The organism is Pantoea sp. RIT-PI-b (assembly GCF_001187905.1).
Lineage (GTDB): Bacteria > Pseudomonadota > Gammaproteobacteria > Enterobacterales > Enterobacteriaceae > Pantoea > Pantoea nemavictus.
In genome coordinates this window covers 519,042-576,712 of the sequence record NZ_LGIS01000033.1, presented here as the reverse complement: position 1 = coordinate 576,712, position 57,671 = coordinate 519,042, and the positions used below count along the sequence as shown (strand labels likewise).

Annotated in this window: 48 protein-coding genes (1 of these 48 only partly in view); 27 read left to right on the top strand and 21 right to left on the bottom strand. The window is 54.9% G+C overall.

The genetic code is table 11. The features are described 5' to 3' along the window. Together AC790_RS23415 and AC790_RS23410 are read right to left on the bottom strand one after the other, a co-directional pair. On the bottom strand, positions 1 to 497 hold the 5' portion of the coding sequence (locus tag AC790_RS23415) for a sugar porter family MFS transporter (RefSeq protein WP_049853416.1). 940 nt of this gene lie to the left of the window's left edge; 497 of the gene's 1,437 nt are visible here — the first part of the coding sequence; its start codon is at positions 495 to 497; the stop codon falls past the left edge of the window. Positions 498 to 814: 317 nt separating this feature from the next. After that, positions 815 to 6,703, bottom strand: a complete 5,889-nt coding sequence (locus AC790_RS23410) for an autotransporter outer membrane beta-barrel domain-containing protein (RefSeq protein ID WP_072093478.1) — start codon at positions 6,701 to 6,703, stop codon at positions 815 to 817. A gap of 550 nt (positions 6,704 to 7,253) precedes the next feature. Here AC790_RS23410 and AC790_RS23405 point away from each other — a divergent pair. Continuing rightward, the gene (locus AC790_RS23405) at positions 7,254 to 8,597 is read left to right on the top strand and encodes an MFS transporter (protein ID WP_049853415.1); all 1,344 of its coding nucleotides are present in this window, start codon (positions 7,254 to 7,256) and stop codon (positions 8,595 to 8,597) included. 157 nt (positions 8,598 to 8,754) lie between these two features. Beyond that, positions 8,755 to 9,912 carry an alpha-hydroxy acid oxidase gene (locus tag AC790_RS23400; protein ID WP_049853414.1) on the top strand — a complete coding sequence of 386 codons (1,158 nt, stop codon included), beginning with the start codon at positions 8,755 to 8,757 and terminating at the stop codon, positions 9,910 to 9,912. A 24-nt stretch (positions 9,913 to 9,936) separates the two neighbouring features. Here AC790_RS23400 and arnF read toward each other — a convergent pair whose 3' ends face one another. The 7 genes from arnF to arnB are packed head-to-tail and all read right to left on the bottom strand — an operon-like array spanning position 9,937 to position 17,290. Next, positions 9,937 to 10,302, bottom strand: coding sequence for a 4-amino-4-deoxy-L-arabinose-phosphoundecaprenol flippase subunit ArnF (gene arnF, locus AC790_RS23395; protein ID WP_049853413.1), 366 nt, complete (start codon positions 10,300 to 10,302; stop codon positions 9,937 to 9,939). Then, the gene (gene arnE, locus AC790_RS23390; RefSeq protein ID WP_049853412.1) at positions 10,299 to 10,631 is read right to left on the bottom strand and encodes a 4-amino-4-deoxy-L-arabinose-phosphoundecaprenol flippase subunit ArnE; all 333 of its coding nucleotides are present in this window, start codon (positions 10,629 to 10,631) and stop codon (positions 10,299 to 10,301) included. Before arnE ends, arnF begins: the two co-directional genes overlap by 4 nt. Further along, a complete protein-coding gene (gene arnT / locus AC790_RS23385; protein ID WP_049853411.1) occupies positions 10,628 to 12,289 on the bottom strand; it encodes a lipid IV(A) 4-amino-4-deoxy-L-arabinosyltransferase in 1,662 nt (553 codons plus the stop codon). Before arnT ends, arnE begins: the two co-directional genes overlap by 4 nt. Before the next feature lie 19 nt (positions 12,290 to 12,308). Continuing rightward, complete coding sequence (arnD, locus tag AC790_RS23380; protein WP_049853410.1) at positions 12,309 to 13,193, bottom strand: 4-deoxy-4-formamido-L-arabinose-phosphoundecaprenol deformylase; 885 nt, start codon at positions 13,191 to 13,193, stop codon at positions 12,309 to 12,311. Beyond that, the gene (arnA, locus tag AC790_RS23375; RefSeq protein ID WP_049853409.1) at positions 13,190 to 15,169 is read right to left on the bottom strand and encodes a bifunctional UDP-4-amino-4-deoxy-L-arabinose formyltransferase/UDP-glucuronic acid oxidase ArnA; all 1,980 of its coding nucleotides are present in this window, start codon (positions 15,167 to 15,169) and stop codon (positions 13,190 to 13,192) included. Before arnA ends, arnD begins: the two co-directional genes overlap by 4 nt. Next, positions 15,166 to 16,152: an undecaprenyl-phosphate 4-deoxy-4-formamido-L-arabinose transferase gene (arnC, locus tag AC790_RS23370; protein WP_049853408.1), complete on the bottom strand. Its 987-nt coding sequence runs from the start codon at positions 16,150 to 16,152 to the stop codon at positions 15,166 to 15,168. The genes arnA and arnC overlap by 4 nt, the downstream gene beginning before the upstream one ends. Before the next feature lies 1 nt (position 16,153). After that, a complete protein-coding gene (gene arnB, locus AC790_RS23365) occupies positions 16,154 to 17,290 on the bottom strand; it encodes a UDP-4-amino-4-deoxy-L-arabinose aminotransferase (protein WP_049853407.1) in 1,137 nt (378 codons plus the stop codon). 242 nt (positions 17,291 to 17,532) lie between these two features. On the opposite strand from arnB, the gene AC790_RS23360 reads away from it, so the two are divergent. From AC790_RS23360 to AC790_RS23345, 4 genes are all read left to right on the top strand, one after another. After that, positions 17,533 to 17,742 (top strand): hypothetical protein, encoded by a 210-nt coding sequence (locus tag AC790_RS23360; protein ID WP_007892990.1) that lies wholly within the window; start codon positions 17,533 to 17,535, stop codon positions 17,740 to 17,742. 140 nt (positions 17,743 to 17,882) lie between these two features. Further along, complete coding sequence (locus AC790_RS23355) at positions 17,883 to 18,650, top strand: A24 family peptidase (protein ID WP_049853406.1); 768 nt, start codon at positions 17,883 to 17,885, stop codon at positions 18,648 to 18,650. A 206-nt stretch (positions 18,651 to 18,856) separates the two neighbouring features. Beyond that, a complete protein-coding gene (locus AC790_RS23350; protein ID WP_049853405.1) occupies positions 18,857 to 20,242 on the top strand; it encodes a diaminobutyrate--2-oxoglutarate transaminase in 1,386 nt (461 codons plus the stop codon). Between the two features lie 12 nt (positions 20,243 to 20,254). Then, entirely contained in the window at positions 20,255 to 21,721 is a 1,467-nt protein-coding gene (locus AC790_RS23345; protein WP_049853404.1) for an aspartate aminotransferase family protein, read from the top strand. 92 nt (positions 21,722 to 21,813) lie between these two features. Here AC790_RS23345 and AC790_RS23340 read toward each other — a convergent pair whose 3' ends face one another. Next, the gene (locus tag AC790_RS23340) at positions 21,814 to 22,731 is read right to left on the bottom strand and encodes a LysR family transcriptional regulator (protein WP_049853403.1); all 918 of its coding nucleotides are present in this window, start codon (positions 22,729 to 22,731) and stop codon (positions 21,814 to 21,816) included. A gap of 97 nt (positions 22,732 to 22,828) precedes the next feature. On the opposite strand from AC790_RS23340, the gene AC790_RS23335 reads away from it, so the two are divergent. Further along, positions 22,829 to 23,686 carry an aldo/keto reductase family oxidoreductase gene (locus AC790_RS23335; RefSeq protein WP_049853402.1) on the top strand — a complete coding sequence of 286 codons (858 nt, stop codon included), beginning with the start codon at positions 22,829 to 22,831 and terminating at the stop codon, positions 23,684 to 23,686. Positions 23,687 to 23,774: 88 nt separating this feature from the next. Here AC790_RS23335 and AC790_RS23330 read toward each other — a convergent pair whose 3' ends face one another. Then, complete coding sequence (locus AC790_RS23330; protein WP_200902282.1) at positions 23,775 to 25,259, bottom strand: PLP-dependent aminotransferase family protein; 1,485 nt, start codon at positions 25,257 to 25,259, stop codon at positions 23,775 to 23,777. 109 nt (positions 25,260 to 25,368) lie between these two features. On the opposite strand from AC790_RS23330, the gene gabT reads away from it, so the two are divergent. Beyond that, complete coding sequence (gene gabT / locus AC790_RS23325; protein ID WP_049853401.1) at positions 25,369 to 26,631, top strand: 4-aminobutyrate--2-oxoglutarate transaminase; 1,263 nt, start codon at positions 25,369 to 25,371, stop codon at positions 26,629 to 26,631. Between the two features lie 102 nt (positions 26,632 to 26,733). After that, on the top strand, positions 26,734 to 28,128 hold the full coding sequence (gabP, locus tag AC790_RS23320; protein WP_049853400.1) for a GABA permease: 1,395 nt from the start codon (positions 26,734 to 26,736) through the stop codon (positions 28,126 to 28,128). 32 nt (positions 28,129 to 28,160) lie between these two features. Here gabP and AC790_RS23315 read toward each other — a convergent pair whose 3' ends face one another. Next, positions 28,161 to 28,487, bottom strand: a complete 327-nt coding sequence (locus AC790_RS23315) for a hypothetical protein (protein WP_007892999.1) — start codon at positions 28,485 to 28,487, stop codon at positions 28,161 to 28,163. 186 nt (positions 28,488 to 28,673) lie between these two features. Here AC790_RS23315 and AC790_RS23310 point away from each other — a divergent pair, with 186 nt between their 5' ends. Further along, entirely contained in the window at positions 28,674 to 30,020 is a 1,347-nt protein-coding gene (locus AC790_RS23310; RefSeq protein ID WP_049853399.1) for a glycoside hydrolase family 10 protein, read from the top strand. Positions 30,021 to 30,086: 66 nt separating this feature from the next. On the opposite strand, the gene AC790_RS23305 is transcribed toward AC790_RS23310, so the two are convergent. Together AC790_RS23305 and AC790_RS23300 are read right to left on the bottom strand one after the other, a co-directional pair. Continuing rightward, a complete protein-coding gene (locus AC790_RS23305; RefSeq protein WP_049853398.1) occupies positions 30,087 to 31,067 on the bottom strand; it encodes an Abi family protein in 981 nt (326 codons plus the stop codon). 204 nt (positions 31,068 to 31,271) lie between these two features. After that, entirely contained in the window at positions 31,272 to 32,210 is a 939-nt protein-coding gene (locus AC790_RS23300) for a LysR family transcriptional regulator (protein WP_049853397.1), read from the bottom strand. Between the two features lie 146 nt (positions 32,211 to 32,356). On the opposite strand from AC790_RS23300, the gene AC790_RS23295 reads away from it, so the two are divergent. The 9 genes from AC790_RS23295 (at position 32,357) to AC790_RS23255 (ending at position 41,279) form a co-directional block, all read left to right on the top strand. Beyond that, complete coding sequence (locus AC790_RS23295; protein WP_049853396.1) at positions 32,357 to 33,307, top strand: PDR/VanB family oxidoreductase; 951 nt, start codon at positions 32,357 to 32,359, stop codon at positions 33,305 to 33,307. Then, positions 33,304 to 34,503, top strand: a complete 1,200-nt coding sequence (locus tag AC790_RS23290; RefSeq protein ID WP_049853395.1) for an amidohydrolase family protein — start codon at positions 33,304 to 33,306, stop codon at positions 34,501 to 34,503. The genes AC790_RS23295 and AC790_RS23290 overlap by 4 nt, the downstream gene beginning before the upstream one ends. Beyond that, complete coding sequence (locus AC790_RS23285) at positions 34,493 to 34,948, top strand: RidA family protein (RefSeq protein ID WP_049853394.1); 456 nt, start codon at positions 34,493 to 34,495, stop codon at positions 34,946 to 34,948. The genes AC790_RS23290 and AC790_RS23285 overlap by 11 nt, the downstream gene beginning before the upstream one ends. A gap of 14 nt (positions 34,949 to 34,962) precedes the next feature. Beyond that, the gene (locus AC790_RS23280) at positions 34,963 to 35,841 is read left to right on the top strand and encodes a creatininase family protein (RefSeq protein ID WP_049853393.1); all 879 of its coding nucleotides are present in this window, start codon (positions 34,963 to 34,965) and stop codon (positions 35,839 to 35,841) included. A 9-nt stretch (positions 35,842 to 35,850) separates the two neighbouring features. Then, a complete protein-coding gene (locus AC790_RS23275; protein WP_049853392.1) occupies positions 35,851 to 36,822 on the top strand; it encodes an ABC transporter substrate-binding protein in 972 nt (323 codons plus the stop codon). Next, positions 36,819 to 37,652: an ABC transporter ATP-binding protein gene (locus AC790_RS23270; RefSeq protein WP_049853391.1), complete on the top strand. Its 834-nt coding sequence runs from the start codon at positions 36,819 to 36,821 to the stop codon at positions 37,650 to 37,652. The genes AC790_RS23275 and AC790_RS23270 overlap by 4 nt, the downstream gene beginning before the upstream one ends. Next, a complete protein-coding gene (locus tag AC790_RS23265; RefSeq protein WP_049853390.1) occupies positions 37,649 to 38,449 on the top strand; it encodes an ABC transporter permease in 801 nt (266 codons plus the stop codon). Before AC790_RS23270 ends, AC790_RS23265 begins: the two co-directional genes overlap by 4 nt. A gap of 141 nt (positions 38,450 to 38,590) precedes the next feature. Beyond that, the gene (locus AC790_RS23260) at positions 38,591 to 39,979 is read left to right on the top strand and encodes an FAD-binding oxidoreductase (protein WP_049853389.1); all 1,389 of its coding nucleotides are present in this window, start codon (positions 38,591 to 38,593) and stop codon (positions 39,977 to 39,979) included. A 28-nt stretch (positions 39,980 to 40,007) separates the two neighbouring features. After that, entirely contained in the window at positions 40,008 to 41,279 is a 1,272-nt protein-coding gene (locus AC790_RS23255; RefSeq protein ID WP_007893017.1) for a hypothetical protein, read from the top strand. Positions 41,280 to 41,320: 41 nt separating this feature from the next. Here the strand turns inward: AC790_RS23255 and AC790_RS23250 are convergent, their stop codons facing one another. Beyond that, positions 41,321 to 43,174, bottom strand: coding sequence for a hypothetical protein (locus tag AC790_RS23250; RefSeq protein ID WP_049853388.1), 1,854 nt, complete (start codon positions 43,172 to 43,174; stop codon positions 41,321 to 41,323). A gap of 320 nt (positions 43,175 to 43,494) precedes the next feature. Continuing rightward, entirely contained in the window at positions 43,495 to 45,474 is a 1,980-nt protein-coding gene (locus AC790_RS23245; RefSeq protein WP_049853387.1) for an autotransporter domain-containing esterase, read from the bottom strand. Positions 45,475 to 45,883: 409 nt separating this feature from the next. Here AC790_RS23245 and AC790_RS23240 point away from each other — a divergent pair, with 409 nt between their 5' ends. After that, positions 45,884 to 47,170 (top strand): PAS domain-containing methyl-accepting chemotaxis protein, encoded by a 1,287-nt coding sequence (locus tag AC790_RS23240; protein ID WP_049853386.1) that lies wholly within the window; start codon positions 45,884 to 45,886, stop codon positions 47,168 to 47,170. A gap of 73 nt (positions 47,171 to 47,243) precedes the next feature. Here the strand turns inward: AC790_RS23240 and AC790_RS23235 are convergent, their stop codons facing one another. The 3 genes from AC790_RS23235 to AC790_RS23225 all read right to left on the bottom strand — a co-directional run bounded on the left by AC790_RS23235 (position 47,244) and on the right by AC790_RS23225 (position 50,091). Next, positions 47,244 to 48,572 carry an FAD-binding oxidoreductase gene (locus AC790_RS23235; RefSeq protein ID WP_049853385.1) on the bottom strand — a complete coding sequence of 443 codons (1,329 nt, stop codon included), beginning with the start codon at positions 48,570 to 48,572 and terminating at the stop codon, positions 47,244 to 47,246. Positions 48,573 to 48,607: 35 nt separating this feature from the next. Beyond that, positions 48,608 to 49,213: a cupin domain-containing protein gene (locus AC790_RS23230; RefSeq protein ID WP_049853384.1), complete on the bottom strand. Its 606-nt coding sequence runs from the start codon at positions 49,211 to 49,213 to the stop codon at positions 48,608 to 48,610. Between the two features lie 128 nt (positions 49,214 to 49,341). Then, positions 49,342 to 50,091, bottom strand: a complete 750-nt coding sequence (locus AC790_RS23225) for an ABC transporter substrate-binding protein (protein WP_007893024.1) — start codon at positions 50,089 to 50,091, stop codon at positions 49,342 to 49,344. Positions 50,092 to 50,355: 264 nt separating this feature from the next. Here AC790_RS23225 and AC790_RS23220 point away from each other — a divergent pair, with 264 nt between their 5' ends. The 7 genes from AC790_RS23220 to AC790_RS23190 all read left to right on the top strand — a co-directional run bounded on the left by AC790_RS23220 (position 50,356) and on the right by AC790_RS23190 (position 55,971). Beyond that, positions 50,356 to 51,006 (top strand): amino acid ABC transporter permease, encoded by a 651-nt coding sequence (locus AC790_RS23220; protein WP_007893029.1) that lies wholly within the window; start codon positions 50,356 to 50,358, stop codon positions 51,004 to 51,006. 1 nt (position 51,007) lies between these two features. Further along, positions 51,008 to 51,775 (top strand): amino acid ABC transporter ATP-binding protein, encoded by a 768-nt coding sequence (locus tag AC790_RS23215; protein ID WP_049853383.1) that lies wholly within the window; start codon positions 51,008 to 51,010, stop codon positions 51,773 to 51,775. A gap of 242 nt (positions 51,776 to 52,017) precedes the next feature. Continuing rightward, a complete protein-coding gene (locus AC790_RS23210) occupies positions 52,018 to 52,374 on the top strand; it encodes a cupin domain-containing protein (protein WP_049853382.1) in 357 nt (118 codons plus the stop codon). A gap of 224 nt (positions 52,375 to 52,598) precedes the next feature. Further along, positions 52,599 to 53,477 carry a metal ABC transporter substrate-binding protein gene (locus tag AC790_RS23205; protein WP_235440774.1) on the top strand — a complete coding sequence of 293 codons (879 nt, stop codon included), beginning with the start codon at positions 52,599 to 52,601 and terminating at the stop codon, positions 53,475 to 53,477. Beyond that, entirely contained in the window at positions 53,474 to 54,295 is an 822-nt protein-coding gene (locus AC790_RS23200; protein ID WP_049853380.1) for a manganese/iron ABC transporter ATP-binding protein, read from the top strand. Before AC790_RS23205 ends, AC790_RS23200 begins: the two co-directional genes overlap by 4 nt. Further along, positions 54,279 to 55,142, top strand: coding sequence for an iron/manganese ABC transporter permease subunit SitC (sitC, locus tag AC790_RS23195; RefSeq protein ID WP_049853379.1), 864 nt, complete (start codon positions 54,279 to 54,281; stop codon positions 55,140 to 55,142). The genes AC790_RS23200 and sitC overlap by 17 nt, the downstream gene beginning before the upstream one ends. Beyond that, entirely contained in the window at positions 55,135 to 55,971 is an 837-nt protein-coding gene (locus AC790_RS23190; RefSeq protein WP_049853378.1) for a metal ABC transporter permease, read from the top strand. The genes sitC and AC790_RS23190 overlap by 8 nt, the downstream gene beginning before the upstream one ends. Positions 55,972 to 56,020: 49 nt before the next feature. Here the strand turns inward: AC790_RS23190 and AC790_RS23185 are convergent, their stop codons facing one another. Further along, entirely contained in the window at positions 56,021 to 56,695 is a 675-nt protein-coding gene (locus AC790_RS23185) for an RraA family protein (protein WP_049853377.1), read from the bottom strand. An 8-nt stretch (positions 56,696 to 56,703) separates the two neighbouring features. Then, entirely contained in the window at positions 56,704 to 57,621 is a 918-nt protein-coding gene (locus AC790_RS23180) for an ABC transporter substrate-binding protein (protein ID WP_072093477.1), read from the bottom strand. Between the last annotated feature and the right edge of the window lie 50 nt (positions 57,622 to 57,671).

Genomic DNA, 57,671 nt, shown 5'->3' with positions numbered 1-57,671 from the left:
AACAGCTGGCCCGAGACAATCATCAGCTCCTGTAAGGTCACCAGCTGGCCACGTTTGTTCGCCGGTGCGATCTCTGCGATATACACCGGCACCGTAGCCGCTGCGCCGCCGACGGCGATACCGAGAAACAGGCGTGAAGCGATCATAGAGATGACATCGGGTGCGAAGGCCGAACCGATGGCGCCAAGCGCGAAGATAAAGGCCAGAGAGATGATGATCTTGCGACGGCCCCATGCATCAGCAAAATGGCCAGCAAGCAGCGCACCAAAAGCGGCGCCAAACAGCAGTGAACTGGTAACTAATCCGGTGGTAAAAGGCGTGAGTTGCAGATCGTCACGCATAAACAGTAAAGCGCCCGATACCACGCCGGTATCATAGCCAAACAGTAATCCACCCAGGGTCGCGACCAGCGCAATAATTTTAACAAAAGGTTCGGTTCGCGTGATGCTATTTGGGCCTGATGCCGTGTTGGTCGATATATAAAGTTCTCTTTCCATAATACCTCCTGGTAAAAAATGCTTAAGGAAATACGGCAGAACAAAACAGAAGCTTCACGCTATCGGCATTTTTATTTCATGTTAAATTTTATTTGAAATGTGTTTTCCGAAATGTGAGTTCAAGCATTTTGCGATTTTTATTTTGATGGAATTGCATCAGGCGGGAAGATATTTATTTAAGCGGTTTTGGATTGGAAATAAATAAAAAGGTCGCCGTGAATGGCGACCCTTCATAACAACAGCGCGGTTATCATAGTATGCACGGATGAGTTTCGTAGGGTGCGCATTGATGCGCACCTGAAAGCAATACGCCTTAATTAAAACATCCAGCGTACTCCGGCATTATAACGCCAGCCTTTAGCACCATTACCGTCGATCTCCTGGCGGTAATCCGCTTCCGCATACAGCGATACATCACTTTTCAGCGTTGCCGTGCCTCCCAGGCCAATATCCCACATCTGACCGAACTTGCCGCTGTCAAAGCTCACGCTGTCTGGCGCACCGCTGGCACCGGCGCGCGTGGTCGCCGATCCGCCCCAACCGCGCGTATAGCTGGTACGCAAATAGGGCGTATATTGCTGACCGGCCTGATCCTGCCAGGTGCGATCGAGACGCGCACCCACGCGGCCAATGGTTTGATCGTAATTGCCCCAGCTCACGCGGGTGTTATCGCGATCGACCACATCATCCATGTTCAGCTGCAAATACATCAGCTGCGCCTGCGGTTCGAGGCGGATGCCGTTGGCAAACTGCCATGGATAACCGCTTTCCAGCGAGGCGCCCCAGCCGTTGCCTTTAAGCTTGCCGACCTCTTTTTGCCGGGCAATGTCAGTGTCGCCGCGATGCCAGTCAAACGACAGCGCGCCATCAAGATACAAACCGCTGTCGCGCAGCCAGGTGGCATACAGCGACAAGGTGTCGTTATCAAAGCTGGTCGAGCTGTAGCCATCGACTGCATCGGGTCGGATACGCGCATTACCGCGCGTGTAAGCCACACCCGCCCGCAAGCTGTCGTTGGCGCCCTGCAGATGCAGCAGATTGCCGCCGAGCTGAACCGCGCTGTAATCAAGGTCAAAGTCATAGCCGTATTGGCTAACATCGCGATTAGTTTTGTACTTCAGGTTTGAACCGAGATAACGGAGAAACATTTCGCCGCTGGCGTCGCTGTTATCCGAACGCAGCTCGCCAAGACGCTTATGCAGATCGTCCATGACCGCCATGTTGTAATACGCCAATCCGACCGGCGCAGAGATATAGGCGGGCATCTGCGGCGTCACCTTCGGCCGCACCACGCTACCTGCCGCATCCGTAACGACATTGTTTGCCAGGCGATAATTCCATGCCGCCGCGTTTTGTGTGCCGTACAGTCCATATTGCCACGGACCGCTTGCCACATAACCGTTGCTCAGCGCAAAACTACTGGCGCTGGCCGTGCCGCTCACCTGCGCCAGTGAGATGCCTTGATCGGGCGTGAGGATTGCCGCACTGCCTGCCACAGGTGTGACATCAAGCAAGGTGGTGCCACGGGTGTTGCCGTTCACGCGCAGGGTGTCGCTGGATCCGCCCGCTGCGACTTGCGTATTCAGCTTCACGCGTCCGCCGCTGGAGGCCAGATCGCCATCAATCGTCAGGGTGTTGCCTGACGCGCCGCTGCCGTTGGTGAGATCCAGCGTGCCGGCATTATTCACCACCAGTGAGTCGTCAGTGGCGCCGCTCAGCAGCGGATTAACGCCGTCGCCGGCAAATAGCGTCGATCCTGCGCCAATATTGATGGTGCTGTGCGCCAGTTTGAGGTTGTCGGTGAGCGTCCATTGCGTATTGGCGAAGTTGATGGTGCTCCAGCCGCCGCCAAGATTCGTACCTTTGCTGAGATCGTCTGCCGCCAGCGAACCGCCACGTGCCGTTATCTGATTAAAGCTCAGCGTGCTGCCGGCACCGTTGCCAGTGGTGATATGACGCGTGTTGGCAAGGCTGACATTCTCTACCAGCGCCTGATTGCTGCCGCTGCCCATCGTCAGGCTGCCATCAAGAGTGCCACCGGAGAGTTGCAGTGTGTCATTACCGTTGCCGGTATTGACGTCACCGACTACCTTGCCGGACAGCAAAGCGAATTGATCGTTAGTCGCCCCGCCCGCCACGATGACGGTTTCGGGGAATGGCGCGCTGATATTGCCCTCGTTGATAAACACCGATTGGCCACCGCGTAAGTCGATGATGGGCGATACCGTGCTCAGCGAAATGATGCCGCCGCGGTTGATCACTTCGCTGGCGGTACTGGTGACGATTGCTGAACCTCCATTTTGGTCATAGACCGCAATGGTGCCTTCAGTGATCACTTTGCCACTGGTGTTAGCGCGCACGCCCGTGCTGTCACCGGAAACAAACATGTAGTAATCAGGTCCGATCACCAAATCATTGCTGGTGGTTGAGCCATCTTCATTGGCAAACAGATAGCCCGTGCCGCTGCCCGTGACATTGATATAAGCACTGCCGCCTTCATCAAATGAGGTGGCCGAGCGAATCCCGGTGCCGCCGTTAATATCCAGCCGCACCCGGTTAAGTGAAATATTGCTGGTCTCTGCGCGGTTGTTGATCACATTACCTTTGTTAGCGCTGAGTACCACGTGGTCGGCGATAAAACCGCTTGCGCCGCGATCCAGTAAAACCGTATCGGCATGGTTATTGGCAAAAGTGGTACTGGTGTAATTGAAATAATCGTCGGCACCATCTCCGACGATATTTAGCACCCCGCCATTCCCCACGCGTAACGCGCTGCCATTGTCTACCTGCAATTGACCGCTCATCTGCGTGTATTGGCCGTAGCCGGTGCTGACATCAACGCCAACCCCATTGGCTACGTGCACATTGCCCGCGTTGATAAAGTTGCCACCTGAATAGAGGTGCGCACCGGTGCTGTTATTGCCTAACAGATCGATTGTGCTGAAATTCTGCACGCGGGCGCCGTTGCCGCTGCTTAATGCCGTGACGTTGTCACCAGAACCGGTGATCGGTGCCGTGAGATACAGGTTCGCACCACCGCTGTCGGTTGCCACCCCAGTGGTGTGATTTCCGCTCAAGGTGATGGCGTTATTCACTGAGCCGTATGCACCCTCTGAGCCACGCACCGCCGTGGCTCCTTCGCCAGTGACGTTATATTGATCGCTACCAAATAGCGTGGTGCCCACGCCGCTGGCGTCGATCCCGGTGGTATTCGCACCGCTCAAAGTAATTGCCGCGGGTTGCAGGGGATAGAAAATGCTGCCAGCCGCCAACCGATACAAAGTCGATCCCGCGGTGCTGACATCGGTTTGCCCGCCGCTGCTGACGATATTAGCGAAAGCCGCCGTTGAGACATAACCCGTCTGATTCGTATCATGGAAAACGACTTTGCTATTTTCCCCCAGCCTTAACAGCCCGCCGCCGGATAATTCCGCCGCCACTGCGTTACTGCCGTACAAATTAATGGTGCCGTTTTGGTTAATCTCCACATTGTCGCCCACGCCCAATATGCCGTGCGATGGCGCATAACCGGGCGCATTACCTGCGGTGACGTTCAGTGTTCCGCTGTTGTTAATAGTTGCAGCCAGCGGATCGCTGAACGAATAACCTTGTGCATACAGCGCGGTGCTGCCATTTGTCACGCTGATATCGCCACTATTGGTGACATTGGCGCCCCAAAGCGACTGAATCCCAATCGTATCGGTTCCGCCAAACGCGATATTCCCGGTGTTGACCAACTGCGCCTGGTTTTGCGCAATCAAGCCCATTTGGCGATCAAAATCGCTGCGCATGGCCGCATGGTTGGTCAGGCTGGTATTGCTGAAAGGATGCGTAAGACTATTGGTGATGTAGCCGGTGAGATCGTGTTTGTTGCCATCAACCCGCGCCGCGAGGCTATTATAATTGCCGAAATTGAACTGTGTCGCCGCATCGATCGTTCCCTGCGCGCCCCCTTCAACCACTACGCCTGTTGAATAACCGCCAATATTTAATCTTGCGCCATGGGTATTGATATCCGTGCCCTCGCCGCTGCCAATCACGCCAGTAGAGAAGGATGCATCAGGTGTTAGCGTCATGCCGCTGCCATCAAAATCTGCACCATCCTGATAGCGAAAAATAGTCGAGTACCCGCTGGAAACGCCGTATTGACCGTTGCTGGGCAAATTGATTTTGGCATCCGGGCCAATAGCCAGAAAATTGATTTGATACTGCCCGCTACCGGAGATGGGCACCGCGCTCGGTGCTACGTTTACCGTGGCATTGCCTTCGGCGCGAATACCGATCGCCGCTTCACCGCTAAGAGTGATCGGCCCGCTGAGATCGGCAGACGCGGCGCCGCCATCCTCGCCCGTTACCCACACTGCAGTATTGCGCGTGCCGTTCGCGGCGTCAGCATCGCCGCTAACGTTGATCGCCCCGGTTGACCACGCATGCGCGCGATTACCCGGCGTAGCGGTGATTTTGAGACCGGTGCTGTTGTCCCCGTTAAGATTGATGATCCCTGCGTTGCCTACCTGGCCGCCGCTGCCGGAATTGATCACCTGCATGGCGATGTTTTCTGCCGGCTTAAACTGCGCGCGACCGTTAACATCGATGACGCCATTGTTGAGCGTCACGGCATCGGGTGCGTTTTCAACGCGCATCGCCGTGGCATTTTGCACCAAAGAACCGATCACGATATGGCCGTTATTCACCGCGCTGGATTCAAACAGCTGCGTCATGCCGCGCGTGCCGCCGCTCTGGTTGATCGCGACGTCTGTGGTGGCGTCGGTGGCACTGCTTTGCGGCGTGCGGCCAATATACAGCGTGCCGTTGTTGGTGAAGCTCGAGGTGGTACCGCCCAGCACCACGCCTGCGCTGCTGCCAGTTTCCACCGTTTCGGTGACCCCAAGATTGAGGGTGCCATTATTTACCGCGTTGCCATCACGCAAGGTGATGGCGCTTGAGCCGTCTGATAGCGCATGATTGAGCACGCCATTATTAGTAAAACGGCTGTTGTTGACTTCGACGGTCGCCGCGTTATAGCCCAGCGTGCTGCTATCCACCCCGCTGCCATCGGCATTATTGAGGAAGCCACCGTTAATCACGCCGTTATTGGTGCCGCGACTGCCGTTGGTTAACACCAAGGCATTGTTGTTGGTGAGTCGGTTGCCGCTGCTGGATAACGTGCCATTAATGGTAGCCGTAGCGCCGTTATCCGCGCGCATCGCGCCGCCATTCGCGTTGACCACTTCCAGCGTTTTACCGGCATTGATGGTCGCAGTGGCTTTGGGGCCATCGGCACTCAGCACCACGCGTTCACCGATCGGTTTCAGTACTTCATCGTCAGGATCGCGGGTGTTCAGCGCCCACACCACGCTGCCGCTGGTGAAGCTAAACGCTTTATCAAATTCGCTATTGTAAGTGGCAGGATCGAGATTCGCGCTCTGTAACTGAGCGATCAGCCAATCGTTATAACGCTGCAGATCGCTCACATTGCTGACGTTGAAATTCGTCACGTTGCCATCTTTGGTGGTAACCGTGAAATTGCCGCTGTAGTTCACCAGCGCATCGTCACTGTAAGCCCAGCGCGCGCCGTCTGGAGCTTGGATGGCGCTGAAATCAACGCGATTGTCGCTATCCCAGTTCATATTGCCGCTGCTCATGGCGGTAAACAGCCGACTCTGCTTGGCTGCCATCTCCCAGCCGTTGGCGGTGGTGGATGCGCCGGCCGAGCCAAGTTGAACATTGATGGTGCCGTTACTCACTGATGCAACGCGGGCGTTGAGATATTGCTGATCGGTCACATCTTCATAATCGGTCACAGCTTGATTAAGGCTAATGGGGGCCAGATTACGCAGCGCGGCCGAATCATAGGTTGCGTAGTGGCTATAAAGGCCGTTGGCGACATCCGAAACCAGCACGTCATAATTTTGCGCCCCGAGCGAGAGGCGCTCTTTACCGGTTAAGCTGTCGGTAAAGATGCGCCCCTCGTCTTGTAACTGACCCAGGGTGGTTGCTACTTCACCGCTTTTACCCGGGGTAAACTGCGGTAAGCCGGTCAACGATTGTGTGCTGCCATTACACACGCAAAATACTCCAGCTTTGTTGTCACTCTTTTCAGGCGTAAATGGCTGAATAATAGCGGCTGAAGTTTGCGCCGCGGGATACATCATGCCCTGCGCGGCCAGCAGGCTAATAACAAGGGGTTTTAATTTAAACAACATCCTTTCCTCCAGAGAGAAAATAAAATTTTCGGCACGGCGAAACGCCGCCAGGCATGACGTTTTTTAGAAAGTGATATTGAAAATATAAATATGTGGAGTTCTGAACTGCGGTATCACAACACTTTGTAAAGAAAACGTCCAGATCGGGATAAGAGAACAAGATGAAATTAAGTCAAATTAAGAATTTACCGTTGTGTTTCAGCAGTTAACAATTGCTCAGGTAGAGAAACCAAGTTGTGGCAGATCAATTAAATAGAGCAATAAATAGGACCAGAATAATTTGAGGTTTGAAACTTAAATTTCCAGGTTGCTATATATAGTTGTATGTATGATTAATAATGCACATTTCGAGGCGCTGTGTAGTCGATATTAATTAGAAGTCTCAAATAACAGGGTTTTGAAAACACACGCTGCATTAGGCCGCAACGACATATATCCGCAATCAGTTTCGCACCTCATTTTGTCTCTTACGATCTGTGATCATATTCGCAACATCCTGGCAAACACCCTTGTATGGTAGTAGAACATTTATAGCGCAGGGATTTACCCCATGGCATCGACAACCATTACGCAAACGCCAGCCACCGAGAAAGATAACACTTCGCTGATTAAGCGCGTCGCCAGTGCATCCGCAATTGGTACTGCAGCCGAATACTATGATTTCTTTGCTTACGGCACGGCGGCCGTGCTGTTTTTCGGCCACCTTTTCTTTCCGAGCCACGATCCGCTCATCAGCACCCTTGCCGCGTTTGCCACCTATGCGGTCGGGTTTCTCGCTCGCCCGATTGGCGGCATCGTTTTTGGCCATATCGGCGATAAAGTAGGACGGAAAAAAGCGCTGGTCGCCACCATTCTGATTGTCGGACTCGGAACGTTTTGCATCGGCTTACTGCCGACCTACGGAAAGATCGGTATCTGGGCGCCGGTGCTGCTGATTTTGATTCGTCTGTTGCAGGGCTTTGGCGTGGGGGGTGAACAAGCTGGCGCCGTATTGATGACGGCGGAGTATGCGCAGCCCGCCCGTCGCGGCTTCTTTGCCAGCTGGGTGCAAATTGGCGCTCCGGTTGGTTTTCTACTGCCGCTGGCGCTTTTCGCGATCCTCAACGCGACGCTGTCGTCGGATCAAATGATGGATTGGGGCTGGCGCGTGCCGTTTCTGTTGAGTGCGTTGCTAGTCATTGTCGGTTTGTTCATCCGCCTGCGCATTGATGAGTCACCGGTATTTGCCGCCATCCGGGAAACCAAAGCCGCGGAGTCGCGTCCTTTAAAAGAGGTAATTCGTGGCAATCCGCGTTTGGTGATCAATGGCGTGGCAGCCAAACTGATTGAAGCCTGTGCGTTTGCTTTGTTTACCGTGATTATTCTGGCATGGGGCAAAGCCAATAACCTGGATTCCGGCATTCTGATGAACAGCATGATTGTGGCGATCATTCTTGAAGTCTTTGCCATTCCACTGATGGGCGCACTGTCAGACAGAATTGGCCGTAAGCCGGTGTATATGATGGGTGCGCTGCTGATCGTCATCGCCATTGTGCCGTTCTTCCTCGCCCTGCAGCAAAACAGCTATTGGTTGACGCAGATCGCCATGATCATCGCGCTGACGCTGGGCCACAGCATGTGTTACGCGCCGCAAGCATCCTGGTTCCCGGAGCTCTTCCCCACTCACATTCGCTGCAGCGGCATCGCAGTGATCTGGCAAGTCGGTTCATTAATTGGCAGCGGCGTGCTGGGATTAGTGGCGGTTAAAATTCTGCAAATGACCGAGGGGCATTGGTATGGTTTAGCGCTGTATATCGCGGTGTTGGGGGTTATTTCGGTCATTGGTTTACTGCGGTTGCCCGAAACTGCGCCAGGTCGCCGAAACGGCGAATATCATCAGTGGCAACAGCATTGATATCCTGACAGAGCGGCGACTTGCCGCTCTGCAATTTTTGCTTATGCATTTTTCGCAGAAGCATTGCCGGTTTAGGGATTTGTAAAAGTTCGCCGATGCAATATCCTTTATTTTCAACATTTTCCTACACCTCTCGCCTAATCGGATCGCTATCTCCATGCGCAATATGCTGTCGCGTTGTCTTTCCCTGAATGACTTCGAAAAGTACGCCCAACGTCATTTGCCGCATCCGCTCTTCGCCTATGTTTCGGGTGGCATCGAAGACAATATTGCGCTGCGCAATACGCTCGCATCCTACGCACGTTACAGCCTGATTCCGGAAAATATGGTGGATGTGTCGCAGCGCAACATCCACGTTGAACTATTTGGCCATCGCTACGCCGCACCGGTGGGTATAGCGCCGATGGGCATTTCTGCCTTAACCGGTTTTGATGGGGACATTACGCTGGCACGCTGCGCAAAGGAGAAAAACGTGCCGTTTATCATGAGTGGTTCCTCGCTCACGCGGCTGGAAGATGTGGCGCAGGTCAATCCCAAAATGTGGTTTCAGGCCTATCTACCGAAAACGCTGGAAGAGATTGATGCCCTGATCGATCGGGTAAAACGCGCAGACATTCCGGTGCTGGTCATCACCGTAGATACGCCCGTCAAAGCCAACCGCGAAAATAACGTGCGCGCCGGTTTCGCTACGCCGTTCCGTCCCAGCCTGCGGCTGGCGTGGGAAGGCATCACGCATCCACGCTGGTTAACCGGCACCTTGCTAAAGACGGTGTTAAAAAGCGGCATGCCCTATTTCGAGAACAATAGCGCGCAGCGTGGCGCACCGCTTTTTTCGAAAAACGCGGTGCGGGATTTCAGCGGCCGAAGCCATTTAACCTGGCAGCATATTGAACACATTCGCGGCCGCTGGCCGGGCGCCATGGTGATCAAAGGTATTCTCAGTCGTACCGATGCGCTGCGCTGTAAAGCTATCGGCATCGATGGGATTGTGGTCTCCAATCATGGCGGGCGCCAGCTCGATACCGTGATTCCGCCACTCTACGTTTTGCCGGAGATTGTTGAGGCCGTCGGGGATATGACGGTGATGTTTGATAGCGGCATTCGGCGCGGTACCGATGCGATAAAAGCCATCGCGCTCGGCGCGCAAGCCTGCTTTGTTGGACGGCCCTTTAATTATGCCTGCGCCGTGGGCGGCGCGGCGGGGGTGAACCTGGCGATTGACTTGATTACCAGCGAGATCAGTCGTGATTTAGGCATGCTGGGCGCGGCTGCATTGGCGGATTTAGGGGAAAAGCATCTGCGGATTACGGGCTGAATCCTATCCCACTATGAAAAGGGCTTAGCTTCGTTTCGGTAACGACACCAGCAGCAACCCCAGCACGATCAGCATTACGCCCGCAAAGCTGCTCCAGCGGAAGTTTTCTCCGAATGTCGGCAATGAAATCGCGGCCAGCCAAACCAGCACATAGCTCAAGCTCAGTAATGGATAGAGTCGATTCAGTGGCAGATGACGCAACGCTAGCATCCAGCACAGCATCGACAGCGCATAGGCGCCGAGGCCGATGGCGAGTAACAGCAGCGGTTTCAGGTGATGCATCTGCAATATCTCCCTAAACGGCGGGAGATCGAGCATCGCCAGGCGCAGAACCAACTGCGCCAACGACACCAGTAACACGCTGCACAGCGCCAGCGTCAGCCCTTTCATAGATGACTTCCCATTAGCGCCACGCCGGCGACAATCGCCAGGGTACCGATCCACTGCTGCACGCTATAGGTTTCCCGCCATATCAGCCGCGCGGCTACAGCCACTAACACAAAATTAAGGCTCAGCATCGGATACGCAACGCTGACCGGCACAACGCGCAGCACCATCAACCACAACAACATTGCCGCGCCGAGTAGCAGTATGCTCAGGGCGATCCACATCAGCAGGCGTTGTTTACCGCGTTGAAGGCCCAAATGTGCCGCCTGCTTTTGGCAAAGCTGGGCGGCGCAACTCAGCACGCTTACTAATAAAATCAGCAGTAGATTCATGGTTTCGCATCGTAGCCGTAATAAACCAGCCGCCCCTGACGATAGACGTCATCGGGTTGCGGTAAGTTTTTGTCCGGCGTGCTGTCACTCGAACTCATCATCAACACCAACGAAACCCGCCCCTGACGACGATGCACGCGTAGCCAGTCGGCAAAGTCATCTGCATCAATATAATGCGACTGCGCATCCGGATAGCTCAGGCCATATTGCAACTCACCTTTCGCATCATAGAAATTGATATCGCTGCGCTGCAGCTCCCACGCAACCGCCGATGCCACGCCAGGATTATTTGCCAGCAGATAACGGCTGGATGCCAGTTGGTCATGCACCGCACTGACAAAGCTCTGCGGCTGTTTTGAGTCGCGCACCTTGTGTGGGATAGCAAAACCAACCAGCAGCGCCAGCGCCAGCGGACAGAGCGCGGCTAACTGCCAGCGGCCCTGCTGCGGTTTGCGGCTCAGCCAGCCCATCACACCCCATGCGATAAAGATAAGCGCCGCACAGATCACTCCGCTGATTTCATCGCTGCTGTAAACCGGCCGATGTGCCACGCCCCAGGGCGCCAGCACCACCAATAACACCAGCGTGGTAAGCTCGCCGAACAGCAGGTTAATCCACCCATTCACTCTGAGCGCGTTCATCACCTGCGCCGATCCGCTGTGCGCATAGTGCGCCATTAACAACGCCAGCGGGGCGAAGCACGGCAGAATATAGGTTGGCAGTTTGCCTTTGGCGATACTGAAAAACAGCAGTGGCAGCAGCACCCAGCTCAGCAGATACACCGTTCCGGCATGCTGACTGCGCTGGCGCCACGCCCCCATCAGCGATCCTGGCAGCAGTGCCAGCCACGGCAGACATCCCGCCAGCAGCACCGGAAGGTAATACCAGAATGGCGCCTTGTGCTGCGCATCCGCCTCGGCGAAACGCTGAATATGCTCAACCCAGAAGAAGTAGTGCCAGAAATCGCCTTCCTGCTGATTGATTGCCAGCGCCCACGGCGAGCTGAGCAGCGCGGCAACCACGATAGTCAGCGGCCCCCAGCGTAACAGCTCCGTAAAACGACGCTGCCAAATGGCCCAGGGGAGAATTGCCAGCACCGGCACCGCCAGCGCGAGAAAACCTTTGGTCATGAAACCCATGGCGCAGGCGGCGCCGAGCAGCACATAACCCCATAAGCGCTGCTGCGTGTTCTGCGCCTGGGCGGCCAGCCAAAAACTGCACATCGCCGCTACCAGCCACAACAGCAGGATCGGGTCAAGCACCGCATAGGTTCCCACGCCGTATACTAATAGCGAAGTCAGGAAAATAACGCTGCCGCTCAGTGCGATTTGGCGACGGGCAAACATCTGCATACCCAGCCAGTAGATCAGTAGCGCACTTAACGTGGTGCTAAAAATCGCGCCGGCGCGTACGCCAAAGTTACTGTGTCCGAACAGCAGTTGGCCGAGATTATTCACCCAATAACCGGCAATCGGCTTCTCGAAATAGCGTAAATCAAAGAAGTGCGGTACCACCCAATTACCGCTGAACAACATTTCGCGGCTGATTTCGGCATAGCGGGTTTCATCCGGCTGCCATAAGGCGCGGAATTCTATCGGGATCAGGTAATACAGCGCAAAGAGTGCCAAGAGCAGCGCAGTTTTGGTGCCTGTTCGCATCCGTGAGTCCTGTTGAAAATTAACGTTGGCAGCCTAGCCAGCCTTCGCGTCCGGGAATGTGTCCGCGCACGATGGAGCCCTGTGGCAGCGTAGTGAGATCATCGGGTAACAGCGCGCTTAGCGGACAAAAACAGATCTCCTGCTGCGCCGCACGTCGTAGCAGATCGCCGAACGCCTCAAGGCCAACAATGCCTTCCACTTCGGCATGAATGGTGTAAACCGGTGAGCCGCTCGCGGCATGAATTTGCTCAAGGATGTAGTCATTGAATCCTTCGGCGCTAACCGACTGGCCGACCACTTCATCCCATGTGGGTAACGTCACTGGAATCTGCACCGTGCCCGTGCTGCCATCACTGAGCATGGGCAAGAAGGGTCCGCTGCCGCGGCAGTCGCTGTTATAACGAAAACCAAAGCGCTGTTTAGCGGCTACCACGCGGCCATCTGCCCGCCAGCCCGCCACCGCAGAGCAGGTGACATTGTCACTAATTATCGCCTCCAGCGCCTGTTTGCCGCGGGCTATCTGCTCTTCCAGCTTATCTGCTGGCCAGACACCCGCCCAGGTTTGCCAGGCAAAGTGATCCCAGGCGTGCAACCCCACTTCATGGTGGTCGGCAGTGGCGCTGATAATCTCCTCCAGGCCGCGACCAATTTCACGTCCCGGCCAGGCGGTACCCGCCAGCAGAATGTCCCAGCCATAGAGTGATGCCGCGCGGGAACGCAGCATTTTCCACAAGAAGCGCGGTTTCATCAGACGCCACAAGTGGCGTCCCATGTTGTCAGGTCCTACGCTGAAGAAAAAACTGGCCTGTAGCTGATGCAGACTGAATTGCTCCAGCAGAGCCGGCACACCGAGTTGGGTGCCGCGCCAGGTATCAACATCAACGCGTAAACCGACTTTTTTCATGGCTTCTCCTGCAGCTCAACGGTGCGCAGGAAGAAGTCCAGCGTGTTATCGATGGTGGTGTCCATTTCGACTGTCGGCGTCCAGTCGATCAGGCGGCGTGCATTCTTGATCGACGGCTTACGGTGCTCTACATCCTGATAGCCCTTGCCGTAATAGCTGCTGCTTTCCACTTCGCGGAAGCCGGCAAACGGCGGGAAGTTGCTGCGCAGTGGATGACGCTCAAAGCTGGCCAGCAGCCGTTCAGCCAACTCTTTGATGCTGGCTTCATTTTCCGGATTACCGATATTCACGATTTGGCCATCGCAATTGTTGTGCTGGTTTTCGATGATGCGGAACAACGCTTCAATGCCATCGCTGATATCGGTAAAACAGCGTTTTTGCGCGCCACCATCGATTAGCTTGATCGGCGAACCTTCCACCAGATTGAGAATCAACTGGGTAATGGCGCGGGAGCTGCCGATACGCGCGGCGTTGAGGTTATCCAGACGCGGCCCCATCCAGTTAAACGGACGGAACAGCGTGAAGCGTAATCCCTCTTTCTCGCCGTAGGCCCAAATCACCCGATCCAGCAGTTGCTTGGAGACCGAGTAGATCCAGCGCTGTTTATTGATCGGCCCCACCACCAGGTTGGAGTGATCCTCATCGAAATGCTGATCGGTGCACATGCCGTACACTTCGGACGTTGAAGGGAAAATAATGCGCTTTTTATACTTCACGCAGTCACGAATGATTTTGAGGTTCTCTTCAAAATCGAGTTCGAATACGCGCAGCGGATTACGGGTGTACTCAATCGGTGTCGCAATCGCCACCAGTGGCAGCACCACATCACACTTCTTGATGTGATACTCAATCCACTCCGAATGAATACTGATGTCGCCTTCAACAAAGTGGAAGCGCGGCTGCTCAAGGAAGCGGCTGATGGCATCAGAACCAATATCTAAACCGTAAACGTCGAAGTTATCATCCTGCAGCAAACGTTCGGTCAAATGGTTACCGATAAAGCCATTGACGCCGAGGATCAGCACACGCGTGCGGCGTTTCACCGCAGCCACCGGCTGGGAATAGAGCAACGCGCCCTTCACCATGCCGAGGCTCTGTGCCAGCTGGCTGCCATTCATATACACACCGTTGTCACTTTGACCGGTGACCACTTCCAGCGCCCCTTCACCACAGGCAATAATGAAGGGTTCGACGGATAGCACGGTGCCGGGTTTAGCGTGCTGCTCAGTGCTGTGCACGCGCCCTTTCCACACCACAAATTTCACCGTACCGGCGAACGCGAACGCGCCGGGCCAGGGATCGGTTACCGCACGCACCAGATTATTAATAGATTGAGCCGACTGCTCCCACTTGATGCGCCCATCATCCGGCGTACGGCGTCCCACCACCGTCGCCTGACTGTGATCCTGCGGCGTTGTCACGATATCGCCATATTGCAACGCGGGCAGTGCGCTCTCCAGCAACTGCGTGGCGCAGGCCACCAGTTTGCGATGCAAGGTTAACGCATTGTCCTGTTCGTCGATGGCGACGCGCTGTTGCGCCACGATGTCGCCCGCATCGGCACGTTTCACCATGCGATGCAGCGTAACACCGGTTTCTTTTTCACCGTTCACCAGCACCCAGTTGAGCGGCGCACGGCCACGATATTTTGGCAACAGCGAGCCGTGCAGATTAAACGCCCCCACGCGGGCGCAATTGAGAATGTTGTCGCTCAGCAGCTTGCGATAATAGAAGGAGAAGATGAAATCCGGCGTCATCGATTTGATGCGATCGACCCACAGCGGGTGATCCGCATCTTCCGGCGCATACACCGCAATGCCATGTTCCGCAGCCAGCCGCGCCACCGAAGGAAAAGCGTGGCTCTCTGGCGAGGAGTCAGCGTGAGTGAAGATAGCGCTGATTTCATAACCCGCGTTCAACAACGCAGTAATGCCAGTGCAGCCCATTTCGGCGTAGGCGAAGACGATTGTTTTCATTGCTTAATTTCCTGTACTGAAGAGGTGTCTTGCTGTGGGTGAATAACACGTTGAATGAAGTAGCGCGGACGCGCGCGAACATCGTTGTAAATACGTCCAATGTATTCACCGAGTAAGCCCATACCGATAAACTGCGCGCCGACAAAAATGAACAGCACGGCGAACAGCAGGAATACGCCGTCGCCAGACCAGGCGGCGCCGAGGAACAGGCGCAGCACGATCAACACTAGCGAGAAGGCGAAACCGGTTAAGGCGATTAAGCTGCCAACGATGCTTAACAAACGCAGTGGCGTGGTGGTCAGGCAGGTCACCAGGTCGTACATCAGGTTGATCAGCCGCATAAAGCTGTATTTGGAATCACCAAACTCACGCTCAGCGTGCGCAACGGGCAACTCAATGGTGCGTCGCGCGAAGGTATTGGCGAGAATCGGGATAAAGGTGCTGCGCTCATGGCAGTTCAGCATCGCATCAACAATATGGCGGCGATAGGCGCGCAGCATGCAGCCGTAATCGCCCATCGCTTTGCCGGTGACGCGCTGAATAAGCTGGTTGATGGTGCGCGACGCACGGCGACGGAACCAGCTATCCTGACGGTTCTGCCGCACCGTGCCGACCACGTCATAACCCTGCAGCGCGGCATGTACCAGATGCGGGATCTCCTCCGGCGGGTTTTGCAGATCGGCATCCAGCGTAATGATCACATCGCCACTGACGTGGCTGAAACCGGCCATAATCGCCGAGTGTTGACCGTAATTACGATTTAGCAACACGCCGACCACGTGGCTGCCGGGCATATCCGCCGCATCGGCGATCATCTCGCCGGAGCGATCGCTGCTGCCGTCATCTACCAGCAGGATTTCATAATCGAGCCCCAATCCCGCGCAGGCCGCGTCGGTGCGACGCAGCAGTTCCGGCAGGCTCTCCTGCTCGTTATAGACTGGGATCACCACGGATACTTTACGAATCGCTTTCTCTTCCAGCATGTCAAACTCCAGCAATCTGACGTAACGCGTTAACCACGCGAGCGACGTCCTCGTCGCGCATATCAGGGAACAACGGTATTGAGCAGATGCGATCGCTGTTCCATTCGGTATTCGGCAGCGACAGCTGCGGATAGCGCTCGCGGTAATATTTGTGCGTGTGGGCCGCGCGGAAATGCAGCCCGGTGCCGATATCCTGGGCTTTTAATGCTTCCATCAGCGCATCACGGTTGATGCCGCACTGCGCTTCATCGACGCGAATGATGAACAGGTGCCAGGCGTGCTGATGTGGCCAGCCAGGCTGCGCCAGCGGCATAAATGGCGTATCCGCCAACTCGGAAAGATAGCGCTGTGCGATGGCGGCACGGCGTTGGTTAATGGCGGGTAACTTCTTCAATTGAACCAGCGCAATGGCGGCGCTGATATCCGGCAGATTGTATTTAAAGCCAGGCATGATCACTTCCGCCTGTGGTTTGCGCCCGTGCGTATGTCGGTCGTAGGCATCCACGCCTAAGCCGTGGAACTTCAGGCTGCGCATCCGATCGGCCAATGCCGCATCATCCGTCACAATTAAGCCACCTTCGGCGCAGGTCATATTTTTAATGGCGTGGAACGAGAAGATGGCGGTGCCCTGATGACCGACGTGCTGCCCCTGGTAGTAACAACCCGCCGCGTGGGCTGCATCTTCAATGACCGCGATACCGTGACGCGCGCCAATGGCACGAATGGCGTCCATATCGGCCGGCGCACCGGCGTAATGCACCGGAATAATGGCGCGAGTACGCGGGGTGATGGCCGCTTCGATCTGCTCCGGCGTTACCATTAAGGTGTCACGATCGATATCTATCATCACCGGTGTGGCACCCAGCAGCGTGATTATATTGAGCGTGGAGACCCAGGTCAGTGAAGGCGTAATCACTTCATCGCCCGGCTGAATGGCCAGCGCCAGCAGCGCAACGTGCATGCCAGCGGTCGCGGAGCTGACGGCAATCGCATGTTGATTGCCGGTCAGCTGGCAAAAGGCCTGTTCCAGTTCTGCGTTTTTCGGTCCGGTGGTAATCCAACCTGATTCAAATACCGCTTTGACCGCTGCTAACTCTTCCTCGCCAAGCGAAGGGCGTGAAAAGGGTAAAAAATTCATAGCATTACCTTGGATTTAAGTGTTTTTTACGACCATGCAATCCAAAATACGCCGGTAAACTTAACGCAACATTAAATGGGTCAGGTGCTCAATGGCCTTTTTCTGACACGTTGAAGGTTGGTAGAGGAAAAGTCGCATTTGCTCATTATTGAGCATGAACCAGCACTGTTCTTAAGGTTATCCTAAGGTTTTAACCCTATACTGAGTCAGGTTATGTCTTATAACGACTGGAGGAGATTGCGATGAGTAACGCGACAGACAGACTTTCTCAGGCTGCACTGCGCCGCCACCATATTGGCGTGAAGACCAAAGGGTTACGTTATCGCGGCGATCTCTATGTGTTTCGCTTTAATGCCGATCACTATGATGTGTTTCTCAATAACGACCGCATCATGTCGCTTGCCACCAGTAATGTGCAGGAAGCCATTCAGCTGTTTAAACAGCAATCTTGAAGATTTTGAACGAGCTGATTCTCGAGCCCGCTCTGCAATTCTGATGTAAGCCGCTGCAACCTCACTTTTCCTCTCGCACTCCTGCTCGCTACGGCGTAACGTCTCGGCACCAATGAGCTGGATGGTGCGGAGTAGCGGCAATGGAATGGGAATATGGGTTAATTGGCAGTTTGCTGGGGTTGTCGGTTGGCAGCTTTCTCAATGTGGTGATCTATCGTTTGCCGCGGCAATTGCTGCAACCGGGATTAGCGCTCAGTTTTTTCTACCCACCTTCTCATTGTCCAAATTGTGCTACCCCCTTGCGCTGGCGCGACAATATTCCGCTGCTGAGCTGGCTGCTGCTGCGCGGAAAATGTCGGTATTGCCGTGGCGAAATTAGCGGGCGTTATCCACAGGTCGAGTTGTTAACGGCACTTTTAACGCTGCTGTTTATCTGGCTATTACCTTTCACTCTGCACTTGATGGCCGCGTTGCTATTGCTGTGGGCGCTAATAGTCCTCGCCCTAATCGACCTCGAACATTTGCTGTTGCCCGACGTGATTACGCTGCCTTTACTTTGGGCCGGTCTGCTGTTTAAAACCCTCGGCTGGCTGCCAGGCTCGTTACACGAAGCCGTATTAGGTGCCATCGCCGGATACGCCGTTTTATGGCTCTTAGCCGCCGTATATCAACAAATTAGAGGCATTGACGCGCTAGGAATGGGTGATGCAAAACTGCTGGCAGCGATGGGCGCCTGGCTAGGCTGGCCACTTTTACCCTCCGTGCTGTTATTCGCTTCGGCTGGCGCTATTTTATGTGTTTTGATTGCCAGAATGGCCTCGCGGCGCGAGCTCAATCACGCTATAGCCTTTGGTCCATGGATCGCCTTAGCGGCTATAAGTCACTTTATTCATTCGATTATTTTTTAACCACCCCATTGGCGGTGCGAAATTAAGCGGCCAATTTCTGGCCAACGCCCTGATTCATATATGGAAAGAGTAAACAAATCTAAACAAAATTAATCATTGTGATGTAGGTCAAAAGGCTCTATATTGGCCGCGTTTTTTCACAGCTGTTACTTTTTTGTTCAATTAGTCAATTGGCGAGCCATACGAGCCCCGGTTGAAGGAGAGATATGATGACGGATAAAGTCCGTATTGATAGTTTTGGTGCCAATGCATTCAACGGAAACAACGACGCATTCTTAGCCCGTCAGGCTGAGTTTGAATCTAACGTTAGGAGTTACCCGCGCAAATTGCCTTTAGCGATCGCTAAAGCCCATGGCGTGTGGATCACAGATGTTGAGAATAAACAATATCTTGACTGTCTGGCTGGCGCAGGGACGCTGGCACTGGGTCATAACCATCCTGATGTTCTTCAGAGCATACAAAATGTCATTACCAGCGGCTTGCCGTTACATACTCTTGATCTGACTACGCCTCTTAAAGATCAGTTCTCTGAATCTCTGCTCTCGCTGCTGCCTGGCCAGGGTAAGGATTATTGCCTGCAGTTCACCGGTCCTTCCGGTGCCGATGCCGTTGAAGCCGCGCTGAAACTGGCGAAGAAAGCCACCGGTCGTAGCGGTGTGATCAGCTTCTCTGGCGGCTACCACGGTATGACGCACGGCGCGCTGTCCGTCACCGGTAACCTGGCGCCTAAAGAAGCGGTTGATGGCATGATGCCAGAAGTCCAATTCATGCCTTACCCGCACCAGTATCGCTGCCCGCTGGGCATCGGTGGTGAAGCCGGCATTAAAGCGTTGACTTACTACTTCGATAACCTGATCAACGACGTGGAAAGCGGCGTGCGCAAGCCGGCGGCAGTTATCCTTGAAGCCGTTCAGGGCGAAGGCGGCGTGAACCCAGCGCCAGCTGAGTGGCTGCAACGTATCCGTAAAGTGACTCAGGAACACGGCATTCTGCTGATTCTTGACGAAGTTCAGGCTGGCTTTGCCCGTACCGGTAAATTCTTCGCCTTCGAACACGCGGGTATCGAACCCGACATCATTGTGATGTCTAAAGCCGTCGGCGGCGGTCTGCCACTGGCGGTGCTGGGCATCAAAAAGCAGTTCGACGTTTGGTCTCCAGGTCACCACACCGGCACCTTCCGTGGTAACCAGCTGGCGATGGCCACCGGCCTGACCACGCTGAAAATCCTGAAAGAGCAGGATATCGCGGGCAAAGTTGCGGCGCAGGGCGAATGGCTGAAAGCGCAGTTGACCGCGATGCAGAAACGCTTCCCGGTGATTGGTCACGTTCGCGGTCTCGGCATGATGATCGGTATTGAGATCGTTAAACCGAACGAAGCGGCAGACCACATGGGCAGCTTCCCGGCAGACGGCGAACTCTCTGCGCTGCTGCAGAAGAAGTGCTTCGAAGCAGGTCTGATTCTGGAGCGCGGTGGCCGTCATGGCGCAGTGTTGCGTCTGCTGCCTTCACTGCTGATCACCAACGATGAGCTGGCGATTTTCCTGGATAAATTTGAGCAGGCGCTGATTGGCGCTGGCGTCAAACCTGTTTGATTGGAAGAGTAAATGTCTGAAGTAAACCCGATTCTGGCCGCCTCTGCATCGAGCATTGAGGCTTACCAGCAGGCGATTGCCCAAAGCAGCGCCGCGGTTGTGCAGTGGCTGCAACAGCCTGAGATGTATCAAGGCAAAACGGTTGCCGAACTGCGCGAGCGTATCACGCTCGACTTCAATCCAAACGGCCTGGGTAACCAGGCCGCGATTGAACGCGCGATTGAATATTTCCTGAAAGATAGCCTTTCAGTGCATCACCCACAGTGTGTGGCGCACCTGCACTGCCCTAGCCTGGTGGTAAGCCAGGCGGCTGAAGTCCTGATTAACGCCACTAATCAGAGTATGGATTCGTGGGATCAGAGCCCTTCTGCCACCATCATTGAGATCAAACTGATCGAGTGGTTGCGTGCACAGGTTGGTTATCCGTCTGGCGATGCGGGTGTCTTCACCAGCGGCGGCACACAGAGCAATCTGATGGGCCTGATGCTGGCGCGTGATGCGTTCTATCAGCGTCAGGGGCACTCGGTGCAACAGCACGGCATTACTGGCGATCTGCGTAAGATTAAAGTGCTTTGCTCGGAAAATGCGCACTTCTCCGTGCAGAAGAACATGGCATTGCTCGGCCACGGCTATCAGTCTGTGGTGCAGGTGAAGTCCGATCAGTTTGCCCGTATGGATGTGTCAGACCTGAAAGCCAAACTGGCTCAGGCCGACGCTAACGGCGAACAGATCCTGGCTATCGTCGCAACCGCCGGTACCACCGATGCAGGTGCTATCGATCCGCTGCGTGAAATTGCCGGTATCGCTGCAGAACACAATATCTGGGTACACGTTGATGCAGCCTGGGGCGGTGCACTGCTGCTGTCTGAGAAGTATCGCGACTATCTTGATGGCCTGGAACTGGTGGATTCTGTCACGCTGGACTTCCACAAACAGTATTTCCAGACCATCAGCTGCGGTGCCTTCCTGTTGAAAGATGAGCGTCACTACGAGCTGATGCGCTATCAAGCGGCTTACCTGAACTCTGAGTTTGACGAAGAGGCTGGCGTACCGAATCTGGTATCCAAATCACTGCAGACCACGCGTCGTTTCGATGCGCTGAAACTGTGGATGGGCCTGGAAGCGCTGGGTCAGAAACAGTATGCCGCGATCATCGATCACGGTGTTACCCTGGCACAGGAAGTGGCGAAGTTTGTCACCTCTGAACCGCGTCTGGAGCTGGTGATGCAGCCACAGTTGGCCAGCGTACTGTTCCGCTACCGTCCAGAGCAACTGACTGATACCGCGCAGATTGCGCTGTTCAACCAGCGTATCGGCGATGCGCTGCTGGATTCAGGTCGTGCCAACGTCGGCGTGACTGAGAACCAGGGCGTAACTTGCCTGAAGTTGACGCTGCTGAATCCAACCGTGACGCTCGAGGATGTTAAAGTCCTGCTGGCGCTGGTTGAAAAAACGGCAAATCAGCTGCTGAACGCGTAATAACCTGTGATGCGAAAAAGCCGATAACTGGCAACGGTTATCGGCTTTTTTATTGGCCTTTAGTCGTGGTCGTCGTGACTCTTGTTTGCTGATTAATCTACAGACGTCTGCGCATTAAGCTCGCGCACATAATCAAGAAATGCCTGCAGCGGCGCGGGGATTAGGCGACGCCCGTTGTAGTAGAGCCATAAGCCGGAAAAGCTCTGCCACCATTGCGGCAAAATCGGCTGCAGGCTGCCATCGTTGAGCGCCGGTTTGATCCAATCTTCAAACAGATACACTACGCCGCAACCGGCAATCGCCGCTTCCACCGTCAAATCCATTGCTGCGCCAATGCTACAAATGAGCGGCCCCTGCGGCTGCAGGCGGACGGTTTCCTCGCCGTGGGTAAATTCCCACTCGCCCACCACGCCCGTCGCATAGCGCCCGTACAAACAGCGATGCTGCATCAGTTCGCGCGGATGCTGCGGCGTACCAAACTGCGCCAGATAGCCGGGCGATGCCGCCGCGGCGAAACGCTGGGTGCGAGGTCCAATCGGTAGCGCCACCATATCCTGCTCCAGATGATCGTCATAACGAATCCCTGCATCGCAGCTATCGCGGAACACATCCTGCACGTTACTTTCTGCCACCACTTCCAGCTGGATATCCGGATAGCGCTGCAGAAAACCCGGCACAATCGCCGGTAACACGATGCGCGCCGCGCTCACCGGTACGTTCAGACGTAAAGTGCCGCCCGGCGTATCGCGGAAATTATTTAGCGCATCCAGTGCGGCATCCACTTCATTCATTGCGGGCAGTAAGCGCGACATCAGCGCCCTGCCTGCTTCGGTTAACGCTACCGTTCGCGTGGTACGATTGAACAACCGCACGCCGAGCTGCTCTTCAGCGCGCCGCACCGCATCACTCAAGCGCGACGGGTTACTGCCGGTCATCCGTGCCGCTTCACGAAATCCACCTGCTTTTGCTACTGCTACGACTGCGTGAAGCAGTGCGATATCCAGCGCCATTGTCCGTCACTCCGTACACTGTGTCCCGATTTGCACGGATAGTTGCACAGCGACTGGGCGATTACAATCTCTCTACACACTGACCAAGGAGCTTTCCATGTCTCATCCAGCATTGACTTATACACTTGGCGATCGCCAGGTTGCACGACTCGGTTACGGTGCCATGCAGTTGGCTGGCCCCGGCGTATTTGGTCCGCCGAAAGATGAAGCACGCGCTTTACAGGTGTTGCGCGATGCTATCGCCGCTGGCGTCAATCACATCGACACCAGTGACTTTTATGGCCCGCACATAACCAATCAGCTGATTAAAACAGCGCTGCACCCTTACGCTGACGATCTGGTGATCGTCACCAAAGTGGGCGCGCGGCGCGATGAGAAAGGCGGCTGGCTGCCGGCATTTACGCCGGAAGCGCTGACTCAGGCGGTGGAAGATAACCTGCGTAATCTCGGACTTGAGGTAATGGACGTGGTGAATCTGCGTTCGATGCTGGACGTGTATGGACCAAAAGAAGGTTCGCTGGAGCCGCAGGTTGAGGCAATGATCAAGCTGAAAGAGCGCGGATTGATTCGCCACATTGGGCTCAGCAACGTTACCGCCAAACAAGTAGCCGATGCCCAGGCGATGACGCCGATTGCCTGCGTGCAGAACCTCTACAATCTGGCCAATCGCCAGGATGAAGCGCTAATCGATCAGCTGGCAGCACAAGGAATTGCTTACGTGCCGTTCTTCCCGCTGGGCGGTTTTTCACCGCTGCAGTCGGATCGGGTAACCGAAGTGGCGAACGAGTTGAACGCTACGCCGTTACAAGTCGCGCTGGCGTGGCTGCTGCAACGGTCACCGAACATTCTGCTGATTCCCGGCACCTCATCGCCAGAGCATTTGAAGCAGAATCTAGCGAGTCGCGAAGTGACGCTGTCTCAAGAAGTGGTTGAGCGTTTGGACAGCATCGCCTAACTATAACTTTGCACACCGGGTCGTCATGAATGACGACCCTACGAAGGTCATATGCGCTGTAGGGTCGTCGTTCATGACGACCATCCCCTCAAATAATTCCCATCTCCGCCAGGCACCCTTTCAACGTACCAAATGCATCCTGGCACTGCCGTTCGTCGACACAGGCAAATCCCAGCAGCAAGCCGCGCCGGTCCTGCGGATGCATATAGTATTGCGACAGCGGACGCACCTTTACGCCACGCCGCAGCGCCAGCGCGGCCACCGCCACATCGTCGCAGCCAGCCGGTAAATTCATCACCAGATGCAAACCCGCTTCATGATTCACCAGCGGTAAAAACGCCGCACCGAGATAGCGTTCAATCAGGCCGATCATAAATCGTCGGCGCTGGCTGTAGAGCTTACGCATGCGGCGGATGTGCGCCACGTAATGCCCTTTCTGGATGAACTCGGCCAACGCGCGCTGCACCAACAGATGACCGCCTCGATAGAGTTCCGCCGCCGCCACGCGCAGCGGTTGTGCCAGCGCTTTCGGCACCACCAAATAACCTAATCGCAGTGCCGGATAGAGCGTCTTGCTGAAGGTGCCCATGTAAATCACCGGCGCATCCGGTTCAAACCCTTGCAGTGATGGGAACGGCTGGCCGGAGAAACGAAACTCACTGTCGTAATCATCTTCAACCAGCCAGCTTTTGTGTTTGCGCGCCAAATCCAGCAGCTGCTTACGGCGCTCAAGGCTAAGATGCACGCCAAGGGGATATTGATGTGACGGTGTCACGAAAATCATCTTGGGTGCCCGACTGCGCGAGGGTAAATCTGGGATCAAGCCCTGCTCATCAACTGAAATGGCATTAATTTTCAGTCCATTAATGCGCAGCAAATTTCGCGTTCCCCAATAGCCGGGCTCCTCAATCCACACCTGATCGCCGGGATCGCATAGTACGCGCGACACGAGATCCACGGCCTGATGAATACCTTCAGTAATGATGATTTGATCGGCATCGGCACGCACCGAACGCGCCACGCTAAGGTACTCCGCCAACGCCTGGCGTAAATGCGGACAGCCGCCGTTGCTGCTGTAGATCAGCCGCTCAATATCCGGTTCACGGTTCAGGCGCGCCTGAATTTGGCTGAAAAGTTTATGTGGAAACTGCGTGACATCGGGCGCACCCGGAACGAATGCTCCCCACTGATACGGCGACGCATTGGCATGGCCGAGCAAAGACGCACCGCGTTTAGAAATTGCCGCCGGTTTGTTGGTTAATGGCGCCATGGCCGCGTCATTGCGCGGCGTGTTCAGCGAGCCTTCCGGCAGGTTTTCTGCAATCCAGGTGCCGCTGCCGGTGCGCGCCGTGACGTAGCCCTGCGCCATCAAATTCTCATACACGTTCAACACGGTGTTGCGTGACACCGACAGCTCACGCGCCAAATCGCGGGTGGCGGGTAATCGCGTGGCGCGCGGAAATATCCCTTCAGCGATAGCGATTTGCATGCAAGCCAGCAAACGCTGCTGCAACGTCCCTTCCTGCATAAACTGCATGCGCTCTAATACATGATCGGCGTACAAACTTCGCAATTGGCTCCCCTCTTTTCTCTAAAAGTGGCTCTGGCATCATAACGCAGCCCGGGCATAAATAAGCGTGTTTGTCGTGATTTGTAAAGACGCGTATCGCTAAGGAAAGGTTATGGAAGGTAAAAACAGCCAGTTGCAACAACGCAAAGATGACGCCCTGCCACGCGGCACCGGTAATCTTTGTCAGTGGTATGTAGAACACGCCGAAAACGCGACGCTGCGCGACGGTGAAGGCAATAGCTGGATCGATTTCGCCGGCGGCATTGCGGTGCTGAATACCGGCCACCGCCATCCACGCATCGTGCAGGCGATTGCCGAACAGTTAGAGAAATTTACCCATACGGCGTTCCAGGTCACGCCGTATGAGAGCTATGTGGCGCTGGCTGAACGCCTTAACCGCGTGGTGCCCATTGCGGGCAAAGCCAAAACCGCCTTCTTCTCCACCGGCGCCGAAGCGGTCGAAAATGCGGTGAAAGTGGCGCGTGCAGCCACGCGGCGCCACGGCATCATCACTTTCGGTAATTCATTCCACGGGCGCACCTTTATGACCATGGCGATGACCGGCAAAGTGGCACCTTACAAACGCGATTTTGGCCCAATGCCTGCTTCTGTATGGCACGCGCGCTATCCCAACAGCGTCACCGGCATCAGCGTGGAGGATGCGCTGACCAGCCTGCAGGATATCTTCACTCAGGACATCGCACCGCAGGATGTTGCCGCCATCGTGCTCGAGCCGATTCAGGGTGAAGGCGGATTCCACGTCGCCCCGCCTGAGTTCTTCAACCGCCTGCGCACATTGGCCGATGAACACGGCATTTTACTGATTGCCGATGAAGTGCAATCCGGATTTGCCCGCACCGGTAAGCTGTTCGCCATGGAACACTATGCGGTGAAAGCGGATCTGATCACGATGGCGAAAAGTCTCGCGGGCGGTATGCCGCTCTCAGCGGTAAGCGGTCGCGCCGAGATTATGGATGCGCCGGGTCCCGGTGGTCTCGGCGGCACCTACGCCGGCAACCCGCTAGCCATTGCCTCAGCACACGCGGTGCTCGACGTGATTACCGATGAGAAGCTGTGTGAGCGTTCTCAACAACTCGGCGCACAGCTGACCGATTTCCTGCACGGCATACGTAGCCAGTGCGCAGCGATCACCGATATTCGTGGTCTTGGCTCGATGATTGCGGTGGAATTCGCCTCAGCGCAAACCGCACAGACTATTCAGCAACAGGCGATGGCGCAGGGGCTGCTGCTGCTGACCTGCGGCCCACAGGGCAATGTCATCCGCTTCCTCTATCCGCTCACCATCCCTGATGCGCAATTCAGCCAGGCGCTGGAGATTCTCAGCAGCGTGCTGAGTCAGCATTTCGATTCTTAGGCTGTTGCCACTCTTCCCGGCCCGCGCTGCGGGCTGGGCTTCTCACCTGTTGTAACCTGGTGGCGACCGCTGCTGCCTGAGAGACGCTTTGGAGAAATATTGATGAGTTCACAGAATGCCGATGTTTTGGCGCAGGGCCTGAAGCCACGCCACGTGCGGATGTTATCGATTGGTGGCGTTATCGGCGCCGGACTGTTTGTCGGTTCGGGTCATGCCATCGCTGAGGCCGGTCCCGCCGTGCTGCTGGCCTACCTTGCCGCCGGTGCGCTGGTCGTGCTGATTATGCGTATGCTGGCGGAGATGGCGGTGGCCTCACCGGATTCCGGCTCCTTCTCCACTTACGCCGACAAATCGCTGGGGCGTTGGGCCGGTTTTACCATCGGCTGGCTCTACTGGTGGTTTTGGGTGCTGGTAATTCCGCTGGAAGCCAACGCGGCGGGCTCCATTCTGCATTCGTGGTTTCCACAGGTTGCGGTATGGGAATACACGCTGGCGATCACCACGTTTCTCACCATCAGCAACCTGTTCAGCGTCAAAAATTATGGCGAGTTCGAGTTTTGGTTTGCCCTGCTGAAAGTCGTGGCGATTGTCGCTTTCCTCTGCGCGGGCAGCCTGGCGGTATTCGGTTTAATGCCCGGCAGCAGCACGCAAGGCATTTCGCATCTGTATGATACGCATGGCTTTATGCCAAACGGCATCAGCGCGGTATTGGCGGCAATTCTCACCACGATGTTCTCGTTTATGGGCACGGAGATCGTCACCATTGCCGCAGCGGAATCGCGCGAGCCGAAGAAGCAGATTACTCAGGCAACCAACTCGGTGATCTGGCGTATTGCGCTGTTCTATTTGCTGTCGATTTTCATTGTGGTAGCGCTTGTGCCGTGGAACACGCCATCACTGATGAAAGCCGGTTCTTACCAGACGGCGATGCAGATGATGAACGTGCCTTACGCCAAACAGATCGTTGATGTGGTGGTGTTGATTGCGGTGTGTAGCTGTCTCAATTCGGCGCTGTATACCGCGTCGCGCATGATCTACTCGCTGTCACGCCGTCAGGATGCACCCGCCATGGCGTCATGTACCACGCGCAGCGGCACGCCGTGGGTGGCGGTGCTGCTTTCCACGGCAGCGGCCTTCCTTGCGGTGATCGCTAACTATCTGGCGCCCAGCGCGGTGTTTGAATTCCTGCTGGCCAGTTCCGGTGCCATCGCTTTGCTGGTGTATCTGGTGATCGCCGCCTCGCATCTGGTGCTGCGCAAAAAGCGCGAAGCGCGCGGCGAAACGCTCAGCTATCGCATGTGGTTGTTCCCTGGCCTGACGTGGGCGACGATGGTATTCATCGTCGGCGTGTTGATTGCCATGCTGTTTAATCAGCAACATCGACCAGAGATTATTGCTACCGGCCTACTCACGCTGGCGGTGGTGGCCGCCAGTCGCATCGTGCAGCGCAAACGCGTAGCGCGTAAAAGTGAGGAGATGGTGGCGTTGCGCTCATAAGCGCTGAATTCCGGGCAAGGATGCCGCGGAACTTAATCGTACTGCACGTCGATACTGATCGACTCTTCCAGCACATTAAGGTTAATGGCGCATTTTCGCCACACCGGCAAGCCGTTGGTCATGTTGTTATCAATGAAGTACTGCTGAAAGTCTTTCAGCGCTAACGAAAGATCGCCAATCGCCCGCGCATCCGGTTCAAACCAATCCGGCTCACCGTTTTCATCGATGTAATCGAATTGAAATTGCCCGCCATCATCGTCCGCAAACAGTTCGGCCTGAACGATCAATTCCCGCGCACCTTGTGGGCCACAGCTAAAGATGATCTGGCCGATACGGCGATAAAGGTCTTCGTATTGCATAAGTCTTGGGTTCCTCAAATAAATTAGCTGCGCGCAATAAATTGCGCCGCTACAACGTCATTGTACCTATCTGTAGCGGCGCGATTCATCGCGCAATGTATTACATCGCATTGATGAGGTGCGATTATATTGACTTTAGTTCGCATGATAAGAGAATGAGGCTCTTCGAACAGAAAGTTGCAAGAAATGGAGTTTATCATAGCCTGTTCACATCGTTTTCCCTGGGTTAACACCAACAAAAAATCCGCTGCGTTGCTGGCCATTGCTGTCGCCCTCTCTCTCGCCAGCTGCTCCTCGCCGCCGCCGAAATCGCTGGTAACGCCTTTACCAACGGTCAACAAGCCGCCGATGCCTACCAAACCCACGTTAAGCAAAGAACCGGTGCGCGGCGTGTGGCTGACCACGGTTTCGCGCCTTGACTGGCCACCGATTAATTCAGTCAATGCCAGCCCGGCCAGTCGTATCCACCAGCAGCAACAAGCGTTGACAGACAAGCTGGATAAACTGAAAAGCCTCGGCATCAATACCGTGTTTTTCCAGGTCAAACCGGACGGCACCGCGCTGTGGCGTTCAAGCATTTTACCGTGGTCCGATATGCTGACTGGCAAAATCGGTGCAGATCCCGGCTACGATCCGCTGAAATTTATGCTCGATGAGGCGCACCAACGTGGCATGAAGGTGCATGCGTGGTTTAATCCCTACCGCGTCTCTACCAACGTCAAATCCTCCACCATGAATGCGCTGAACAATACGTTAGCGCTGCAGCCGGCTAGCGTGTATGTGCTGCATCGCGACTGGATCCGCACCGCCAGCGATCGCTTCGTACTCGATCCAGGCATTCCTGCGGCGCGTGACTGGATCACCAGCATCGTCGCAGAAGTGGTGTCGCATTACCCCATTGATGGCGTGCAGTTCGATGACTATTTCTATACCGAAACGCCCGGTTCGATGCTCAACGACAGCGCCACTTTCCGCCAATATGGTCAGGGCTTTGCCTCTAAGGCTGACTGGCGGCGCAACAATACCTTGTTATTGATTGAGCAGGTTTCACGCACCATTAAGCAGCTCAATCCAAACGTTGAATTTGGCGTCAGCCCAGCGGGCGTTTGGCGCAATCTTTCCCATGATGCGGCGGGCTCCGACACGCGCGGTGCGGCCGCTTACGACGAAGCCTATGCCGATACGCGCCGCTGGGTGCAAATGGGGTTACTCGATTACATCGCGCCGCAGCTTTACTGGCCGTTCGCGCGCCAGGCAGCACGTTACGACGTCCTGGCCAATTGGTGGGCCGAGGTGGTGAAGCCGACGCACACGCGCCTGTATATTGGCGTCGCGCTGTATAAGATCGGCGAAGCCTCGAAAAGCGAACCCGACTGGACGGTCAACGGCGGCGTGCCGGAGTTGAAAAAACAGCTCGATCTCAATGAGTCGCTGCCGCAAATTAACGGCACCATTTTGTTCCGTGAGAATTACCTCAATCAGCCGCAAACGCAAGATGCGGTGAATTACCTGAGAAGTCGCTGGGGCACATAGCCCCAGCTTTTCAAAAATAAAGCGTGGCAAAATTAAATTAAGACTTTCGGCATATTAATTACACTCTTAATTGAATCTGTGCTTCCTGGCGTGAATAACGCCATTCAATCCTCGCAATGAAATCAACACCCTCCTATTGTATTGACCGCTTTTTATTAGGGTGTCGTGTAACGTGTCCATACTGGTCATTTCCAGACTAACGTTATGATAAGTCGCATTCTCCATTTCATGCACACAAAGAAGCATATTTAGTCTGTGCATCAATGCACTGTTACGTACAAACGTATTGAGTACGGGAGAAATCCAATAAGTCAGTTCAACAATTTCAGCTATCTTTTTCGTTAGGCCCGCAATAATAGCGGCGCTATCACTAAATTCTACATCCTTCCAAACCGGTTCGTTATGCGCAACACGATTTCTTAACATGCGGATTGATTCTACTCTTCGTCGGATAATATCACGCTGCTGGAATTGCTGATTTTTGCCTGATACGTGCGGCAACCTTTTGAAGGCTGTCAAAAAGCCTCGAGGCCAAAGGAATCCTTTCGAAGCATCCCCGTCATAAAAGCTTTTATCAAAAATATACTCCCAGACACTGAAATCGGTCTGAGAGATGATCTGGTCAAGCGTGGCAACAGCTGTTGTGTTTGCTCCGAGCTTTTTTCTGAGCAGTCTCTGCGCATTCTTTTTCGCTTTTGCAAACCCGCTCTCAAAATCTCTCACCTGGCTGGCCTTAATTAAGGGCTTTAATCCATTAGCAGAAGGAGCTATATTTTCATCGGTTATAAGATGATAAGGAAGCTGTTCAAACCAAAGTTGATGAGGTGTGACGACAATACAATTTTTACCTGCTTCATTAATAGCATTACGTAATGCGACCTCAACCAGTTGCAATAAACTATTGATACTACCCGAAAGTTCCAGATTCCAACTATAAAGACCAAAAACCTCAGCCTTATTAGTTACTGAAAACGCTGTATGATAACTGGTGAGTCTTGCTGGAGAGACAAGTCGAACCATATCAGTAAAATCAAAATTATTCGGCATCGTTGCGCTACTTATAATTTCCCTATAGAGATTAAATTTATACTCCAGATAAGCGTTCAGTGCGATTGCAATATTTTTATCGTCAGAATAGAATAAGCGCGTAGCTAGTCTGACGTTCTTCTCCCGACCTGTGCGGTGCCAGATCTAAGACATCAAGCGCAAGAATCATTGCCCCAGTTCTGCTGGGGCTTCTTGTTTCTGCCGCTATTCAATGTTGTCACTTCCCGCCAGCAACTCCTCACTCTGCATCAAGGCAAAAAACGACTCCAGTTCACGCAGCATCATGGAGGCGGCAATGGACAGCTGACGCTGCGGCGCGACGCACAGCGATAAGGTAAAGGGTTTCAGCACGGTATCGATCAGCGGGATAAACTTCAGTTCACCGCGCCGATATTCATCGACGATATCCAGCCAGCACATCAGGCTGATGCCCACGTCATCCCGCACCAGCGAACGCAGCATGTGAATGTTATTGGTGCGCGCCACTTCATTAATCTTAATCCCCGAACTGTTTACCAACGCGTCCAGCGGATCGGCCAGCATCAGCGGCGCGGCCGGTACGATAAACGGCCAGGATTCACAGTGGCTAAAGCGAATAGATTCCAGATTGGCCAGCGGATGTTGGCTACTCACTACAATCCCGAGACGTAAATCAGCAAACGACTTCACCAGCAGCTCGCGCGAGCTTTGCGGATTGAGCATGATGCCGAAATCCGCATCCCCCGCCGTCAGCGCGTTGGCAATATGAATGTTGCTCATGGTGGTCAACGTAAAAGAGATGCCCGGATAGTCGGCGCGAATGCGCTGCAAAATCGCGGAGAAGAAGCCGCGATTAATGGCATCGATGGTGGCGATATGCACATGACCGTGGCGCAACCCGCGCAGATCGTCCAGTTGTGTACAGACGCGGCCAAAGTCGCGCTGCCAGTTTTTTGCTGCATTCAGCAGGATCTCACCGGCGGCGGTCATACGTAATCCTGATGGATGGCGCTCAAACAGCGGCATATCCAGCTGCTCCTCCACCCGCAATATCTGTCGATCGATTGACGATGCCGAGACGTGCAGCACCTCAGAAGCCTTGCGCAGTGAACCCTGGCGGGCCACCTCAGTGAAATAAAGCAGAAATCGGGAGAAGGCGAACATAAGGGGTGCTCTCTTTTTTGCAACGCATCATGCGAATTAAACAGATGGACGCTTACACATGGGCAAAATAATAATCGGCGCCATGATAAAAACAAGGGTTTGCGTAGCTGCAACGCTGGTGACATCCCTGTTCAGGCAGACAGATTATGAAATCGACCAACTTCCCTGTCACCGTCATCGCAAAGCAGATCAACGGTGCAGGCAATGTGTTATTCACGCTGGCGAGTGACAACGCCCAGCCGCTGCCGGCCTTCACGCCCGGTGCGCATATCGATGTAGTGATTCCCGACTGCGGTACGCGCCAGTACTCACTCTGTGCAGCGGCGGCAACGGCCGATCGTTACGAAATTTGCGTGCGTCTTGATGATAACTCTACCGGCGGCTCGCGCTGGCTGCACCAGCAAGTCGACTGCGGCGCTAGCTTACAGATCTCCGCACCTCGCAACCATTTTCCCCTGCCACACGCGCCGCGCACGCTGCTGTTTGCTGCGGGTATCGGATTAACCCCGCTGCTGGTAATGGCCGAAGCGCTGGCGGCGCGTCAGGCGGATTTCACGTTGCATCTTTATCTCAAACGCGCCGATGAGTTGGCATTTAGCGAACGCCTCAACCAGCTTGGCGCACAGCTGGTAGTCCACTACAGCAGCGAAGGTGACAGCCTGCGCCAGCACATCCCGGACGATCTCAAGCAGCCGCACAACAGCGTACTGGTCGCCTGCGGCCCGGCCGGTTTTATGGACGCGTTGCAGCAGCTGGCGTTGCAGCAAGGCTGGAAGACCGATCAATTGCACAGCGAACGCTTCAAACCCACAGCGGCAGTGACGGCTGGCGGCGCGTTTGCCGTGGAAATCGCCTCTTCCGGCGTACGCTATGCCGTCGGCGCAGAACAAACTATCGCGGAAGTGCTTGAGGAGGCGGGCATTGAAATCGAACTTTCCTGCGAACAGGGCATGTGCGGCGCCTGTATTACAGGCGTATTAGCCGGCGAGCCGGATCACCGCGATGACGTGCTGAGCCAGCAAGAGCGCGCGGCCAATAATTGCATCGTGCTGTGCTGTTCACGCGCACGATCCCCACTGCTGGTGCTGGATCTATGAACCGTTATCCGGGAGCGACCGGGGCGCGTTTACCCCGCTGGCTGCTGCCAGAAAACTGGCCGCTGACGAACCAGCAACCGCAGCTGGCCACCTTACATTTCCACGCGGCGGGTCTGCAGTTCGAACCTGCCAGCCATCAGCCACATCCAGAATATCTGCCGCTCAACGGCGCGCTGGTGCTGCCGGCCTTTATCGAGCCGCATGCGCATCTGGATAAAACCTTCACAATTCAGCGCAGTCCAGCGCAACAGCCCGGCTTGCTGGCGGCGATTGCAGCGATGCATCAGGACCGTGTGCACTGGAACGTCGAAGATTTGCAGCAGCGCGCCACGCAGGCGCTGCACTGGGCGGTGGAAGCCGGTGTTGGTTTGCTGCGCACGCACATTGACTGGTTCTCGGTTGATGCACCATTAGCGTGGCAAGTGATTGGCGATCTGCACCATCCGCTGTGCAATCTCGAACGCGTGGCGCTGGCGCCCCTCACCTTCTTCGCCGATGCCAGCGATGCACAGCATATTGCCGCGCAGGTGGCGACCAGCGGTCCGGGCGCGCTGTTGGGCGGTTTTATTCACAGCAGCAACTGGGATGCGCAGGCGTTTCAGCATCTGCTGGACGCCGCCGAGCTGTGGCAGCTGGATGTCGATCTGCATATTGATGAAGAACTTAACCCGCAAGCGCAAGGATTACGCTGGCTGGCGCACTATTTGCAGCAGCATCCCTTTAGCGGGCAGATCACCTGTAGCCACAGCTGTGCGTTATCGCAGCAGGACGATGCGGAGCAGATTCTCGATGTGCTCGCTCAATATAAGGTCACGTTGATTGCGCTACCGCTCACCAATCTGCTGTTACAGGATGCGGTGCCGGGTCGCACGCCGCGTCAGCGCGGGTTAACGCTGGTAAAAGAGGCGCAGGCGCGCGGCATGCCGCTGCTGCTCGGCGCCGACAACGTGCAGGACGCGTTTTGCCCGTTCGGCAGCTATGACCCGCTTGATACGTTGTTTAGCGGTTTGCTCAGTCTGCAACTCGACGCGGCGTTTGATCAGGCCTCGGCGCTGATCTGCCAACGCAGCGCGCTGCAGGCCAACGATTTAGTGATATTTCCTGATGCTGAGGTGGCGAGCTGGCCGTTACGTCAACGCCAGCGCTATCGGCTAAAAAACGGTGTGCGTTATGGAGAAACAACAGATGGCGATTGATGAAGGAGCGGGAAAACCGCTGGCGAAATATGCTGCGTGGCGACGCGCGGGCGACTTCATTTTCCTCTCCGGCATTATCCCGGTGAATCCGCAAACTGCCACCATCGTGCGCGGTTACGACGACATTCCTGAAGCGGCGCAGCGGCTGCTGGGTCGCAGCGGTGAGTTCTCCACCGATATTAAAGAGGGGCCGATTCTGGCGCAAAGCTGGTACGTGCTGGAGAGCATTCGCGCCACCATCGAAAGCGCGGGCGGCCAGATGAGCGATGTCTTCAAGCTGGTGCAGTATTTCCGCAATCTCGACCATTTCCCCCACTACAGCCGGGTGCGTAAGCAGTTTTTCCCTGATGCACCGCCGGTTTCTACCGTGGTGCAGGTGAGTGAAATGCTGCCGAGCCCGGACGTACTGATTGAAGTTGAAGCCACGGCGTGGTTGCCGCAATAACACGAGGAGTTGAAATGTTGCATGGTTATATTCCGGCAAACCGCTTTTTGCCGTATCTGAGCTGGACCGATATCGCCACGCTGGACGATAAAGCCAACACCGTTATCGTGTTGCCAACCGGCGCGATTGAGCAGCATGGCCCGCACCTGCCGTGCGCGGTGGATAGCGTGATCTCCTCGGGCGTGGTCGGTCATGCGCTGGCGCGTTTACCGGCGGCGATCCCGGCTTACGCCATCCCGCCCATCACCTATGGCAAATCAGATGAACATCTGCATTTTCCCGGCACGCTGACGCTGACCGGCGAAACCCTGCTGCACACCATTCTGGAGATTGGCGAATCACTCTATCGCTCCGGTTTCCGCAAATTCCTGATGGTTAACGGCCACGGCGGTCAACCGCAGCCGTTGCAGATGGCGGCGCGCGAACTGCGTCTGCGCCACGGCGACATGATCATCATCATGCAAGACACCTTCAAAGTTCCGAACTGCGCCGAGAGTTTTATGGATGACAAAGAGCGGCAAATGGCGATGCACGCCGGTCACGCCGAAACCGCGCTGATGCTGGCGCTGGCGCCCGACACCGTGCAAATGGACAAAGCGGTGGCTAACTATCCGCCGGCATTCCCCTGCCCAACGCTCTCAACCAACAAACCGATGGCAGCGTGGGCTTCTTACGACTTCGGTCCCAGCGGCGTGATTGGCGATCCGTTGCCCTCCACGCCTGAGCAAGGCGCGGCGATCCTCGACTCGCTGGCGCAAAGCTGGGCGCAGGTCATTACTGAAGTGCATCAAATGACGTGGGTGACACGCGCCGAACCGGCGTGGGGCACCGGCCAGTGGCAAGGCAAAGTATTAGACCACAACGACGCAGCCGCCTTTTTACAACCGCGCTAGGGAATATTGATGAAAAAAACATTGAGCATTGCTGCCGCACTTGCGCTGGCCCTGTCGGCCCCGAGCATGGCGGCTGAGAAATTCACCTTTATGACCAACTGGTATGCGCAGGCCGAGCACGGCGGCTTCTACCAGGCGCAGGCGCAGAATCTGTATCGCGATGCGGGTCTCGACGTCACGATTAAAATGGGTGGTCCGCAGGTGCATACCATGCAGCTGATGGCCGCGGGCCAGGCGGATTGCATCATCAGCGATAACATGCAGGCGCTGGAGATCTGGCAGCAAGGCGTGGAAGCGATGCCGGTGGCCACCACCTTCCAGCACTCGGCCATTGCGTTTCTCACCCATCCGGACGTGAAGAGTCAGGCCGATTTGCAGGGCAAAACCTTCCTGCTGGCCGCTGAAGCTTACACCTCCTATTGGCCGTGGGCGCAGAGCGCATTGAACCTGAAAAATGCCCGCGTGCGCCCTTATACCTTCAGCATTCAGCCGTTCCTCGCCGATAAAACTCTGGTGCAGCAAGGCTATATCACCTCCGAACCGTTTGCCGTGCAGAAGGCCAATGCGCAGACCAATGTTTATCCGATCAGCGATTGGGGTTATCCACCGTACGGCAACAGCATCGTGTGCATGAAATCGACGATTGAGAAACGTCCCGCCGCAGTTGCGGCGTTTGTGAAGGCCTCGATGCAGGGCTGGAAGAATTACCTGCAAGATCCCAGCGCCGGTAACGTGCTGATCAAGAAAGAGAACCCACAAATGAGCGATGAACAGATCGCTTTCGGCATCGCTCAGATGAAGAAATATCAGATGCTGACCGGCGGCGATGCGCAAACCGGCGGTATCGGCATCATGACTGAAGCGCGTCTCAAGCAAACCTGGCAACTGCTGGTCGATACCAAGCTGATCGATCCGGCCAAAGTACCGTTTGATGGCAGCTACACGCTTAAATTCATTCAAGACGTCAAGGTTCTGCCATGAATACCGCCAGCCATCTGACGCTGCTGAATCACGATGCGCAAGCGGTGCCGCGTTCTGCGGCGCCGCCGGCAATTGAAGTGTTGTCAGCAGAAAAAATCTATCCAAACGGCACGCGCGCGCTGCTGCCGGTCGATCTCACCATTAGTCAGGGCGAATTTGTCTCGCTGCTCGGTCCATCCGGCTGCGGCAAAAGTACCTTGCTGAAAATGATCGCCGGGCTGATTGAGCCGACCGATGGCAAATTGCTGCTGTTTCGTCGCGATCGCCGTGAAAATCAGCGCGATCTGCCGCTGTCTTTCGTGTTTCAGGAAGCCACGCTAATGCCGTGGAGCAACGTGCATAAAAACGTGCGTCTGCCGCTCGATTTAGCCGGTGTACCGCGTGCTGAAGCCGATACGCGCGTGCGTGAGATCCTTGAGCTGGTTGGTCTCGGCCAGTTTGGTCACGTGCTGCCGCGCGAGCTCTCCGGCGGCATGCAGATGCGCGTATCGATTGCGCGCGGCCTGGTGACGCGTCCCAAAGTGCTGTTGATGGACGAACCGTTCGGTGCGCTGGATGAGATTACGCGTAACAAGCTGGATAGCGATCTGCTCGATTTATGGCAGGAGCAGAAGCTGACTGTGGTGTTCGTCACCCACTCGATTCAGGAAGCGGTGTTTCTCTCGCAGCGGGTGATCATGATGGCGGCGCGGCCGGGGCGCGTGGTGGATGACATCCACATTGAAAGTAGTGTGCCGCGTGATGATGAATTCCGCGTCAGCCAGCACTTCACCCAATACGCTCAACAGCTGCAGCGCGGCCTGTTGGCAGCGAGCAAGGAGAGTCAATGATGAAACCGCTAGTGGCACATCGCCAATTTCAGCAGTGGCTATTTCCGGCTATCGTCGCCATCGCCATGCTGCTGCTGTGGCAGTTTCTGGTCACCACCTTCAAGGTGCCAACGTTTCTGGTCCCTTCACCGCTGGTGGTAGCGCAAAGTCTGGTGCAAAACTTCCCGACGCTGTTTATGTCGCTGCTTTACACCCTGAAAATCACCGTCATCTCGTTTGTGCTGGCGATTATTATCGGCTCAATTGTGGCGTTTCTGCTGGTGCAAAATCGCTTTATCGAGACCGCGCTGTTCCCCTATATCGTGTTTTTGCAGGTAACGCCGATCGTCGCCATCGCCCCGCTGATCATCATTTGGGTGAAAGACACTACGCTGTCGCTGGTAGTATGCGCCACGCTGATGGCGGTGTTTCCAATAATCTCCAATACCACGCAAGGTCTGCGTAGCGTGTCGCCAGGTTTGCTGAGCTATTTCCGCCTCAATCACGCCTCGCGGCTGCAGATTCTGCTGCGCCTGCGCATTCCTTCCGCGCTGCCCTACTTCTTCGGCGCGCTGCGCATCTCCAGCGGCTTGTCGCTGATTGGCGCGGTGGTAGCGGAGTTTGTTGCCGGCACCGGCGGCACCGATACCGGGCTGGCGTACCAGATTTTGCAGGCCGGTTATCAGCTCAATATCCCGCTGATGTTTGCCGCGCTGCTGCTGATTTCGCTGGCTGGCTTCCTGCTCTTCGCTCTGATGTCGTGGCTGACGCGCCGCGTGCTGGCGGCATGGCATGAGAGTGAGCTAAGTCCCAGCTAATGGTCGCACCCAACGTAGCGGCGCAATTTATTGCGCATTGCTGGCACGGTGAGTGTGAAACAGCGCGATAAATCGCGCCGCTACGAACATGTGCATGCATCAGGTGCGGCGCGAGAACCCAATAAACAATAGGAATAAAACATGTCTGATTCCGATCGCCAGTCTGCACTGGCGGCGCTGGTCGCGGCGTTGCCTGAACTCGACTGGATCAAAGAAGCGCCGAAGGTTAAACGTCTGTCGCGTGATTTCCACTGGTTCAGTCCGGTGCTGAAACCGCAGCTGGAAGAGAAGTTTGCAGAACTGGCGGTGCGACCGCGTGATGAACAGGAGCTCACGCAAATCGTCGCGGCCTGCGCCAAACAGCGCGTGCCGCTGAACCTGCGCGGCGGCGGTACCGGCAACTATGGTCAGCTGATTCCGCTGAACGGCGGATTGATGGTCGATATGACGCGGCTCAACGCCGTTACCGCCGTTGGTCACGGCACGGTGCGCGCGCAGGCGGGCATTCGCCTTGGCGAGCTGGAAGCGCATACGCGTCCGCTCGGCTGGGAACTGCGCTGCATGCCCTCCACCTGGAAACTGGCGACGCTCGGCGGCTTATTTGGTGGTGGATTTGGCGGTGTTGGATCGATCAACTACGGTCCGCTGGCCGCGCCGGGTAACGTGTTGTCGGTGCGACTAATGACCATGGAAGAGACGCCGCGCATTATTACCCTACAAGCGCCGGACGCATTGCTGCTGCATCATGCGTATGGCAGCAACGGCATCGTACTGGAGATTGAACTGGCGCTGGCGCCACGTCATGACTGGATCGAGCGTCTCGACCTCTTCGCTGACTTCCCGGCAGCGATGGCCTTCGCCGATGCGTTAGCACGCTCGCCCGGCATGGTAAAACGCCAGATTGCCGTATTCGCTGCGCCGGTTCTTGATTACTTCACCGATCTGGCCGCTGCTGATGTGGCGGGCAAGCACGGCGTGATTGCAGTGGTCGGCAGCGAAAGCGATGGGTTGCTAGCTGCGCTGGTAGCCCAACACGCTGGCCGCAATGCCCTCCATTTCGCTGAGGGGGAAAACAGCGGCCATTCGCTGATCGAATATTGCTGGAACCACACCACGCTGCAGGCGCTAAAAATCGATAAAACGCTAACTTACCTGCAAACCGCCTATGCGGTGGAAAACTATCAGCAGCAAGCCGTAGCGCTGGAAGCGCAACTCTCCGATGAAGTGATGTCGCATATTGAATTCCTGCGCGACATGAACGGCAGTATCACCTGTAGCGGTTTGCCGCTGGTGCGCTATAGCGACGAAGATCGTCTTAACGCCATCATGGATATTTACCGCGCTAATGGCGTGAAAATAAATAATCCGCATGTGATTCATATTGAAGATGGCAAGCAAGGCATGGTGCGCGCCGATGTGGTGGCGATGAAACGCGCCTGCGACCCGCATAATTTATTAAATCCCGGCAAATTACGCGGCTGGGAAGTGCGTGACACGTTACCGGATGTGCCTATTCCGGGCGTGAATTGATCATTTTATTTTTATTAGGGATGTGCAAATGAAAACACTTAAATGTGTCGGATTGGCTGCGCTGTTTTTCCCTCTGGCTCCGGCGGCATTCGCCGCCACGCAGAGCAATATCAGCGATTGTCAGTACGATGCCAGCGGGGTAAATAGCTTTAGCGATATATTTACCTGCGGCACGGTGAGCGGCAGTTTACGCACGCTTTATTACTCCACGCATAATGCGTATTTCGCCAAAGGGTTCAATCAGGATACCGCCAGCTATGGCGGCAGCCTGAAATATGAAACGGCGCCGGTCTATGGTTTTCGTGCGGGTGTCAGCGCGATATTCCTGCGCGGCATCGATCATCCCGATGAAGCACATACCATTAGTGATATTGGTGATAATCAAACCAACGTCGGTGAAGCCTATTTAAGCTGGCAGCAGGATGATTTCCACATCACTGCCGGCGATCAGCGCATCAATATTCCCTTTGTCGGCGACTACGACTGGCGTATTACGCCAATTCTGTTCCGCGGCGTGGATGCGAATTACGGCGACAGCACCAATTATCTGCATGCCACCAAAGTCTGGCGTTATAAGCCCTGGGGCGACGATCAGTTCCTCAACACCACCGCCTACACCGATATTGATGAGCGCACTAACGGCATGTGGGCGATTGGCGGCGGGCGCGGTACGCAGTGGGATGATAAAAAGCTCGCGGGTCAGTTGTGGTACGAAGAGTACGCCGACTATTCACGTCTGGTCTACGGTGAGAGCCATCTGCAGTGGCAACAAACGTTATTCCAGCCGGACGTGGGCTTGCAATTTATGCGCGGCACCAGCGACGGCAAAGCGTTAGCAGGTGAAGTGAACAGCACCTCTTACGGTGCACAGCTGGCGCTAAGCTTTACCCCAGCGCTGAGCTGGAAGCTGGGTTATAACCACATCGCCGCCAGTGCCAATAGCTGGGGCAACGGTTCGCTGGTCGTGCCGTATGCGCATAACACGTCATCCGGCCCCTATTTCGCCCAGCCGTTCTTTACCAGCACCCAGGATTTAGGCAGCGGCAATGCTTATTCCACCAATCTGAATTACGTACTGAATGAAAATCTTTCACTGGGTACGCAATATTCATTTATGGATCTTAAACCTTCAGCCGCTTCGGACAGTATTAATCAATCTGAATATCTGGTCTATTTCACCTGGGCCTTCAGCGGCGTGCTAAAAGGATTGAGTGTGACTGATTTCGCCGGGGTGCAAACGTCACCGCTGTACGATAGTCACTTCTGGCAAAACCGTTTAAGTTTGCAATACGATTTTTAACTTAATATCCGCCAGCAACCTCCTGTTGCTGGCTATTTTCATTAATAGGGATCGGTGGCGCTCATTAATTCAATACTGCGTTCCACCCCGTTCACACGCACCTTAAGAAAACGTCGGGTACGCCAGCTGCCATCGGGATTTTGCACCGCTTTTTCAAATGTCGGGCCATGCAGCAGCAGCTCTTTATTATTGTTGTAACCAAAGCCGACATCTTTATTGCCAATCCAGTGCTGCTCAAACGCCACGACTTTCGCCGCATCCAGCGTTCTACTCTCTTCGGCGCTGCAGGCGGTAAAACTTTTACGGAAAATAAAGCATAAACCGGCCTGATAACGATCTTTGCCATTGGTCTCTACCAGCGCAATCGAGAAACCGGTATAGGCGGCGATTTTGACGTAGAGTTTGGTGCGCGCGCCCTGGCCGGAAATGTGCACCTTCACCACCGGGCTGGAGCCTTCGCTGTGCCAGCTACCAATCGAATCGGCATTGTCACGCGCCTGCAAATAGATATTGGCGGCGCCTTCTGGCGTGCGATTGCTGAAGTCGACCTGGGTTTCACTTTGCGAAAGATATTGCGCGGTGCCGACAATGCGCACGTGTATTTGCGTGGACGACCCTGAAAAGTTGAATTCACCGACGTAAAACCACTGGTCAGCGTCTTTACGGTTATCCATATGGTGCTGCGAGGTGATGACATCGTAATTGAGCGAGCCCTGGATAATCGCGCCCCAATCCGAGATCTCCATCACGCCACGATCGCCTTCCGCCAGCAGAGCCCAGGGCTCAATGCCATCGGTGCTGTAATCAAAACCGGCGCTCTGGTTGTGAATGCTCTTTTGAATAATGGTGGCGCGACAGTAGCCGAGTTTGAGCGGATTAGCGGTGGACTCAATCGCTAAACCTTCAATCACCCACTGACCGTTCGTCAGATCACCGGCAAATTCGGAATGCTCAATCCAGCCATTGCGGATAAAGGATTGGGTACAACGCGGCAGATCCAACACCGGTTTCAGGGTGCCGCCTTGCAGGTTGAAATTTGATAGCTCAATCGCCGTTGAATGATCCCACGCACCCTGAGCCTGATCGGACCAGCGCGCATAGACGATGCTGTCCTGGCAGCCGCGCGCATAAAACTGGTCGATTTTACAATCCAGCGTGTCGATCAGATCGAGTGCGCGCCCGCCCAAATAACGGAACTCCATGCTGCTGACGCGCAGGAACTGGCCACCTGTGATGGTGTTAGCAAAGAAGCCCACTTTGTTAAACGCTGTGCCGCCATCCTCACCACTATTGGAACTCATCCCTTTGACGACAAAACCGGAAACCTCGGCGTAACGCGCCTTTACTTTGAAGAAATGCAGGCCGCGCGGTTTGGTTTCCCAGTTAAACACCAGCGTGGTAGTCGGAAAATAGCCGAAATTAACCGATGCGCCGGTGACTTTAAAACGGTTGATTTCAGTGGCCGAGATATCAAACGTCGACATGCTAAACACGCCTGCGGTAAAGCGAATTCCAGCCGAAGGCAATACGCGCTGTGACCAGGCAAACATGCGCTTCACCGCCTCTACACAGTCAGTTTTACCATCAGCGACCGCGCCAAAATCAACCACCGTTACTGCGTTGTAATCGAACAGCACACGCTTCCAGCGCTTTCTTCCAGCGGTAACAAAGTTCAGTCCGCCATCATCTGCGGTTGTGGTATCGGAAGCATCGTAGATAAATACACCACCGCCCATTTTAGTGCCTTGTTTATATTCCAGTACCGAAGCAACTTCACCTGCAGTTGACGGCTCCGTAGCACGTAGTTGTGCGATATCACGTAACTGAATCACAGATGCCGCTGCCGCAACGGCATTTTGCGGCGTGATATTGGTATTGCCGGACGAATTCGTCATGGTGTACCCCTTAACCGTTAAGAGAAAGTAACTGCCCCCTGCAGTATAAGTAACTGAAAATTAATATGTTACTGAGTACCAATCTAAACAACGGCATTGAGAACCCGCCTGGCGTTCTGCTTAAGGCAACGCCATGAATTGTGATAAAAAGCGCAGCGACAAAATGATGATTAACAGAATTTTCGCAGGCAGGTTGTGGCTTTGATTGGCGCGGATAAGCCGTAAACACCGGGTAATACCCGTGATTTCCTCAGCGGAGAATTGATTTATTTTCATCAACAGTGAAGCGGCCAGTAACTATGAGTTACTGGCCGCGCGGCTCAGAACGTGGCGTTCAGGCCGACATTCCAGCTGACCTGATGGTAATCACTGTTACCGGCGACGGTTGAAACGGCGGCAAACGCATTCACCGTTTGCCCGAGCGGCACGTTGGCGCCAAGCGACATGTCCAGCCAGTTTTTGTCGCCGGCTTCAATGCTGCGCTCAAAAGAAGTACGCGTTGATTTCAGCCCAGCCCGCACCGTGGCATCGGTATCGCCAAACTGGTGATTGTAACTGACCTGCGCCCACGGATTGACCAGCCACTGTTTGCTATCAATGCGCCAGCCAACCGAGCCAATCTGCGAATGCGTGGTTTGATCGCCATAGCGCATCGCGGTGCTGCTATTGCTGTTTTCGCTATAGCCGCCAACACGGCCGTAATCCAGGGCGTAACCGGCCATGGGTCCGGTACTCAGATGCTCGCCCAACGGCAGCGCCCAGCCGGTTTGTACCCGCATCCCAAGCAATTTTCCGCTACTGTTGCTCTGCTCAGTGCGCTTCGCCGGGCCGATGTGAATGTCACGTTCGATGCTGTCAAAATCGAGATCGGCATAGTGCAGATCGGCGTTGATCCAGCCCTGATCGAACAGCGTCAGCTGGCTATAGAGCGCCACCAGATTGCCGCGCAGCTTGTAATCATAGTTGGAGGAGGGTTGCTGACGCTGGTTGCTGTTGGAGAACAGCACGCCGGTTTGCCAGTTATCGGTGAGCTGGTAGCCGATACCGAGCGTGATGTTGGCGGTGTTAGCATCACCGTTATTCCAGCTTTCACCGCGATAATCGACATGCTGCCCGGCATAACCGCCAAACACGCTGAATTGACCGGCATTCGCTGGCTGTTGACGCTGCTGCTGCAGATGTCCGTCCAACGTATTTTGCATATCGCGCGCCATCATCAGCGGTGACTGCGATAGCGCCGCCACCTGCGCGGGCGCATCAAGAATCGACTGAATGTAATCGGCGATCATCGCATGGACTGCCGGGCTGGGATGCAGGTGATCGGCAAACAGATAATCCTGCGCGCGGGTAAAACCGGGTGTGCCAGAAGTGCATTCCGCCGCCGACGTTCCCACCGGGCAAGCCATGCCGATGGTGTTAGTCAAACCATATTGCGTGGGGCTGGCGATCACTTCATTAAACAAACCGGCGATATCAACGCGCACGATGTTGCCGCGCAGCGCCGCTAATCCCGCTTCTTGTTGTTGGTTGTAGCCATCAGACAGTGCGGTAACCTGCTCGGTGAGCACTTGCCATGCGGCATACAGCTGCTGTGCCAGTGCATCGCGCACCAGTGGGATTGACGAAATCTGCCCTGCCGCCTGGTCAAAAGCCTGCTGCACCGCCTGCTGGCGCGCGGCGGCATCGGGCGTTACTGCACTATCCAGCGACTGAAATGCCGCCACCAGCGCCGGTGTGGCAGCCGAACCCAGCACGCTTAATACCGCTTCCACCATATAGGGCGTCGAACCCAGCTGCGGGACGTTCGGCACAATCACCGCGCCGGCACCGGCATCTAACAGGGTTTTGACCTGGGCCACTGCGGCCGTGGCGCTGGTGCTGATGGTTTCACGCGCGGTCAGCGGATTGGTGACGGCAGCGGCGATGTCGTTGGCACCGACCCAATGGATGTAGAGCCCGTTGCTGTCAGCGCGACCGCCGGTGGATTGCAGATAGCTCGCCAGCTGATCCTGCGTATTCAGGTTGGGATCAATTTCTGGCACCGCCACCCCGCCACCCTGCGCATAGTTGCTGCCGCCGCGCGACGAGGCTTGCAGATTTTGTCCGAGATGCGTCGCAAGAATTTCGTCATACAGCGGATGTTGCACGCCATCGAACGTGAAGCGACCCACGTTGCCGCCATCACTTAGGCTATCGCCAAACACCGTCAGGTTATCCCACGCCAGCGCGGAAACTGGCGCCAGCAAGGCGCTGAGCGTGGCGAGCGCAACAGCAGAAAGTGCAGATTTAGGGTTTTTCATCATCAACTCCGAAAAGGGTAAACCGCGCGCGGGCAGTCACAGCAGCGCAGGCCAGCAAAGGCGCATCAGGGATGCGCAAAGTGGTAACAAGGACGTTAAACATCTAGTCATGAAGCGGAGGTATTACCAGTTTGCTGCTGCAAAATTGCGGGCGCGGTGATGACATGCATTTTAATTAAACCTTTATATCACCCCGCCGATAACCAAAGATGAACCGTCAAAGGGTTCGTTTAAAACATCAGGTCGGTTACTTAATAACCCCATGCGGCGCTGAAGCGCAGAGAGGCACATACAGAAGTGTCCGGCGAAGGGGAATCTTGCGAAGCAGCTGAGGTTGCGCATTGCGGCGCGATCGCCATTACGCTGCGCGCCTTATGTTCAACAGCATAATCATCGCCTGAGGCTTCCCATGTTTGGTGTGAAAAAGTCGAGTCTTTCATTGCCGTTTTATAAAAGTGGCGATGTGGTTAAAGATATCAATGCGATCAAACAGCATGTTGCATGGATTGAATTTTCGCCCCACGGCGAAATCATCACTGCTAATCCCCTATTCCTTGCTACCACCGGCTATCAGCTCAATGAGATTCAGGGCAAGCATCACCGCATCTTCTGCAGCCCGCAGTACAGCCAATCCTCCAGCTACCTCACCTTTTGGCAAACTCTGGCGGCTGGCGAATCGGTTACCGGCATTTTTGAGCGCTTCAATAAGCAACATCAGCGCTTCTATCTTAGTGCCACTTATTTCCCGGTAAGCGATGAGAAAGGCCATGTTTATAAGGTGATTAAAGTCGCTTCCGATATCACCGAACGTCATCAGGAGCTGGAGCATAAAGAGGCGGTGATTACCGCGCTCGACCTCTCCATGGCGGTGATTGAATTCACGCCGGATGGCCAGATCCTCAGCGCTAATAATAACTTCCTGACTCACATGGGCTATGAGCTGGCTGCAATTGTTGGGCAGCACCATCGTCTGTTCTGCTTCGATAACTTCTATCGCGAGAATCCCGACTTCTGGCGCAAGATTGCCAAAGGACAACATTTCGTTGGCCGCTTCGAGCGCAAAACCGCCAGCGGCGAGCGTATCTGGCTGGAAGCCAGCTACAACCCGGTGTATGACGCGGATGGCAAAGTCTATAAGGTGATTAAGATTGCGTCGGACATCACCGCGCGCGTAGAAGCCGCCAAGCGGGTGGCCGATATTGCGCTCACCACCTCGGAAGAGACCTCGCAAATCACCGATAACGCCAACGAAGTGCTGGATGAAACCATCCGTAACTCGGGGCTTGTCGCGGTACAGGTGAATGCGGCGACCGCCATCGGTGCCGAGCTCAACGCCTCGGCGAAAAGCATCAGCGAGGTGGTCGAGACCATCAACCTGATCGCCTCACAAACCAACATTCTGGCACTCAATGCAGCGATTGAATCCGCGCGCGCCGGTGAAGCCGGTCGCGGCTTTAGCGTGGTGGCAGGCGAAGTGCGGCGCCTGGCGGCATCAACCTCCAGCGCCACCAGGCAGATCACTCAGGTGGTCGAACACAACGCCAGCCTGATTGCGCAAATGGAGCAGCAGCTGAATGAGGTGAAGCAGTTTGTGGTGACCGAGCAGGATAAAATCAGCGTGCTGTCACGCAGCCTGCGCGAGATTAACAGCGGCGTACATGAGTTTGTGAATGTGATACATCGGTTGGATGTTTGAGACGAAGAGGCTTCATACCGCACATTTTCGGTAGCGGCGCGATTTATCGCGCCGCTACGGTATCTGCGGAACATTACATCATTTGCGGTTCACGGATTGCCTGACCTTTGGCAAAGCGCGCCAAACTGTACGGCGTCATATCGGTGAACAGCGGTTTGTTATTCACCCGCTGCGCGCACAGCAAACCCGCGCCGGGGCCAATACCAAAACCGTGCCCGCTGAAACCCGAGGCGATAAACAAACCTGGCAGGTTATTCATCTCATCAATCACCGGCACCAGATCCGGCGTGGTATCTATCCAGCCGCCCCATGCGTGATCGACTTTAATGCCGTTCAGCTGAGGATAAAGCTGCACCAGCGCCTGCATCGCTTCCTGCACGATGCCGTTATCCGCTGCCGGATCGAGGGTGCGGATCTTCTCGAATGGCGACACGCCTTGGTTCGACCACGTACCCGCCGCTTCCGGACCGTTAAAGAAAGAGCCGTTAATCCGCACCTTGAGCTTCTTAGCGATTTTGCTGCGATACATCGGGTAGAACCTGGTGGCATAGCGGATATTTTGCGGCGCAAGATCAATCTGCCCGCGCCCGGAAAGCGCCACGGTGTAGCTGCCATCCTGACGACGGCGAATGCACAAGCCACCGGTGCTCAGACAACCTTTGATCACTTCCGGGGCGGCGGTGGTTTTGAACGCGGTGCCGAGAATATTGGCGCTCGGCAATTCAATGCCGTATTGCTTCAGGAAGCGCGAACTCCACGCGCCGCCGCAGCAAATTACGCGGTTCGCTTTTACCAGGCCGCGCTCGGTCCAGACGCCCGTCACGCGTCCGCCGGAGACATCTAAGCCGCGCACCGCGCAGCGTTGATGCACAAAAGCACCCAGATTTTTCGCGCCGGTGGCGATGGCCGGTGCGGCAAGTGACGGCTCAGCGCGGCCATCGCTCGGCGACCACACGCCGCCGACCCAAGGCGAACTGTTGCCGATGCGATCGCGCGCTTCTTTCGCTGACAGCAAATGGCTAACAAAGCCGATTTGCTGCGCCTGTTTTCCCCACGCTTCCCAGCGCGCCAGATCGCTTTCGCTCTGTGTACCGTAAGTGATGCCCTGACGTGAGAAGCCCAGATCGAGGCCGATTTCGCGGCTTAACTCATCCCAGCGCTGTAAACTGCGGATCGCCATCGGCAACTCGTACAGGTCGCGGTTCTGCTGACGAACCCAGCCCCAGTTGCGCCCGGACTGCTCCCCGCCAATCACCCCTTTTTCAAACAGCGCCACTGAAACGCCCTGTTTGGCCAGCTCATAGCTCACCGAGGTGCCAATAATGCCGCCGCCAATCACAATCACATCAACGGATTCGGGAAAGCGTTCACTGTCTGCAACTGCATTAACTTTTATGCGCATCGTCTTAAGTCCTGCACGCCACTAGGGTGACGAAATCACAAATGATGTTCAGAGGGGATGTGCATGATCCACAACACTCTGGCTTCACTCGCGCTATGGTTGAAAATGTTATGCGGAAAATGGCTCTGAAACTGGAAGCTATCGCCAGCGCGTAATCGGGCGCTGTCGCCATCAATCTCCAGCGTCAACTCACCCTCCATCACTAAACCCGCCTTCTCGCCCTTGCCCATCAACATTTCGTCGGAACGCACGCCCGGTGGAATATTGATAAACATAAACTGCAAATCGTGTTCGCCCGCCGCTGACAGCATCTCCTTTGAGATGCCCCGTTTCCCGACGTTGAAATGCGGTCGCTCAACGGCGCGCCGCACATAGTGTTCCGCACCGCGCAGCGTCGATGCGTGCTCTTCGAGAAAGGCAGAGAGCGGTACCTTCAGCACCAGCCGCAGCTGCTCCAGCACGCGCACGGTGGGATTGGTCAGGTTGCGCTCTATTTGGCTAATGGCGCCAGCGGATACATTCGCCAGCTGCGCCAAATCAGTGATGGTCATATTGCGCGCCTTGCGAATCCGTTTCAGGCGCGATCCAATATCCGCTTCCTGCGCGCCCGTCGCTTCGTCACTGATATTCACTTTTTTCATCGGCTTTAACCCTTCCAGCGGATAACTTTATCGAATTTCGCACAGCGCAGTCGCCGCGTTTATTTCCCTGATACTGTGTTTTTCGCTGAAATTAAGGGTGCGAGACAGCAATATATGCCGCAGCAATGTTAAGGCATGCCCCATTTGGTTTTAATGGTCTGCAAGGTGCCGTCATCTTTCATCGCGGTTAAGGCGCTATTAATTTCGGCCATTAATTTATCGTTGCCTTTTTTCACGCCAAACGCCATCGGCGAAACATGTTCGGGTTTATAACCGTCAATCACATGCATGCCTTTTAACCCACCGGCTTTTTCCTGCGCTTTAAGAATCGGATAATCATTCATCCCCGCCGCGATGCGTCCCAGCGATAAATCACGCGTCATATCAGCCGGGCTGTCATAAACCTTCACCTCTTTGGCGATGCCGCTGGCCATCAGGCTTTGGGTATAATCGGTGCCTGCCATGGTGCCGACGATGTCACCCTTCACATCCTGCCACGAGTTATAGGTCTTCTTGTTGTCATCGCGCACCACCAAACCGGCACCAAATGCGGTCACGGGCTGCGAGAAAGTAATACGTTTGGCGCGCTCTTCCGTGGGCGTCATACCCGCCACAATCATGTCGATTTTGCCGGCAATCACCGACTGAATCAGGGTGGAAAAAGGAATCGCCGTGTAATTAATTTCAAGGTGCTGGCGCTTAGCCACTTCTGCCGCTACGTCGGGCATGAAGCCTTCAATTTTACCGCTTTTAGTATCGAGGAAAGTGGTCGGCGCGCTAGACGGCGGCGAGCCCGCGGTGAGCGCCGCAGCCTGGGCATTGAGGCTAAATGCAGCCGCCAGACAGGCGAATAATAACCGGGAACGATTAGCAGACATAACTCACTCCTGAATCAAATGAAAAGGGCGAACGTCATTTTCACTATAATGAAATTAGTCAGGTGGGTGTCAATGTTTTATTTAAGCAAAATGCGTGAATTCACAATTCACAGATAAACCCTTTGATAACATGCATTATTACACCTATAGCTTGTTCATATGGCGATAATAAGTAAAAGCTATCTCTCCCCGGCGGGTATTGATTGACAGTGATTTGCTATCGGGGATATTCATTATAATGAAATTAACCTGCAGGGGATTATCATGGATTGGAGTAGTATTCACGTTTATCTGCCCTTCCTGTTGCAAGGGGCAGAAATGACGATTTACATCACCCTTTTGTCTCTGATAATCAGTACACCGCTGGGACTGATTTTCGCCGCAGCGAAGATGTGTCCGTGGAAAATAGTCTCCTGGCCCATCGCGACCGTCATTAATATTACGCGCGGCCTGCCAATGATTGTGGTGCTGTTTTATATCTATTTTGTCTTTCCGGATATCGGCATCACGCTGTCGTCATTCCAGGCCAGCGTAATTGGCATTGCCTTTTGCTTTTCAACCTATATCGCGGAGATTTTCCGGGCCGGTATTGAGTCGGTCGATCGCGGCCAGCTGGAAGCCGCACGATCCATGGGCATGAGTTTTCCGAAAGCGATGTACCGCGTGGTGTTGCCGCAGGCATTTCATGTCGCGCTGCCGCCTTACAGCAATACGCTGGTGATGATGCTGAAAGATTCTGCGCTGGCATCCACCATCGCCGTCACCGAAATGACGCGTCAGGGCCAGCTGATTGCCGCCTCCACGTTCGATAACACCACGGTGTACACGCTGGTGGCGCTGCTCTATCTGGTGCTGTGCCTGCCGCTGCTGGCACTGACTAAGCAGCTGGAAAAACGTCAGATTAAAGGAGCCTGAGATGATTGAAATTCGTGATGTGCACAAAAAATTCGGTCATGTCGAGGTGCTGAAAGGCGTGAGTTTTAGCGTCAGCGAGGGCGAGGTGGTGTGTTTGATCGGCCCTTCCGGCTCAGGAAAATCGACCATTTTGCGCTGCATTAACGGCCTCGAAACTTATGAAGGCGGCGACATCGACGTGCTGGGTCAGCGCGTCAACAACAAACATAAAAGCATCAATGATCTACGTCGCCAGATTGGCATGGTGTTCCAACGTTTCAACCTGTTCCCCCATCGCAGCGTGTTAGAAAACGTGATGGAAGGCCCGATTCACGTCAACGGCGAACCGCGTCAGGTGGCGGAAAAAAGGGCTAAAGATTTGCTGGCGATGGTTGGGTTAGGCGAGAAGATTAATGCATGGCCAACCCAGCTTTCGGGCGGACAGCAGCAGCGCGTGGCGATTGCGCGCACTCTGGCGCTGCAGCCCAAAGCCATTCTGTTTGATGAACCGACCTCGGCGCTCGATCCGGAACTGGTGGGTGAAGTGCTGCAGGTTATGCGCAACCTGGCGCGTGAAGGCATGACAATGATTGTGGTAACACATGAGATGCAATTCGCGCGCGAAGTCGCCGATCGCGTCTGCTTCCTGCACAGCGGGCAAATTGTCGAGCAAGGTCCCGCCGATCAGATTTTGCTCAAACCTCAAGAGCCACGCACGCAAGATTTCCTGCGCCGCGTGCTGGGCAACGTGGTGTCGACGACCTGCGCCTGCTGCCAGCAGGCGGTTTAATCCGCCGCGAAAGTTTCTGCTAAAGCCGCGCTGATAAGCGCATGAATCGGTTATTTGCGCGGCAATTCATTACATCCTGTATTTCGCGAACGCTTTAATCTGAAATTCATCTTTTACGTCAAGAGATTGCTGGTCGCCATAAATGGCGACCCTACGAACCTGCTGCACGATTTTCGTAGGGTGCGCATTCATGCGCACCTGCAATAGCTGACGCTACTGCATTTAATTCAGGGGAAATAAATATGAAGGTACAAAAAATCACCCAACCGGCAGCCATTGAAGTTATGGAGCCGTGGGGCAGCGTGGCAGGTTTGCCGGGTAGCGGCAGCATTGCATTATCCGGCATACAAAAAGTGATTCCCGGAAAAGAAGATATCGACACCGGCATCTTCGAATGCGGCGTAGGTTCCTATCGTCGCGCGGTAAAACAGGCTGAAATCATGCACTTTCTCAACGGCAACGGCTCATTTACGCCGGATGGCGAGGAGACGCTCTATTTCCAGCCCGGCGATTCGTTGTTCTTTGAAGCCAATACCGAAGGCACCTGGGTAATTGAAAACACCATGCGCAAACTGTATGTGATTTTCGACGCCAGCTAATTGGTGCGCAGCTTTTAAATATCTAATGTCGCCTGGTGCGCATCAATGCGCACCCTACAGAATCCCGCCTTACTTTGACCCGCCTGTTTCGTAAATTTTTGTCTTCACACTGGCATTTTGCACAAAAATGACTCATATAGATAGCATCAGCTATCTTTTATAGCATTGGCTATATTCCTCTGGAGATGATCATGTTTGCTCAACGCCTTGTGCCTGCCGTCGTCATGCTGCTGTCACTTAGCTCGCTGTTGCCCTTTGCGGCATCAGCGGCAGAAAAACTCAAAGTGGTGACCACTTTTACGGTGATTGCGGATATGGCGAAAAACGTGGCGGGTGATGCCGCCGAGGTGACCTCAATTACTAAAACCGGCGCCGAAATCCATGAATATCAACCCACGCCGGGTGATATTCGTCGCGCGCAGGGCGCTAATCTGATTCTGGTGAACGGCTTTAATCTTGAGCTGTGGTTTAGCCGCTTTTACCAGCGTCTGAACGATGTGCCGCAGGTTACCGTGACGCAAGGCATTGAACCGATGGGCATTTCCGAAGGACCGTATAACGGCAAGCCTAATCCGCACGCATGGATGTCGCCAGATAACGCACTGATTTATGTCGATAACATTCGCAAAGCGCTGCAGCAATATGATCCTGACAATGCCGCGATTTATCAGGCCAACGCCGATCGCTATAAAGCGCAGATCCAGAAAACCATTGCCCCGATGCGCGAAGCTATCGATAAACTTCCAGCAGATAAACGCTGGCTGGTCACTAGCGAAGGCGCCTTCTCGTATCTAGCGCGTGATTTCGGCTTAAAAGAGCTTTATCTATGGCCGATCAACGCCGATCAGCAAGGTACGCCGCAGCAGGTGCGTAAAGTGATCGATGCGGTGCGCACCCATCAAATTCCGGTGATTTTCAGTGAAAGCACTATTTCGGCTAAACCGGCGCAGCAGGTGGCGCGCGAAGCCGGTATTCATTACGGCGGCGTGTTGTATGTGGATTCGCTGAGCAATAGCGATGGCCCGGTACCGACCTATCTTGATCTGCTGCGCGTCACCACCGCAACCGTGGTGCAAGGCATTACCGAAGGAAGCCAGAAATGAGCAGAATCGAAGTCAATGCCGCCGCAGGATTGAGCGTGGAAAACGTCGGCGTCACCTACCGCAACGGCCACACCGCGCTACGTAAAGCCTCATTTAGCGTGCCCGCCGGCAGCATCACCGCGTTAATTGGCGTCAACGGTTCCGGAAAATCTACGCTGTTCAAGGCGATCATGGGATTTGTCCCGCTCTCTTCCGGGGCGGTGACGCTGGCCGGAATGCAGGCCAATAAGGCGTTGAAACACAATATCGTTTCCTATGTGCCGCAATCTGAGGAGGTCGACTGGAGCTTTCCGGTGCTGGTGGAAGATGTGGTGATGATGGGTCGCTACGGCTATATGGGCATGCTGCGCATTCCGCGCGCGGCCGATAAACAGAGCGTTGATCAGGCGCTGGAACGTGTCGGGATGAGCGCTTATCGCCATCGACAGATTGGCGAGTTGTCCGGCGGGCAGAAAAAGCGCGTTTTCCTGGCGCGCGCGCTGGCGCAAAGTGGCCAGATTATCCTGCTGGATGAGCCCTTTACCGGCGTGGATGTCAAAACCGAAGCCGCGATCATCGCCCTGCTGAAAGAGCTGCGTGACGAAGGCCGCACCATGCTGGTCTCTACGCACGATCTCAACGCCATTCCGGATTTCTGCGACCGCTGCGTGCTGGTGAAAAATACCGTGCTGGCGAGTGGCTTGCTGCATGAGACGTTCACCGCGGATAACCTGGCACAAACCTTTGATGGCGCGCTGCTCGAGCGTAACGCGGTGTTAATGCAGCTGATGAAAGACAAAAATCCGCAGCGGGGAGCTAACCATGTCGTGGATTATTGAGCCGTTCGGCTATCAATACATGCTGAATGCGATGTGGATCGCCGCGCTGGTCGGGGCGATTTGCGCTTTCCTCTCTTGTTTCCTGATGCTAAAAGGCTGGTCATTGATTGGCGATGCGCTGTCACACTCGATTGTGCCCGGCGTAGCAGGCGCCTATATGCTTGGACTGCCCTTTGCCCTTGGCGCATTCCTCTCCGGCGGCCTGGCGGCGGGCAGCATGCTTTTTCTTAATCAGCGCACGCGCTTAAAAGAAGATGCGATTATTGGCCTGATCTTCTCGTCATTTTTCGGCATCGGGCTATTTATGGTGTCGCTCAATCCCACTTCGGTGAATATTCAAACCATCGTGCTGGGCAATATTTTATCGGTCGCGCCTGCCGATATCTGGCAGCTCGGCGCCATTGGTTTTATCACCCTCGCCATTCTGCTGCTGAAGTGGAAAGACCTGATGGTGACGTTCTTCGACGAAAGCCACGCGCGCTCGCTGGGTTTAAATACGCTGCGGCTAAAAATCCTGTTCTTTACCCTGCTGTCCGCTTCCACCGTTGCTGCGCTGCAAACGGTTGGCGCCTTTATGGTGATTTGTCTGGTGGTGACACCGGGCGCTACCGCCTATTTGCTGACGGACCGTTTTCCGCGCCTGTTGCTGATTGCCGTCACCATCGGCAGCGTCACCAGTTTTCTCGGCGCCTGGAGCAGCTACTTTCTTGACGGTGCCACCGGCGGCGTGATTGTGGTGGCGCAGACGCTGGTGTTTTTAGTGGCGTTTGTGTTTGCCCCGAAACATGGCGTGCTGGCTGCGCGTCGTCGCGCACGTCTAACCATGGAGGATGGCGTCAATGAGTGAATTATTGCTGAGCCCCTTCCAGTTCGAGTTTATGAACATGGCGCTGATCACCACGTTGGTGCTGTCGCTGCCGTGCGCGATGCTGTCGGCATTTCTGGTGCTTAAAGGCTGGTCGTTGCTGGGTGATGCGATGAGCCACGCGGTGTTTCCCGGCGTAGTGATCGCCTGGCTGATTGGTTTGCCCTACGCTATCGGCGCCTTTATCGCCGGAATGGTGTGCGCCGTCGCCACCGGCTATATCAGCGAAAATAGCCGCATCAAACCCGATACGGTAATGGGGATTGTCTTCTCGGGCATGTTTGGCGCAGGTTTGGTGCTGTACCTGAAGCTGCAACCTGAAGTGCATCTCGACCACATTTTGTTCGGCGATATGTTGGGCATCAGCCTGGCGGATATCATTCAGACCGCGGTGATCGCTGTGATTGTCAGCGTGCTGATTGGCATGAAATGGCGAGATTTACTGCTGCATGCGTTCGATCCCAATCAGGCGCGCGCCTGCGGCATCAACGGCAAACTGATGCATTACGGCTTGCTGTGTCTGATTTCATTAACCATCGTCGCCGCGTTGAAATCGGTAGGGGTAATTTTGTCGATTTCCATGCTGATTGCGCCAGGCGCCATTGCCTTGCTGTTGGCGCGCCGTTTTCTGCATGTGATGCTGCTGGCGATGGGCATTGCCATGGTGACGGGTTTCAGCGGCGTCTATGCGTCGTTCTTCCTCGATAGCGCACCGGGTCCAACCATCGTGGTGATTTATGCCGCGCTGTTTGTGTTGGCGTTTGTGTTTGTAACGGTGAGAGATCGCCGCACGCAGCAGGTGCACAGCTGATTGGGCAGGTGCGCACCTGCTGCGCACCTGATCGCCATAAATGGCGTCACTAAGCAGGAAAAATGCAGCCCAACTCGCGCAATTTTTTCTCGACCCAATCGCGTTTATTGCGCCCTTCCGCAATAGCCTGCAGTTTGGCGATTTCGCCACTGCGGCGCTCGCTGGCAAGCGCATGTATCTCATCGATTTGTTGATACGGCACACAGAGCACGCCGTCGTCGTCACCCACAATTAAATCGCCCGCCTCAATCACCATACCGTTGAGTGAAATGGGCACATTCACTTCACCAGGACCGTCTTTATAAGGTCCGCGATGAGTAACGCCCGCCGCATACACCGGCAAGGCATTTTTTCGAATACTTTGGCTGTCACGCACCGCGCCGTTAATCACCACGCCTGCAATGCGTTTCTTCGCCGCATACGTCAGCATGAGTTCGCCGACAATGGCGTTGGTCACCTCGCCGCCAGCATCCACCACAATCACATCGCCCGGCTCTGCAATATTCAATGCATAGTGCACCAGCAAATTATCGCCTGGTCGACACTTCACCGTGAGCGCAGCACCCGCCATATATCCACCGGCGTGATAAGGACGCAGATTGGCACCGCCTGCCGTCAGGCGGTGCATGGCATCGCTAATATTTGCCACCGGTAAATCCTGGTAGGCCGCTATTTGCTGCGCACTGGCTTTTCGCGTTCTGGTTATTATGCGGAAACCGCTCATCGCTTTTCCTATGATTGTGAGGCGAAGATATCTTGATTCAGTTTGGCTTCTTTCACTGCGCCGTAGCCGATGAACCAGCTATCGAGGATCTTTTGGTAGGTGCCATCCTGGATTAAGGAGTTCAGTGCCGCCTGAACAGCCAGCTCAATAGGTGAACCTTTGGGTAAACCGATCGACATCGGCGGTTCCTGCACGCTTATTTCACCGGTTATCGCCAGATTCTTCAGCTGCGCAGCTTGATACGCTAAACCTTCCCACGGGCCGTAATAGAACGAGATTCTGCCGCTTAATACCGCGACCACACCATCAGGACGGCTGGGGAATACCGCCACGTTGATCGCCGGTTTATTTTCGCTCAGGCAGGTTTTACTCGCCTCATTGAGAAATTCAATCTGCGCGGTGCCCACTCCCGCCCCGACGGTTTCACCGCATAGCGCGGTTAAGGCTTTGAACGGTGCCACATTACGATCTTTCCGTGAAATCACCGCCTGACGCGAGCTATCGAAATAGCTAATGAAGTCGATTTGCGCAAAGCGTTTTTGACTTGGCCTGATATTAGAAAGCACCGCATCAAAACGTCCGGTTTTTAAGCCGGGAATAATATTGTCGAAGCCGCCAGTCTCTTTCCAGATGACTTTCAAACCCAGACGCTGACCAATCGCATTCATGATATCAACGTCGCGTCCGGATAAGGTTTTATTATCTTCGAGGAAAAAGGTGGTGGGAGGTGTATTTGGATTAGTGCCGGCAATGACATAACCTTTTTTAATTATCTCTTTAGGTAATAAAGCCTGCAGTTTTTTATCGGATGCGACCTGAAAATTAATTTTGGCTCCTACACCGCTCTCCTCCTGAGCGTGCGCAGAACTTGCTAATAAGGCTGACGTTAATAGCGATCCCATTAACAGAGATTTTATGTTTAGCATGGTTAAACCCCAGGTGATGAATGCGAAAAGCAACAATTAATTGTTATAAT

Coding starts and splice junctions, on each gene's coding strand:
- arnT (WP_049853411.1), bottom strand. CDS start 12,289: ATGCGAACAGGCACCAAAACTGCGCTGCTCTTGGCACTCTTTGCGCTG.
- AC790_RS23225 (WP_007893024.1), bottom strand. CDS start 50,091: ATGTCTGCTAATCGTTCCCGGTTATTATTCGCCTGTCTGGCGGCTGCA.
- AC790_RS23405 (WP_049853415.1), top strand. CDS start 7,254: ATGGCATCGACAACCATTACGCAAACGCCAGCCACCGAGAAAGATAAC.
- sitC (WP_049853379.1), top strand. CDS start 54,279: ATGTCGTGGATTATTGAGCCGTTCGGCTATCAATACATGCTGAATGCG.
- AC790_RS23345 (WP_049853404.1), top strand. CDS start 20,255: ATGTCTGAAGTAAACCCGATTCTGGCCGCCTCTGCATCGAGCATTGAG.
- AC790_RS23230 (WP_049853384.1), bottom strand. CDS start 49,213: ATGAAAAAAGTGAATATCAGTGACGAAGCGACGGGCGCGCAGGAAGCG.
- AC790_RS23315 (WP_007892999.1), bottom strand. CDS start 28,487: ATGCAATACGAAGACCTTTATCGCCGTATCGGCCAGATCATCTTTAGC.
- AC790_RS23295 (WP_049853396.1), top strand. CDS start 32,357: ATGAAATCGACCAACTTCCCTGTCACCGTCATCGCAAAGCAGATCAAC.
- gabP (WP_049853400.1), top strand. CDS start 26,734: ATGAGTTCACAGAATGCCGATGTTTTGGCGCAGGGCCTGAAGCCACGC.
- AC790_RS23215 (WP_049853383.1), top strand. CDS start 51,008: ATGATTGAAATTCGTGATGTGCACAAAAAATTCGGTCATGTCGAGGTG.
- AC790_RS23190 (WP_049853378.1), top strand. CDS start 55,135: ATGAGTGAATTATTGCTGAGCCCCTTCCAGTTCGAGTTTATGAACATG.
- AC790_RS23210 (WP_049853382.1), top strand. CDS start 52,018: ATGAAGGTACAAAAAATCACCCAACCGGCAGCCATTGAAGTTATGGAG.
- AC790_RS23305 (WP_049853398.1), bottom strand. CDS start 31,067: ATGCCGAATAATTTTGATTTTACTGATATGGTTCGACTTGTCTCTCCA.
- AC790_RS23360 (WP_007892990.1), top strand. CDS start 17,533: ATGAGTAACGCGACAGACAGACTTTCTCAGGCTGCACTGCGCCGCCAC.
- AC790_RS23335 (WP_049853402.1), top strand. CDS start 22,829: ATGTCTCATCCAGCATTGACTTATACACTTGGCGATCGCCAGGTTGCA.
- arnA (WP_049853409.1), bottom strand. CDS start 15,169: ATGAAAACAATCGTCTTCGCCTACGCCGAAATGGGCTGCACTGGCATT.
- AC790_RS23285 (WP_049853394.1), top strand. CDS start 34,493: ATGGCGATTGATGAAGGAGCGGGAAAACCGCTGGCGAAATATGCTGCG.
- arnE (WP_049853412.1), bottom strand. CDS start 10,631: ATGAATCTACTGCTGATTTTATTAGTAAGCGTGCTGAGTTGCGCCGCC.
- AC790_RS23235 (WP_049853385.1), bottom strand. CDS start 48,572: ATGCGCATAAAAGTTAATGCAGTTGCAGACAGTGAACGCTTTCCCGAA.
- AC790_RS23300 (WP_049853397.1), bottom strand. CDS start 32,210: ATGTTCGCCTTCTCCCGATTTCTGCTTTATTTCACTGAGGTGGCCCGC.
- AC790_RS23355 (WP_049853406.1), top strand. CDS start 17,883: ATGGAATGGGAATATGGGTTAATTGGCAGTTTGCTGGGGTTGTCGGTT.
- AC790_RS23245 (WP_049853387.1), bottom strand. CDS start 45,474: ATGAAAAACCCTAAATCTGCACTTTCTGCTGTTGCGCTCGCCACGCTC.
- AC790_RS23180 (WP_072093477.1), bottom strand. CDS start 57,621: ATGCTAAACATAAAATCTCTGTTAATGGGATCGCTATTAACGTCAGCC.
- AC790_RS23290 (WP_049853395.1), top strand. CDS start 33,304: ATGAACCGTTATCCGGGAGCGACCGGGGCGCGTTTACCCCGCTGGCTG.
- AC790_RS23265 (WP_049853390.1), top strand. CDS start 37,649: ATGATGAAACCGCTAGTGGCACATCGCCAATTTCAGCAGTGGCTATTT.
- AC790_RS23200 (WP_049853380.1), top strand. CDS start 53,474: ATGAGCAGAATCGAAGTCAATGCCGCCGCAGGATTGAGCGTGGAAAAC.
- AC790_RS23185 (WP_049853377.1), bottom strand. CDS start 56,695: ATGAGCGGTTTCCGCATAATAACCAGAACGCGAAAAGCCAGTGCGCAG.
- arnD (WP_049853410.1), bottom strand. CDS start 13,193: ATGAAAAAAGTCGGTTTACGCGTTGATGTTGATACCTGGCGCGGCACC.
- AC790_RS23410 (WP_072093478.1), bottom strand. CDS start 6,703: ATGTTGTTTAAATTAAAACCCCTTGTTATTAGCCTGCTGGCCGCGCAG.
- AC790_RS23340 (WP_049853403.1), bottom strand. CDS start 22,731: ATGGCGCTGGATATCGCACTGCTTCACGCAGTCGTAGCAGTAGCAAAA.
- AC790_RS23310 (WP_049853399.1), top strand. CDS start 28,674: ATGGAGTTTATCATAGCCTGTTCACATCGTTTTCCCTGGGTTAACACC.
- arnF (WP_049853413.1), bottom strand. CDS start 10,302: ATGAAAGGGCTGACGCTGGCGCTGTGCAGCGTGTTACTGGTGTCGTTG.
- AC790_RS23350 (WP_049853405.1), top strand. CDS start 18,857: ATGATGACGGATAAAGTCCGTATTGATAGTTTTGGTGCCAATGCATTC.
- AC790_RS23220 (WP_007893029.1), top strand. CDS start 50,356: ATGGATTGGAGTAGTATTCACGTTTATCTGCCCTTCCTGTTGCAAGGG.
- gabT (WP_049853401.1), top strand. CDS start 25,369: ATGGAAGGTAAAAACAGCCAGTTGCAACAACGCAAAGATGACGCCCTG.
- AC790_RS23260 (WP_049853389.1), top strand. CDS start 38,591: ATGTCTGATTCCGATCGCCAGTCTGCACTGGCGGCGCTGGTCGCGGCG.
- AC790_RS23255 (WP_007893017.1), top strand. CDS start 40,008: ATGAAAACACTTAAATGTGTCGGATTGGCTGCGCTGTTTTTCCCTCTG.
- AC790_RS23205 (WP_235440774.1), top strand. CDS start 52,599: ATGCTGCTGTCACTTAGCTCGCTGTTGCCCTTTGCGGCATCAGCGGCA.
- AC790_RS23275 (WP_049853392.1), top strand. CDS start 35,851: ATGAAAAAAACATTGAGCATTGCTGCCGCACTTGCGCTGGCCCTGTCG.
- AC790_RS23280 (WP_049853393.1), top strand. CDS start 34,963: ATGTTGCATGGTTATATTCCGGCAAACCGCTTTTTGCCGTATCTGAGC.
- arnB (WP_049853407.1), bottom strand. CDS start 17,290: ATGAATTTTTTACCCTTTTCACGCCCTTCGCTTGGCGAGGAAGAGTTA.
- arnC (WP_049853408.1), bottom strand. CDS start 16,152: ATGCTGGAAGAGAAAGCGATTCGTAAAGTATCCGTGGTGATCCCAGTC.
- AC790_RS23250 (WP_049853388.1), bottom strand. CDS start 43,174: ATGACGAATTCGTCCGGCAATACCAATATCACGCCGCAAAATGCCGTT.
- AC790_RS23240 (WP_049853386.1), top strand. CDS start 45,884: ATGTTTGGTGTGAAAAAGTCGAGTCTTTCATTGCCGTTTTATAAAAGT.
- AC790_RS23270 (WP_049853391.1), top strand. CDS start 36,819: ATGAATACCGCCAGCCATCTGACGCTGCTGAATCACGATGCGCAAGCG.
- AC790_RS23400 (WP_049853414.1), top strand. CDS start 8,755: ATGCGCAATATGCTGTCGCGTTGTCTTTCCCTGAATGACTTCGAAAAG.